Annotated in this window: 46 protein-coding genes and 2 pseudogenes; 29 read left to right on the top strand and 19 right to left on the bottom strand. The window is 60.4% G+C overall.

From position 1 onward, the window contains the following. The first annotated feature begins 52 nt into the window (after window positions 1-52). The gene (locus tag H9642_RS12040) at window positions 53-727 is read left to right on the top strand and encodes a nitroreductase (RefSeq protein ID WP_251836694.1); all 675 of its coding nucleotides are present in this window, start codon (window positions 53-55) and stop codon (window positions 725-727) included. Between the two features lie 119 nt (window positions 728-846). On the opposite strand, the gene H9642_RS12035 is transcribed toward H9642_RS12040, so the two are convergent. Genes H9642_RS12035 through H9642_RS12025 form a run of 3 tightly spaced genes read right to left on the bottom strand, consistent with a single transcriptional unit; the run spans window position 847 to window position 2,718 of the window. Further along, the gene (locus H9642_RS12035; RefSeq protein ID WP_251836693.1) at window positions 847-1,428 is read right to left on the bottom strand and encodes a cysteine hydrolase family protein; all 582 of its coding nucleotides are present in this window, start codon (window positions 1,426-1,428) and stop codon (window positions 847-849) included. A gap of 42 nt (window positions 1,429-1,470) precedes the next feature. Next, on the bottom strand, window positions 1,471-2,268 hold the full coding sequence (locus H9642_RS12030) for a VOC family protein (RefSeq protein ID WP_251836692.1): 798 nt from the start codon (window positions 2,266-2,268) through the stop codon (window positions 1,471-1,473). Between the two features lie 39 nt (window positions 2,269-2,307). Further along, complete coding sequence (locus tag H9642_RS12025; RefSeq protein WP_273535688.1) at window positions 2,308-2,718, bottom strand: GFA family protein; 411 nt, start codon at window positions 2,716-2,718, stop codon at window positions 2,308-2,310. Between the two features lie 483 nt (window positions 2,719-3,201). Between H9642_RS12025 and H9642_RS12020 the strand changes: the two genes are divergently transcribed. The 3 genes and pseudogenes from H9642_RS12020 to H9642_RS12010 form a co-directional block, all read left to right on the top strand. After that, a complete protein-coding gene (locus tag H9642_RS12020; protein WP_251836690.1) occupies window positions 3,202-3,555 on the top strand; it encodes a CidA/LrgA family protein in 354 nt (117 codons plus the stop codon). Continuing rightward, the gene (locus H9642_RS12015) at window positions 3,552-4,253 is read left to right on the top strand and encodes an LrgB family protein (RefSeq protein ID WP_251836689.1); all 702 of its coding nucleotides are present in this window, start codon (window positions 3,552-3,554) and stop codon (window positions 4,251-4,253) included. Before H9642_RS12020 ends, H9642_RS12015 begins: the two co-directional genes overlap by 4 nt. Before the next feature lie 61 nt (window positions 4,254-4,314). Continuing rightward, window positions 4,315-4,642: pseudogene (locus H9642_RS12010) on the top strand (transposase); the annotation flags it as partial. A 110-nt stretch (window positions 4,643-4,752) separates the two neighbouring features. Here the strand turns inward: H9642_RS12010 and H9642_RS12005 are convergent. Next, window positions 4,753-5,967 carry a glycosyltransferase gene (locus H9642_RS12005; RefSeq protein WP_251836688.1) on the bottom strand — a complete coding sequence of 405 codons (1,215 nt, stop codon included), beginning with the start codon at window positions 5,965-5,967 and terminating at the stop codon, window positions 4,753-4,755. A gap of 102 nt (window positions 5,968-6,069) precedes the next feature. On the opposite strand from H9642_RS12005, the gene crtY reads away from it, so the two are divergent. The 3 genes from crtY to H9642_RS11990 are packed head-to-tail and all read left to right on the top strand — an operon-like array spanning window position 6,070 to window position 9,831. After that, entirely contained in the window at window positions 6,070-7,320 is a 1,251-nt protein-coding gene (gene crtY / locus H9642_RS12000; protein ID WP_251836687.1) for a lycopene beta-cyclase CrtY, read from the top strand. A 1-nt stretch (window position 7,321) separates the two neighbouring features. Next, window positions 7,322-8,869 carry a phytoene desaturase gene (locus H9642_RS11995; RefSeq protein ID WP_286010310.1) on the top strand — a complete coding sequence of 516 codons (1,548 nt, stop codon included), beginning with the start codon at window positions 7,322-7,324 and terminating at the stop codon, window positions 8,867-8,869. Further along, a complete protein-coding gene (locus tag H9642_RS11990) occupies window positions 8,866-9,831 on the top strand; it encodes a phytoene/squalene synthase family protein (RefSeq protein WP_251836686.1) in 966 nt (321 codons plus the stop codon). Before H9642_RS11995 ends, H9642_RS11990 begins: the two co-directional genes overlap by 4 nt. 6 nt (window positions 9,832-9,837) lie before the next feature. Here the strand turns inward: H9642_RS11990 and H9642_RS11985 are convergent, their stop codons facing one another. The 4 genes from H9642_RS11985 to H9642_RS11970 are packed head-to-tail and all read right to left on the bottom strand — an operon-like array spanning window position 9,838 to window position 13,540. Continuing rightward, the gene (locus tag H9642_RS11985) at window positions 9,838-10,374 is read right to left on the bottom strand and encodes a sterol desaturase family protein (protein ID WP_350027865.1); all 537 of its coding nucleotides are present in this window, start codon (window positions 10,372-10,374) and stop codon (window positions 9,838-9,840) included. 7 nt (window positions 10,375-10,381) lie between these two features. After that, a complete protein-coding gene (locus H9642_RS11980) occupies window positions 10,382-11,653 on the bottom strand; it encodes an ABC transporter permease (RefSeq protein ID WP_251836685.1) in 1,272 nt (423 codons plus the stop codon). After that, window positions 11,650-12,582, bottom strand: a complete 933-nt coding sequence (locus H9642_RS11975) for an ABC transporter ATP-binding protein (RefSeq protein WP_251836684.1) — start codon at window positions 12,580-12,582, stop codon at window positions 11,650-11,652. The genes H9642_RS11980 and H9642_RS11975 overlap by 4 nt, the downstream gene beginning before the upstream one ends. A gap of 31 nt (window positions 12,583-12,613) precedes the next feature. After that, window positions 12,614-13,540 (bottom strand): polyprenyl synthetase family protein, encoded by a 927-nt coding sequence (locus H9642_RS11970; protein WP_251836683.1) that lies wholly within the window; start codon window positions 13,538-13,540, stop codon window positions 12,614-12,616. Window positions 13,541-13,826: 286 nt separating this feature from the next. Between H9642_RS11970 and ispH the strand changes: the two genes are divergently transcribed. Beyond that, complete coding sequence (gene ispH, locus H9642_RS11965; protein ID WP_251836840.1) at window positions 13,827-14,756, top strand: 4-hydroxy-3-methylbut-2-enyl diphosphate reductase; 930 nt, start codon at window positions 13,827-13,829, stop codon at window positions 14,754-14,756. Between the two features lie 168 nt (window positions 14,757-14,924). Here ispH and H9642_RS11960 read toward each other — a convergent pair whose 3' ends face one another. From H9642_RS11960 to H9642_RS11945, 4 genes are all read right to left on the bottom strand, one after another. Then, window positions 14,925-15,128, bottom strand: coding sequence for a hypothetical protein (locus H9642_RS11960; protein ID WP_251836682.1), 204 nt, complete (start codon window positions 15,126-15,128; stop codon window positions 14,925-14,927). Window positions 15,129-15,211: 83 nt separating this feature from the next. Next, window positions 15,212-15,823 (bottom strand): hypothetical protein, encoded by a 612-nt coding sequence (locus tag H9642_RS11955; protein WP_251836681.1) that lies wholly within the window; start codon window positions 15,821-15,823, stop codon window positions 15,212-15,214. A gap of 88 nt (window positions 15,824-15,911) precedes the next feature. Further along, a complete protein-coding gene (locus tag H9642_RS11950) occupies window positions 15,912-16,304 on the bottom strand; it encodes a DUF6228 family protein (protein ID WP_251836680.1) in 393 nt (130 codons plus the stop codon). Between the two features lie 341 nt (window positions 16,305-16,645). Continuing rightward, the gene (locus H9642_RS11945; protein WP_251836679.1) at window positions 16,646-16,987 is read right to left on the bottom strand and encodes an FKBP-type peptidyl-prolyl cis-trans isomerase; all 342 of its coding nucleotides are present in this window, start codon (window positions 16,985-16,987) and stop codon (window positions 16,646-16,648) included. Between the two features lie 427 nt (window positions 16,988-17,414). On the opposite strand from H9642_RS11945, the gene H9642_RS11940 reads away from it, so the two are divergent. The 3 genes from H9642_RS11940 (at window position 17,415) to H9642_RS11930 (ending at window position 20,103) form a co-directional block, all read left to right on the top strand. Next, complete coding sequence (locus H9642_RS11940) at window positions 17,415-18,461, top strand: class I SAM-dependent methyltransferase (protein ID WP_251836678.1); 1,047 nt, start codon at window positions 17,415-17,417, stop codon at window positions 18,459-18,461. 931 nt (window positions 18,462-19,392) lie between these two features. Continuing rightward, the gene (locus tag H9642_RS11935; RefSeq protein WP_251836677.1) at window positions 19,393-19,542 is read left to right on the top strand and encodes a hypothetical protein; all 150 of its coding nucleotides are present in this window, start codon (window positions 19,393-19,395) and stop codon (window positions 19,540-19,542) included. A gap of 138 nt (window positions 19,543-19,680) precedes the next feature. Beyond that, entirely contained in the window at window positions 19,681-20,103 is a 423-nt protein-coding gene (locus tag H9642_RS11930) for a VOC family protein (protein WP_251836676.1), read from the top strand. Between the two features lie 18 nt (window positions 20,104-20,121). Here the strand turns inward: H9642_RS11930 and H9642_RS11925 are convergent, their stop codons facing one another. Both H9642_RS11925 and H9642_RS11920 read right to left on the bottom strand, forming a co-directional pair. Beyond that, window positions 20,122-20,919: an alpha/beta fold hydrolase gene (locus tag H9642_RS11925; RefSeq protein ID WP_251836675.1), complete on the bottom strand. Its 798-nt coding sequence runs from the start codon at window positions 20,917-20,919 to the stop codon at window positions 20,122-20,124. A gap of 12 nt (window positions 20,920-20,931) precedes the next feature. Then, the gene (locus tag H9642_RS11920) at window positions 20,932-21,984 is read right to left on the bottom strand and encodes an NAD(P)-dependent alcohol dehydrogenase (protein WP_251836674.1); all 1,053 of its coding nucleotides are present in this window, start codon (window positions 21,982-21,984) and stop codon (window positions 20,932-20,934) included. A 578-nt stretch (window positions 21,985-22,562) separates the two neighbouring features. Here H9642_RS11920 and H9642_RS11915 point away from each other — a divergent pair. Beyond that, window positions 22,563-24,176: a tetratricopeptide repeat protein gene (locus H9642_RS11915; protein WP_251836673.1), complete on the top strand. Its 1,614-nt coding sequence runs from the start codon at window positions 22,563-22,565 to the stop codon at window positions 24,174-24,176. Between the two features lie 308 nt (window positions 24,177-24,484). Here H9642_RS11915 and H9642_RS11910 read toward each other — a convergent pair whose 3' ends face one another. Beyond that, window positions 24,485-25,264, bottom strand: a complete 780-nt coding sequence (locus H9642_RS11910; protein ID WP_251836672.1) for a pseudouridine synthase — start codon at window positions 25,262-25,264, stop codon at window positions 24,485-24,487. A gap of 414 nt (window positions 25,265-25,678) precedes the next feature. Between H9642_RS11910 and H9642_RS11905 the strand changes: the two genes are divergently transcribed. Beyond that, window positions 25,679-26,632 (top strand): DMT family transporter, encoded by a 954-nt coding sequence (locus H9642_RS11905; RefSeq protein ID WP_251836671.1) that lies wholly within the window; start codon window positions 25,679-25,681, stop codon window positions 26,630-26,632. Window positions 26,633-26,678: 46 nt separating this feature from the next. Here the strand turns inward: H9642_RS11905 and H9642_RS11900 are convergent, their stop codons facing one another. The 3 genes from H9642_RS11900 to H9642_RS11890 all read right to left on the bottom strand — a co-directional run bounded on the left by H9642_RS11900 (window position 26,679) and on the right by H9642_RS11890 (window position 37,347). After that, window positions 26,679-35,213, bottom strand: a complete 8,535-nt coding sequence (locus tag H9642_RS11900; RefSeq protein ID WP_251836670.1) for a GH36-type glycosyl hydrolase domain-containing protein — start codon at window positions 35,211-35,213, stop codon at window positions 26,679-26,681. Between the two features lie 126 nt (window positions 35,214-35,339). Continuing rightward, entirely contained in the window at window positions 35,340-35,960 is a 621-nt protein-coding gene (locus tag H9642_RS11895) for an NAD(P)H-dependent oxidoreductase (RefSeq protein ID WP_251836669.1), read from the bottom strand. After that, window positions 35,953-37,347 (bottom strand): class II fumarate hydratase, encoded by a 1,395-nt coding sequence (locus H9642_RS11890; RefSeq protein WP_251836668.1) that lies wholly within the window; start codon window positions 37,345-37,347, stop codon window positions 35,953-35,955. Before H9642_RS11890 ends, H9642_RS11895 begins: the two co-directional genes overlap by 8 nt. A 172-nt stretch (window positions 37,348-37,519) precedes the next feature. Between H9642_RS11890 and H9642_RS11885 the strand changes: the two genes are divergently transcribed. The 7 genes from H9642_RS11885 to pta all read left to right on the top strand — a co-directional run bounded on the left by H9642_RS11885 (window position 37,520) and on the right by pta (window position 46,172). Beyond that, a complete protein-coding gene (locus tag H9642_RS11885) occupies window positions 37,520-38,008 on the top strand; it encodes a DUF2059 domain-containing protein (protein ID WP_251836667.1) in 489 nt (162 codons plus the stop codon). Between the two features lie 7 nt (window positions 38,009-38,015). Further along, window positions 38,016-38,309 carry a BolA family protein gene (locus tag H9642_RS11880; RefSeq protein WP_251836666.1) on the top strand — a complete coding sequence of 98 codons (294 nt, stop codon included), beginning with the start codon at window positions 38,016-38,018 and terminating at the stop codon, window positions 38,307-38,309. A 277-nt stretch (window positions 38,310-38,586) separates the two neighbouring features. Next, window positions 38,587-39,516 carry an oxygen-dependent tRNA uridine(34) hydroxylase TrhO gene (gene trhO / locus H9642_RS11875; protein ID WP_251836665.1) on the top strand — a complete coding sequence of 310 codons (930 nt, stop codon included), beginning with the start codon at window positions 38,587-38,589 and terminating at the stop codon, window positions 39,514-39,516. 9 nt (window positions 39,517-39,525) lie between these two features. Continuing rightward, a complete protein-coding gene (locus H9642_RS11870) occupies window positions 39,526-40,158 on the top strand; it encodes a DsbA family protein (RefSeq protein ID WP_251836664.1) in 633 nt (210 codons plus the stop codon). Continuing rightward, on the top strand, window positions 40,151-41,929 hold the full coding sequence (locus H9642_RS11865) for an ABC transporter ATP-binding protein (RefSeq protein ID WP_251836663.1): 1,779 nt from the start codon (window positions 40,151-40,153) through the stop codon (window positions 41,927-41,929). The genes H9642_RS11870 and H9642_RS11865 overlap by 8 nt, the downstream gene beginning before the upstream one ends. A gap of 803 nt (window positions 41,930-42,732) precedes the next feature. Next, window positions 42,733-43,920, top strand: coding sequence for an acetate kinase (locus tag H9642_RS11860; protein ID WP_251836662.1), 1,188 nt, complete (start codon window positions 42,733-42,735; stop codon window positions 43,918-43,920). 119 nt (window positions 43,921-44,039) lie between these two features. After that, entirely contained in the window at window positions 44,040-46,172 is a 2,133-nt protein-coding gene (pta, locus tag H9642_RS11855; RefSeq protein ID WP_251836661.1) for a phosphate acetyltransferase, read from the top strand. 190 nt (window positions 46,173-46,362) lie between these two features. Here the strand turns inward: pta and H9642_RS11850 are convergent, their stop codons facing one another. Next, window positions 46,363-47,055, bottom strand: a complete 693-nt coding sequence (locus H9642_RS11850) for a TorF family putative porin (RefSeq protein WP_251836660.1) — start codon at window positions 47,053-47,055, stop codon at window positions 46,363-46,365. A 427-nt stretch (window positions 47,056-47,482) separates the two neighbouring features. Between H9642_RS11850 and hppD the strand changes: the two genes are divergently transcribed. The 9 genes and pseudogenes from hppD (at window position 47,483) to H9642_RS11810 (ending at window position 57,515) form a co-directional block, all read left to right on the top strand. Next, window positions 47,483-48,568 carry a 4-hydroxyphenylpyruvate dioxygenase gene (gene hppD, locus H9642_RS11845; RefSeq protein ID WP_251836659.1) on the top strand — a complete coding sequence of 362 codons (1,086 nt, stop codon included), beginning with the start codon at window positions 47,483-47,485 and terminating at the stop codon, window positions 48,566-48,568. 75 nt (window positions 48,569-48,643) lie between these two features. Then, the gene (locus tag H9642_RS11840; RefSeq protein WP_251836658.1) at window positions 48,644-49,777 is read left to right on the top strand and encodes a homogentisate 1,2-dioxygenase; all 1,134 of its coding nucleotides are present in this window, start codon (window positions 48,644-48,646) and stop codon (window positions 49,775-49,777) included. Between the two features lie 230 nt (window positions 49,778-50,007). Next, window positions 50,008-50,991, top strand: a complete 984-nt coding sequence (locus H9642_RS11835; RefSeq protein WP_251836657.1) for a fumarylacetoacetate hydrolase family protein — start codon at window positions 50,008-50,010, stop codon at window positions 50,989-50,991. Window positions 50,992-51,019: 28 nt separating this feature from the next. Continuing rightward, window positions 51,020-51,664 (top strand): maleylacetoacetate isomerase, encoded by a 645-nt coding sequence (maiA, locus tag H9642_RS11830; RefSeq protein WP_251836656.1) that lies wholly within the window; start codon window positions 51,020-51,022, stop codon window positions 51,662-51,664. 45 nt (window positions 51,665-51,709) lie between these two features. Continuing rightward, complete coding sequence (locus tag H9642_RS11825) at window positions 51,710-53,137, top strand: amino acid permease (RefSeq protein ID WP_251836655.1); 1,428 nt, start codon at window positions 51,710-51,712, stop codon at window positions 53,135-53,137. A gap of 257 nt (window positions 53,138-53,394) precedes the next feature. Then, window positions 53,395-54,504: pseudogene (locus tag H9642_RS18500) on the top strand (methyl-accepting chemotaxis protein); the annotation flags it as partial. Further along, window positions 54,487-55,359: a methyl-accepting chemotaxis protein gene (locus tag H9642_RS18495; protein ID WP_433962702.1), complete on the top strand. Its 873-nt coding sequence runs from the start codon at window positions 54,487-54,489 to the stop codon at window positions 55,357-55,359. The pseudogene H9642_RS18500 and the gene H9642_RS18495, both read left to right, overlap by 18 nt. Window positions 55,360-55,548: 189 nt before the next feature. Then, window positions 55,549-56,694 carry a serine hydrolase domain-containing protein gene (locus tag H9642_RS11815; protein ID WP_251836653.1) on the top strand — a complete coding sequence of 382 codons (1,146 nt, stop codon included), beginning with the start codon at window positions 55,549-55,551 and terminating at the stop codon, window positions 56,692-56,694. Window positions 56,695-56,930: 236 nt separating this feature from the next. Beyond that, complete coding sequence (locus H9642_RS11810; protein ID WP_251836652.1) at window positions 56,931-57,515, top strand: OmpA family protein; 585 nt, start codon at window positions 56,931-56,933, stop codon at window positions 57,513-57,515. The last annotated feature ends 156 nt before the right edge of the window (window positions 57,516-57,671 follow it).

Below are 57,671 nucleotides of genomic sequence, written 5' to 3'. Positions count from 1 at the left end.
AACCAATCAAAGTGCATTAGCATGGGCATCCATTTGTTGTACGAGAAGCTCCATGACCAAACTGACCTTTGCGGAAGTCGTAGCCGCTCGCTACTCAGCTCGCCAATTCCTGCCTACCGCTGTTGATCCTCAACACCTTCAAGGCGTGTTGGAGGATGCGCAACGCGCGCCCTCGAACTGCAATACGCAGCCGTGGCACGTTCACATCGTCTCGGGTCGCACTCGCGATAAAGTGAGCGCAGCGTTGTTGGGAGCTGCCAGCCAAGAGCAGTATTCGCCCGATTTCAGCTTTGACGAGAAAGCCTTTCCTAATCTCCTCAACGAGCGGCGCCGTGAGCAGGGCAGGGCGTATTACGAAGCATTGGGCATCGCTCGGGGCGATAACGAAGGGCGTTTAGAGGCGTTCCGGCGCAATCTGGAGTTCTTTGGCGCACCCCATGTCGCGTTCCTGTTCATGCCTATGATTGGCGACGGAGTCCGCGCGGCATCGGACCTGGGAATGTACGCGCAGAATTTTTTGCTTTCCCTGACTGCCCGTGGGCTGGCTGGGGTTCCACAGACGTTATTGGGCATGTTCGCCGATCCCGTTCGCGACGTGCTGGGCGTCGATGCTGACATGAAGCTGCTGTTTGGCATTTCGTTCGGCCATCCGGACCTGTCCAACGCCGCGGCCAATCTGCGCATAGGGCGCGCACCGTTGACCGAGAGTGTCCGCTTTCACGATTGATCGTGATGTAAGTATGCGGGGCAAGCGCGACATGGCGCTTGCCCACACCGCGACACACAAAAGGGCGCCGGCGCCCTTTCAGTCCTTGCCTAACGCTGGTGTGAAATGCAATTGGCCTGTCAGCGTTGCTGGCTGATGCTCTTTTGGATTTCTGCCAAAAGCTGCGCGCTGGAGACTACTGTGGCGTACTCCCCCTGAAGATTGGCCAGCGACAGGGCGTGTACCTCCTCGGCGGAGCGCAACTGCCCGTCAAAATCCACCTTATCAAAGGTGGCTGTGGCATCGGAGACCACATAGGTTTGGTAGCCGAGATTGCCGGCCATGCGCGCTGTGGTTTCCACCGAATTGTTGGTGATGACCCCACAGATGACCAACGTGCCTATGTTTCGTTGGCGCAGCACATCCTCCAGCTCAGTGCCGATAAACGCACTATTCGTGTGTTTGGTGATGACCATTTCGCCCGCCAGGGGCAGCACCACCTCCTTGAACTCACAGCCCTCCTGGCCGGGGCGATAGCTGGATTCAGGCTCGCGCGAGAGATGACGTACGTGTATGACAGGCCGCCTGGTACGTCGCCAGGCTGCAAGCAAATGCCCGATATTCTCTTCGGCCTGAGGGTTGTTTCTACGCCCCCAACTCGGATGATCAATCGCCTTTTGAACGTCGATGATTACGAGTGCTGCAGTTAGAGATAACGTCATTCTTCTTCCCTGGCATGGGCGAACGGGCTACTCATGGACTTTTTACCCCGGTATCAACGCAAAGCACGCCCCAGCCGGATCCCGAATTGCCGCATAGGCGTATTCACCACGTTCCCGTTGTTCTGCCTTGATGATGACGCCTCCTTCCTCTTCCACACAGAGAAGGCTTTCAGCGAGATCATTCACCGGCAGGTACATCATCCACACCGGCGGCAAGCCTGCATTCACGCCACGGGCGTGACGGATTCGCGCCACCGGTTTTCCATCGTCAGCCAGCAGGTTGCAGTCGGTGTAGCGTTCGCCGTGCTCATTCATCTCGACGCTTTGTACCGACCAACCAACCACATGCCGATAAAAATCGCTCGCTGCCATGGCATCCGCGACCGTCAGGTCGAGCCAGTAGATACGACCCATGTGCTGGGCTGCGTCTGGTAATGCGGCTCGGGCGCCCTGGGGAATCGCATCCGCGGGCACAAGCGGAATGATTCCGAACGCCGCTCCATTCGGATCGCACAGCACCGCCCACTGGCTGGCACCGTCTTCTGTCCGGGCGTGCATCAGTACGCTGCCACCCAGATCAAGCGCACGCTGCACACTGGTCGCCACATCGGCGACCTGAATATGTGGCATCCACTGGAGCGGAAGATGAGCATAATCCTCGGTGCGCTCGCCTAGCCCGATGATGGGCATGCCCAGGTTATTCATCAGGTCTTCGCGCCACAGCGGATGCGTACCCGTGGTCAGTACGCGCGAGTAGAAACGGAGCGCTCGGGCGTGTTCAGGAATCGCTATGTCAGCACTGAAGACGGCGCCAACGTGTGCAACGAAGGGATCGCTCATAGTCAGAATCCTCTGTCCTAACAGCTGCGCCGAGTTGGACTACGTAGCCGCTCCGTCTTCACCGGGTGCGAACTGCGCGAACACCTCAGCGCCGGTCAGCGTGGGTGTTTCGTTGGCAAATGCATAGTAGTCGGGCTTCTCATCGATGAAGATCTGCCCCGTTATGGCAAATTCGCCCGGTTGAAAGAGCCCTGCCGAGAGTATGTAGTCACCCGATTGCAGCAGATGGTAAAAAAGATGAGTACCGCACGTGGCACAGAAACCGCGCTCGGCCCACTCCGAGGAGCGATAGGACCTGACGTCGCCGGTGACTCGAACATTGGGCCCGCAGTGCACAGCCAGCATGGGCCCGCTACCCCAGCGACGACACATGCTGCAGTGGCAGGCATTGATCTCGTGGTGGTCTTCTGCGTTGACCTGAATTGCCCCGCACAGACATGAACCTTGCATATACATTCCTCGCTTGAGTAGCGCAGCTATGGGAACCGGCACCGGCCAAGCAGGCGCCATCGGTGTGTAGCAAAGCAGAAAATATCTCGTACGAGCCAGCTTGCTGCGATCAGCACGTGATGGCAAACGAACCGCCCTCACGCTCGCTCTTAACGTTCGAATGAGCAGTCGTAGGGTGGATCGCGCTTCATCGATCCGCCGGCCGGGACCGGTGGATGTATGAAAACGACATCCACTCACGCCGAGCTCGCCAGAACTGCTTCTCGGACCTCTCTTCCTGCGTCTGGGACTTTCGAGATATAACGCCTGCGGTTCCACCAAAGGCTCTGATCCGGTATTTTCAGCCTTCTCTGCCACTGTTTTCAGAGCTTGCTCAGCGGCATAGTCGTTTGCCTCAGAAGAATAAGGAAGCCCCTGTATGTACGTGTATGACCACTCACTGATATATGAGCCCGTTGCCCGGTGCTACAGGGAGTACTCATCGTGATTTTGCGTGGATTGGTCTGGCTGGTGCTGCTGCAACTGCTTGGCGTGGCGTTGAACCACTGGCTGCTGCCGATGCTGCCCAGCGCCATCATTGGCCTGTTGCTGCTTGCCGTCTGGCTGATGTGGCGTGGCTCGGTGCCCGAGCCGCTGCAGCAGGCGGCAAATGGACTCTTGCCTTATCTGCCGCTGCTGCTGGTGGTACCTGCCTCGGGCATCATGATTGCCAGCGATGCACTGTTCGGTGAGCTGCCGGCTATTCTCGGCGCGCTGGTGCTCTCACTGCTGGTGACTGTGCCGTTTTGCGGCTGGCTGTTGCAGACATTGATCCGGCGTATGGAGCGTGACCAATGAACGCCTCCCTCTGGCAGGTGGTGATCGGTCACCCCTTGTTTGCTCTGGCCCTGACCCTGGCTGCCTACCAAATAGCCATCCTGGTCTATCAGCGCAGTGGCTGGTTGGTCCTGCAGCCGGTGATGGTCTCCATGTTGCTAGTGGTGGGAGTCCTACTGCTGTGTGGCGTGGAGTACAGCACCTACCGTATAGGTGCCGAGCCCATCGCCTGGTTGCTGGGACCGGCCACCGTAGCTCTGGCCGTACCGTTGCAGCACAACATCAAGCGGATTCGCCAGCTGTTCTGGCCGATCATCGTCACCGTGCTGGCGGGCGGTGCGCTTTCGGTGGTTCTGACCTTGGTCATCGGCTGGCTGCTGGGCGCCGACTGGGCGGTGCTGATGAGCCTGGCGCCAAAGTCGGTCACCATGCCCATCGCCATGCCAGTGGCCGATCAGATCGGCGGCATCGCCTCGCTGGCGGCGGTCATGGTGATGCTGACCGGGGTGATCGGCACTGCGCTAGGGCCGTTGCTGCTGCGCTGGGCGAAGGTCGATCACCCAGCCGCACGCGGGCTCAGCTACGGCATGAACGCCCACGCCATCGGCACCGCCCATGCCTTGCAGGAAGGGGAGGAGTGTGGCGCTTTTGCTGCGTTGGCCATGAGTCTGCTGGGGATTGCTACGGCGTTGCTGATGCCGTTGTTGCTTGCGGCTTAAGACTTCACAGCCTGGGCTTCGGTCGGGTGTCTGGCATGGCCACCGATTGAAGCCGCTGTGAGCCGACGCGGGTTATACCGGTGTTGAGAAGCGGGCTGAGCATGAAGGTCGGGAGGTGGTCTGGCGGATCCCATGCTCGCTGCAGTACGTATAAGAACGTGGAAAAGCGCAGCGCTCGGTAAAGCCAAGCGCAAGATCGAGAAGGCCAAGGGGCAGGTACGCGCCAAGGTCGAACACCCGTTCCGCGTGATCAAGCGTCAGTTCGGTTATGTGAGAACGCGCTTCCATGGCCTGGCGAAGACACGGTGCAGTTGGTGACGCTGTTTGCTCTGTCGAACCTGATGGCGAGCCGACATTTACTGACGAATGCAGGAGAGGTGCGTCTGTAAAGTGGGAAATGGCCACTGCGAGGTCCCTAACGTCCCAATAGTGTCGAAACCCGCTACAAGAGGCATTGGGAAATCGACACGGGAATGGGATGGCGGGCGCATCGTAACAATCAACGAGCAAAAAACCGGTTTTCTTGAAGCACTTGACGCAGGAAGCTCCGAAAGCGTTCGCGATAATCATAGGTAGCCATTGCTTTGCCAATGGCTTGGGCTCGGCTGTCAAAACCGCGATCGTACGCCATCATTGACGCGGTCTTGGTAACCTCAACGCTAGTGAATGAGGCACCGCGAAGGTGGCGCGCCACGCCCAGCTTTTCCAGGCTCTGCATGCACAGATACTGGTCGAGATTGCTGGCAATGCCCAGTACAGGCGTACCTTGGGCGAGGGATTGGTAACTGGTGGTGCTTCCGCCATTGCTGATAACGAGTTGGGCGTGTTTGGCTAGCGTTTCCCCCGGAAGCCATTGTTCCAGGTAGACATTGTCTGGCACGTCCCGTTGAAAACGCCCGGCACTGCTGAGAATGACGGGTAGTGGTAATTGCGCCAACCCCTCTAACAAGGTGTCTATCTTATTGGCCCTGCCGGAGGAGCCCAACGTGGCGTAGATATAATCTCCGGCCAAGACAGGCTCCAAGGAAGCCGGAACAGCGGCTGCCGGAGACCATTGTATGGCCCCTAAAAAATACTGGTTGGGAGCCTGGCGTCGGAGCGGGACTAGCTGCGGTGTGTCTGGAAACAAAACGTAGTCGCCATAGGTGAGCAGTGCTTGCAGCGAGCCTATTGGTTTCAGTCCGTAACGTTGTCGAAGCCGGTTTACTGGCTGCGCGAATTGACGAAACACCCACGAGCGTATCCAACGGAAAATTGTGCGCATGGCGTCGTAGCCGACGCGTGGTTCGAGTGGATGATCGGGTACCGGGAACTCCTGACGGTCTACCTCGGTGCTCCAGTAGGCGTTGATGAGCGCGGCGAAGGGTATGCCTGCAACCTTGGCACTGATGGGTAGAGAGAGGCGGAGGTCGCCAATGATCAAATCCGGTTGAACCTCGTGTATCACTCTCAGGTCATCTTTTATATAGGCTTCCAGGGTAGAGGTCTCGTAAAGCCGCCGGCACTCGGCTACCGTCGAATCGGCATATGCTTTGTCAATCACTTTGATCGGCCAGTGCCGATAAGCTGCGCTACCCAATAGCCTTTCGTCAAAACTGCCACTAGCAAAATGCACCTCGTAGGGTTCATTTTCGAGCGAATCGGCTAAAGCCTTGAGCCGCACGATCTGGGCGAGCGTAATGTCTTCGGAAACGAATAGAATTTTTTTCACCATGGTCCATCCATTGGAATGGTGCGTTAGAGGTAATGCATAAACTGAGTCTTTGATATTTGACTGGCTGTGGCCACAGGGTTCCTGCAGCACACGAGGATTTGCGTGCAATACACATTCGAGCAGGCAGATTTGATCATCGTAGGGGCAGGTCTATCAGGCTTGCTAACCGCCTGGTTTCGCCTGATCGAGCACCCCGCCGAGCGGATTTTGATACTGGAAGCTGGGCCGAAAGCGGCGGGTAACCATACCTGGTCCTTCAACTCATCGGATATTGATGCGCACTGGCTACAAAGGCTGCAGCCTTTCATTGTTCATCATTGGCCGGGATACAGCGTGCGATTTCCCCGTTACAGTCGGCGCCTGCCGATCTCTTACGCGACGGGAAACTCTGAAAGCTTGTTGGCCGCCGTTCGACCATTAGTACAGGCAGGAAGTTTATCCGTGCGTACGGGGTCACCGGCAGTGCTCGTGGAGCCCACAGCGGTAGAATTGGCTGACGGCACGCGCCTTACCGCTAAAGCTGTGCTGGATGCGAGAGGAGGGCGACCCCCATCTTCCATGCTGATCGGGCATCAAAAATTCGTCGGGCACCGGGTTCGCACGCGCCAGCCCCACGGCCTGGTTGAGCCCTTATTGATGGATGCCACCGTCGAACAGCGGGATGGCTTCCGGTTTATCTACTGTCTGCCGTACACAGATACAGAGCTGCTCATTGAGGATACGTGTTACAGCGAGAACTCAGCACTGAATGAAAATGAATTTGCGGAGCGCATCGCTGAGTATGCCCATAACAATGCCTGGGAGATTTTGGCGGTTCTACACCGAGAGAAAGGCGTCTTGCCAATTAACGTGGCACAAGCGCGTCCGGCACTGGGATCACGTCCTTCAGAAGCGCCTCGAATTGGGCTTGCCGCAGGCTTTTTCCACCCAACGACCGGTTATAGCCTGCCAGATGCGGTGCGACTCGCTGCTCGCATAGCGAAGCTTCCCCACCTAACGCGCGACGCTCTTTTTAGAAGCGTGTCGGCCTATGCCCGGGAAAAATGGCAGCGCGAACGCTTTTACAGGTGGCTGAACCGCATGCTCTTCTCTGCCGCTGAGCCCGCTCACAGGTACCGGGTGCTTGAACATTTTTATGCTTTAGGGGTCGGGCCGATCCAGCGTTTCTATGCCGGCGATCTGTCCCTCGCTGACAAGCTCAGGTTGCTGTCCGGCCGCCCTCCCGTACCCGTATGGCGTGCACTGCAAGTAATTAATGAACGCAAGTTTTTGCGCCGCCAAAAGTGCCGCTCATCGGCGCCTGTCGACGTTCCAGGAAACGTCAACCCGCATCTAGGAAAGGAAACGGATTGATATGGCGGAACCCATTGGGCAGATCCAAGAACCTATCTCTCAGGCCCCCGTCGGCAAGCGGGCCATAGTGATCGGCGCCGGGTTCGGTGGTTTGGCGGCCGCTATCCGTCTGCAAGCCCAGGGCATCCAGACCACTCTCATTGATAATCGGGATAAAGCCGGCGGCCGCGCCTACGTCTATCACGAAAACGGTTATGTTTTCGATGGCGGTCCGACCGTCATCACGGACCCGACGGCGCTTGAAGCGTTGTTCGCATGTTGTGGCCGCCGGTTATCGGATTATGTGACCCTGTTACCCGTCGACCCCTTTTACCGATTGTGTTGGGAGGATGGCTACAGTTTCGATTACGTAAACGATACCGCGCAGCTCGAAGCGCAAATTGCGCTGAAAAGTCCCCGTGATGTAGATGGCTACCGAAAATTGTACCGGTACACGAAAGACGTGTTTCGGGAGGGCTATCTCAAGTTGGGTGCCGTGCCTTTTCTAAGCTTCCGCACTATGGTGGGTGTCTCGCCCCAGTTGCTTCGCCTGCAGGCCTTTCGCAGCGTTTACGCCAAGGTCAGCAGTTTCATTCGGGACGAACAACTGCGTCAGGCATTTTCTTTTCATTCTTTGCTGGTGGGTGGTAATCCGTTTACCACTTCGTCGATTTATACGCTGATTCACGCCCTGGAACGAGAGTGGGGTGTCTGGTTTGCCAAGGGCGGCACGGGGGCGCTAATCCAGGGGTTAGTGCAATTATTTGAGGATATGGGCGGTGAACTGCGGCTGTCCTCACCCGTCAGTGAAATCCTTACCCGGCACAACAAGGTGACTGGCGTACGCTGTGAAAATGGCTGGCAGGCGCAATGCGATTTGCTGGTGAGTAACGCCGATGTGGTACACACCTACGACGCCCTGTTGCGTCAACACCCAAGAGGGAAGCGTTACAGTCAACGCCTGAAGCGAAAGCGTTTTTCAATGTCTCTGTTTGTCATTTACTTTGGCTTGCGGGCGCAACATCCGCAACTACAGCACCACACAGTGCTGTTTGGTCAGCGCTATCGGGAGCTGTTATCGGAAATCTTTTCTGGTCCGGAGTTGCCGGAGGATTTCTCCCTCTATCTACATGCACCTTCGGTAACGGATGAAAGTCTCGCACCGCCAGGTTGCAGCGCCTATTACGTGCTGGCACCGGTACCCCATTTGGGGGCTGCGGATGTGGATTGGGAGGCGGAAGCTCCCAAGTATCGGGATCGCATTCTCCAGTACCTCGAGGAGCACTACATCCCCAACTTACGCCGAGACCTGGACGTTGTGCGCGTTTTGACGCCGGTGGATTTTAAGGAACAGATGAATGCGCACCTCGGTTCCGCATTCTCCATTGAGCCCCGTCTCACTCAGAGTGCCTGGTTTCGACCTCACAACCGTGATGCCGTCATATCCAACCTCTATCTTGTGGGGGCCGGTACTCATCCCGGCGCCGGCATACCCGGGGTCGTTGGGTCGGCCAAGGCGACATGCGAGCTGATCGCGCAGGATCTGCAAACAGCGGAGACTAGCGCGTGACAGAGACACAGACGACTGACGCTGTTATCCAGTACGGGCGCGAATCCATAAAAGCGGGCTCAAAAAGCTTTGCCTTGGCGTCCAGACTATTCCCGGAGGCCCTGCGCAATGATGTTGCGCAGCTATACGCCTGGTGCCGTTATAGCGACGATGTTATCGACGGACAACATCTGGGTTACACGGCGGAACCAGCAGAAGCCGCGCACGATCCGTCGCAGCGTTTGCAGCTATTGGAGCGCCGCACAGCCGCAGCTTTAAGCGGCAACCCGGATGATGACCCGGTGTTTCAAGGCCTGGCTCGGGTGACGGATAAGTACGGCATCGATCCCCAGCAGCCCCTTGAGCTTCTAATGGGTTTTGCTATGGACGTACAACGACAGCGCTATCAAACCCTCGCTGACTTGATGCGCTATTGCTACTGCGTGGCGGGCGCTGTAGGGGTGATGATGGCGCGGGTGATGGGAGTAAAGGATGAGGCAACGTTGGATCGTGCCTGTGATCTGGGCTTGGCTTTTCAGCTAACCAACATTGCCCGAGATGTTATGGATGATGCTCGCATTGGTCGGGTTTACGTGCCTACCAACCTGCTGGAGTACCACGGGGCGCCCACAGAAGCACACCAGTTGTTGGAGAACGAGAGCTGGCCACAGGTTTATCAAGCCGTGTGCGAATTACTGGATACGGCGGATCTCTATTATCGTTCAGCAGCGGTGGGTTTAAGAGCATTACCCTTTCGCTGCGCGTGGGCAGTAAAAGCTGCATCGAACGTCTATCAAGCTATAGGGACTGAATTGCGACAGCGCGGCCCTCGCGCTTGGGAGGAGCGTGTCAGCACAAGCCAATGGCGAAAGGTGTGGCTCGGCGCCACCGCTCTGCCGATTGTGCCTGTCCGGTCTGCTCAACGGCCCCTGGATTTATATCGGCGGCCCCGCTCAGGCGAGGCATTGACGCTAGAGCGTTGACTGGGCTTAAGAAGAGCCGGGCCGACTTGTCTTCTGTTCATGCCTGGGATGGTTTTCCAGTAACCGCAGTTTTAGCTTTTCCGGGTCTTCCGCCCATAGAAAACCAAAGGATACTGCACCCTCCCGGGTATGCACTGCGTGGTGGATGCGATGTGCCAAAATTAAGCGCCGGAGGTAGCCGCTTTTGGGTTGCCAACGCAGAGGCCAGCGTCGGTGAACCAAGCCGTCATGGAACAAGGAGTAGAGAACACCGTAGAGGGTAATGCCTGTGGCAATGGGCATTAAAACGGGCCACCGAGCAGCACCCAATGCGAAAAGGCCAACCACGACCAAGGAAAACACCACTACATAGAGGTCGTTTTTTTCCAGCCGTCTGTTATGGCGCTGGTGGTGTGATTGGTGCCAGCCCCAACCCCAGGCGTGCATAATGTACTTATGGGCGAACCAGGCGAACACCTCCATGCCGAGCAGGGCAGCCAAGGCTATAAGTGTGGTGTGAAAGCTAACGCCCAACACGCTCTCCTCGTAATGCGTTTTCCTCACGTGGTACTCAATCCCTACCCTTACATTGTCCACCCCGGGGAGCAGCTGCCAATAGCAAGCATCCCAGACCCAGGGCGCCAAGCAGAGCACAGGGCATTAAAACCTGTGGCCAGGAGCCGTCCCGGACCAACGCGCTATAGAAGCCTTCGATGGCCCAGGCGTTGGGTGTGAACAGGCTAACGGCCTGAAGCCACTCAGGCATCATGAAGCGTGGAACCATAGACCCGCCGACGGCGGAAACGATCAATACAAAAAACGATGAAAAGTTGTTTGCCTGCTGCACCGTGCGGCACAACGACAGGATGAACAGCGCAAGACCGCTGCTGGCTGCAGCGGCGGCCAGAGCGACGGCTAGCACCTGCGGTAAAGCGTGCTCCACGGGAAGCTGGAAGCCGACGCGGGCGACGGTAAAAATAATGACTACCTGCAGAAAGCCCAGGACAAGTAAAAACAACCAGCGCCCGAACATCAATCGCATACGAGCCGCCGGGCTCAACAACAGCCGGGCGCTGATGCCGTTGCGGTTTTCTTCAAGGCTCACCATGCCCACGTTTACGGCCGAAAGTAACAGAAACAAAATCGATATTGCGCCGGCGTAGTACGCAACGCCACTGTAATCCGATACCGCCTTGCGCTGGTGCCGGTAAGCAGACTCGGTTTGAATCAAAGCAATTTCCGCTTGCCGTTCTGTTTGGCGCTCAGCACCCGGTTCTGCGGTTTGCTCTTCTTCACGGGGCGCCTGTGCACCGGATTCGGTGTCCATCGCCTGCAATCGTCTCTCAAGTCGTGCTGCTTGGCCGGCGCTCAAGCCGCCGATAAGCGGTTCTACCGTCTTTATTTGGCGCCTGGCGACCAGGCCAGGTAAATGCGCTGCCAAACGTTGGTTGATGATGCCCTCCAGAACCAGAGCAGCGATGCGGCGGGATGGCTCACTGATGATGATAAACAGCGGTTCTGCCTCAGCCTTGACGCTTCCATGAATAATCAATCCAGCATCAAAGGCGCCATCACGAACATCCCGCCAGAGCTGATCATTCGAATTGGCGGTAAGCGTTAACTGAAGGTCGTCATCTGCGGCGAGTATCTCAGCAAACTTAACCAGGGACGGGTCTTCGGTATCCAGGGCTAAGCCAATGTGCGCGTGTAAGTTGCCTTCTGCGGCATCAGAAAAAATGGTGGCGAAAATCGCAAACACCAAACTGGGTAGCAGAAAGGCGAGCAGCATTGCGCCACGGTCCCGCAAAAGGCCGAGGCCCATGACCCGGAACATGGTGATCATGATGCCGATTCAGCCGCTAAAAGTTCACGCATCACGTCTGCCAGACCAGGGCGTGCAATATTCACTTCTTGCACATGCTCCCCTGCACATTGGTCTAGCCGCTTGAGAAAAGCAGACGGATTTTCATCTGTATACGCGGTCCATCGCCCGCTGTGCTCTACCGGCCGCCACCCCAGCACATGCAGCTGTTCGGTAATATCTACGGGTACAGAGGGAGATACCTGCACCGTAAAAAGTTTGCTGCCACCAACGTATTTTCTTACCAAGGTGTCCGGCGAATCCAACGCAACCAGCCGACCCTCAGCGAAGATGGCCACACGGTCGCACAAGGCTGCCACTTCGGAGAGCTCGTGGGAAACCATCATAACCGCCGACCCTTGCCGCGCTCGACCGCGCACCACCTCGTGGATTTTCGCTCGTGCTGCGAGGTCTACACCCGAGGTGGGCTCGTCGAGAACAATGAGCGTTGGCTGAGCCAACAGCGCCACGGCAACGTGCAGACGCTGACGCATGCCCCCCGAGAGTTGAGAAGCCAGCGTGTTATGGCGATCGCAGAGGTCTATCTCCTCCAAACCGGTGGCCACAGCTGCAGGCACCTGCGCTTTGGGTATTCTTGCCCACCGAGCAAACACCGTTAGATTTTCTGCACAGGTCAAATGGCTATAGAGGCCGGGCATTTGAGGAGCATAACCAATGGAATGACGGTAAGCCTGCCCCGGCTTCACCCTCTCCCCAAGGATAAAGATAGCCCCCTTGGCCGGAGAGAGCTTGCCGGTCACGGCTTTCACCAGGCTGGACTTGCCAGCGCCGTTGGGCCCCACAACCCCGAGTATGCTGCCGCTTTCCACGCTGAACCCCACGTCCGCCACTGCGGCTCGGCCACTGTAGGTCACCGTCAGGTTTTCAACAGCGAGCGCCGGTTTGGTCATAGGCTTCTGCCGCGGTTTTTGAGGCAGCGGATCAGGAGGTGGCGGCGAAGGCACTGGGGCGCTCGAGCTCAAAGGCGAAGCTCTGATCGACAAGTGTTTGCAGCTCGGACGTTTCCAGGCCGGCGTCTGCCAATTGCTGCCGAGCCATGGTGAGTGTTCTGCTGATTGTAGACTCGAGACGTTGTGGTGGCTCCAGTGAAAGCAGTGTCGCTTTGTCAGCGTCCTGCCCAACATCCTTGCCGGCCTGTTCGGTTGAGCTTTCCTGGTCCAGAAGGTCGTCTCGAATCTGAAACAGCAAACCAAAAGCGCGCGCGAAGCGGCTGAGGGCAGTGAGCTTTTTGCCGCTCAACCCACGCATCCGTCCGCCAGTCACTGTGGCAAACTCGAACAACACCCCGGTCTTGTGGTAGTAGAGCTGCTCGACACTCCTGACGGAAGCCGCCCTGTCATTGCCGAGGCTGTTCTGCAGGTCCGCTATCTGACCGCCCACCAATCCCATTGAACCGACGGTCTGCGTCAGGTGAGTCACAATGTCTATTTTGGTTTGAGGCGCAAGGGTGCGGCAGCCGCCGATTACCCCATAGGCCATGTTGAGGAGCGCCACGGCGGTCAGTATGGCGGTGCTTTCTGAAAAGGCTATATGCGTGCAGGGGCGGTTGCGACGCAACGTCGCATCATCCATGCAGGGCAGATCGTCAAGTATCAGTGATGCGGTATGCACCAATTCAGAAACGCAAGCAATGCGTAACAGATCCGGGGAAGGATTGTTGTCGCCCGCCGCAAAGAGCGTCAGAAGAGGACGCAGTCGCTTGCCCCGCGTCAGCAGCGCATAGTGCATGGCCCGGTGCAAATCGAAAGGCGGCATGGTTGTCTTCGGCAGGAGTCGCTCCAGCTCCAGTTCAATGGCGGCCTTGAGCGGCTGATGCAGGTCCTGCTGCTGAGTGGTACCCGGATTCACTCCCTCTCCCTCGCGCAAATCGTTGGTGCATTCACTGTCTTCCAAACTGGCAACAAAACAGCAGGCACTTCTACGAGGGCTGGAACGTCAGAAAAGTTCGGTTACAGCTCTCTAAATCTGCAACCGTGACCCGTGCGTCATCCGGGGCGAACTGCCGAACTAATTCGCCAGAGAATGGACTTTAGTACACGTGATCCCGCCGCTTGTATCGAGCGAAGGCTAAATAATCATGGACACAGGTTCAGTGCAGAGTGCGTCGCAGCGAGACCCATCAGCGCTATCCCCGCTGACGGTCATCCTGGCTAACCCACGAGGTTTCTGTGCTGGCGTTGAGCGAGCGATTGAAACTGTCGAGCGCACACTGAAGCAGATGGGCCCGCCGGTGTATGTTCGGCATGAAATTGTTCACAACCAGCGAGTGGTCACTGAGCTGGAACGCAAGGGAGCGGTATTCGTCGACGAGGTCGATGAGATTCCTCCGGGTTCGGTGGTAATTTTTTCCGCCCACGGCGTTTCCCACGCGGTGGTAGCCCAAGCACGAGAGCGAGCCTTGTACGTCATTGATGCAACCTGCCCCTTGGTCAGTAAAGTCCACAAGTCGGCCACGCGGTTTGCGGAGAAAGGATACGAGATTGTCTTGATCGGTCATGCCGGCCACGCGGAGGTAGAAGGCACCCTGGGGCGAGTACCGGGCCCGGTACACTTGGTTGAATGCGAAGAGGATGTCCAGCACCTGAATGTGAGGGACCCACAACGGGTCGCCTATGTCACCCAAACGACGCTGTCGATGTCCGATACCCGCGCCATTATCAAAGCCTTGCGGCGCCGGTTTCCCAGTATTACAGGGCCGGATACCGACGACATTTGTTATGCCACCCAAAACCGCCAAAACGCCATACAGACACTGGCTGGTGAAGTGGATCTCATCCTGGTGGTGGGGGCGAACAATAGTTCCAACTCCAACCGGCTGCGGGAGCTGGGCGAAAGGAGCGGTAAACCCACCTACCTCATTGCCGAGGCTGATCAGCTTCAACCCCAATGGTTAAGGGGTGTGAAACGCGTGGGCATCACAGCCGGGGCCAGTGCACCAGAGGTCCTGATCAGGGAAGTGCTAACGGAGCTCGGCCGCCACAGGCGCTTGAGCGTCACGGAATTGCCTGGGCCGGTGGAAACCGTGAAGTTTGCCCTGCCTGAAGGCATTGCAGGCAAGACCTAGCACGCGGGGTGAACCGGTAATCATGGCAACACAGGCTACTCCGCAGTCGCCATTTTCGTATTGCCTTTGCTCTACTCTTCGCATCCTGTCTTTACTGCCCTAACCGATTAAGCTAAGGGGCCGGCTTCGCCGGTCCCAGCGAACGAAGTGAGCGCTTTGAGCGCATTGTTAGGAGTGGTACTCGCAGTGGCTCTTGCTTGCAAGGGAGACCTTTTCTTCTGCAAAGAGCTTGGTAAAGACCTTTTGGAATTCTATATTCGGGTGAGCTTTTTTCCAAATTGCCGTTACTTTTTCAATTGAGAACATACTTCCTTGCTCTATATTCTCTTGGATTATTTCTTCCAATGCGTAACTCAGGGCTTCGATGTCCATGCTGTGTGAACTCCTAACGCCGAGCTTAAGCCGCGGCCGCGCCGGAGCGCAGCTGAGGCGTGGACGTCGGCTTGAAGCTCTGGTTATGAGATGGCCGACGCGAGGGCATGAAGTGCTGGAATTGCCGCAGGGGCCAATGCGCCGAAGAGCTCTATGTGTGATGAAGCCGACCCTACGAATTCTTGATAGCGCTTCAAGAATGAGGGCTTATCTTTGGCTTCATAGGCTTTCTTGAGTTCGTCGAGCTTACCAACGATCTTGTCCTGTTCGGACTTTTCAGGAACATGCTGTCTTACGCCGCTTTCGAGTTGTTGGAATAGATGGGAGACGGCCTGTTCATTGGAAACCGAAATGCTTACATTCGCGCTGCCTGTGGCCGTGGTGTTATTTATAACCCCGGAGTTGTTACCGTGAACCACAGTATTGTTGGTAATGGGTCTCATGATTTCGTTGTGCGGAATCTTGTTCTCTATCAACTTCATGCCTCTTGGCGCGATTTCTACAAAGCCGTCCCAAGAGTCGTCGATCATGTCCCACGTTTTCCCCATGGCTAAGCTCTCCGAAATGAGATACCTGGCAACGTGAGCCGATTGCGTTACGGATAGGCCGAGCACTTTTGCGGGTTTGTCGACGCCGTGCTGCCCCGGATTTTGATAAAGCCACAGCAAGTACTTCTGTCTTGTGTCGGGCGTCATACTGTTACCTCCTGAATCTCATAACGTTTGGTTAAGGGGCGGGCTTTAGCCCGTCCCAGCGAGCGAAGCGAGTGGTTTGAACCATTTGTTAGCCTGCAGACGCACCGAAAAATTGCCGTGCTGATTTTGCAATCGCTGGAAGCTGACCTAGTTCTGTACAAACGTTTCCTTCAAACTTCCACGGCTCACTAATTCCTAGGTTTGAAATGGAGATCTTGAAGTTTACGATGCCGCGATAGTTGCAGGTTGCCTCCAGCATAAATTCACCTTCTATCGACTCCCACGTTTCAGATGTTTGCCAAGGCAGCTCATGGCTTGCAAGGTATTCAAAAAGATTTGCAAGGCCATATGCATCGGTATATGCCCAAACCTCACGCTTGACACTTTGTGCAGAAGAGTTGAAGCAGACAGAAAAGTAGTCGCCTTGCACGTCATCAAAGATGAGTGTGTTGCCAGACTCTGTAGAGTGAATAGCGAACATCTCTTTCCTCTGTAGGCTAACAGTGATTAGATGGAAGTCGATGTTAATGCATAACGAGAGCGTTCCACATAACTCCGTCCTCATCCTCAAGACCCAAAATCGTAATCCTTAAGAAATCAACGATCTACGACGACGCCCTGTGCTTGATCTGTATTCGCTTGACCGCCGCCTTTCTATACAAAGGCCAAGGGTTCTAGAAGAAATGGCCGAACGCTACTACAGCGTATAGATGTTTGCCAGCCCAGACTTTGATCAGATTTAGGCCGTATGCAGCCAGGCATCACAATCGGGTGGCTAGGCTGTGCAACTACCATCTCACTGCTTGTTCGGCACTGACTCTTTCAATCATCCCGCGTCAGCACTTCCAGCAGCTCGATTTCAAAAATCAGGTTCGAATTCGGTGTGATATGCGCGCCGATTTGCCGTTCGCCGTAGGCGAGGTGGGCGGGTACGAAGAGTTTGCGCTTGCCGCCGACTTTCATGCCCATCAGGCCCATGTCCCAGCCCTTAATTACGCGGCCTGTGCCGATTACGCACTGGAAGGGTTTGCCGCGTTGGTAGGAGGAGTCGAACACGGTGCCGTCTGCCAGGCTGCCGGTGTACTGGGTGGTGATCAGTGCGCCTTTGATGCATTCCTTGCCGTCGCCCAGTTGAAGGTCCACCACCTTTAATTCGTTGCTCATCTCGTCCTCGATCGGTTCGGTTGTTTGGGTTGGCCGGCGTTTTCGCAGGAATTGTGGGAGGTGGCAAGCGTCGTGCTCAGTCCTGGGCATTGGTCGGCACGGCGGAACGGCTGGCTCGTTGTTTGCTGGCGTGCTTCCCACTTGCCGGACCGAAAAGAGCGCGAGTCGTGAAGAACTACACTGAATATGTTCCCGGCACGGTGAACAGGTGAGTGCGCATCTGCATTCGAGCATGTAGGCCGGGCACGCTTTCAGATGGGCACGCCATGCGCCACGGGAAGGCGCTCAATCGCCCGAATACACGGAATTCGGGTCCTGCGCAGCAGGCGCTTGGCGGGCACTCGCGTTCTGGCTGCGCTTACCGACCACCGCCGAGCAGGTTGTTGGTGCTCTCGTTCAACGGTGGCCTTTTACAGGAGCACACACCATGAACGAGGCCAAACTTAACGACTTCATGGGCAAGCTGGTGACCGACATGGGTGGCGCAGCGATGCTCGCCAACATGATTCTCGGCGATGAACTCGGCCTGTACCGGGCCATGGCCGACGGCCAACCGGTTACTCCCGAAGCGCTCGCCGACAAGACCGGTTGCAACGCGCGCCTGCTGCGCGAGTGGCTCAGCGCCCAGGCGGCGTCCGGTTATATGGAACACCGCGATGGGCAATTCCGTCTGCCGGAGGAGCAGGCCATGGCTCTGGCGATTGAGGACTCGCCGGTCTACGTGGCCGGTGGCGCTTCGGTGGTGGCCGCGCTGTTCCATGACAAGGACAAGATGGCCAGCGCCATGCGCGGCGACGGCGCCCTGGCCTGGGGCGATCATCATCCGTGTCTGTTCGGCGGCACCGAGCGCTTCTTCCGTCCCGGTTATCGGGCGCACCTGGTGGCCGAATGGTTACCGGCCCTGGACGGCGTGGTGGATAAACTCAACGCCGGCGCCAAAGTGGCGGATATCGGCTGCGGACACGGCGCTTCCACCGTGATCATGGCGCAGGCCTTCCCAGCCTCGCGATTCATCGGCTTCGACTACCACGCGCCGTCCATCGAGACCGCCACGCAACGTGCCGAGGAGGCTGGCGTGGCGGAGCGGGCGACGTTCAGGCAGGCCACGGCAAAGGATTTCCCCGACAACGACTACGACCTGATCTGCTACTTCGATTGCCTGCACGACATGGGCGACCCGGTTGGCGCCGCGCAGCATGCCTACCAGGCGCTCAAGCCGGACGGCACCGTGCTGTTGGTTGAGCCGTACGCCAATGACACGCTGGATGAAAATCTCACACCAGTAGGACGCTTGTACTACGCCGCCTCGACCTTTTTGTGCACGCCGAACTCGTTATCCCAGGACGTCGGGCTGGGGCTGGGGGCGCAAGCCGGCGAGGCGCGGCTGCGCAAGGTGTTCACCGAGGCGGGTTTCAGTCGGTTTCGCAGGGCGGCGGAAACGCCGTTCAACCTGATTCTGGAGGTGCGCAAGTAATCGGACAGGGCAGCGCTTGGGTCTGATGGAAAAGGTGTTGTTGCATCAGGCACCAAGTGAGTGCTGACGCAGCGGGCAAGCAAGTTGAAGCAGAAATATCTGCTATTACAGGCAGCAGAAACCCTGTTGTCATTGGCTGTCCAACGTCCCAAGGTGGTTTTATTTTGTGGAGAGATGGGCTCATGTTCATGTCACGTTTGGCCGTCGCAGTACTCGGCGGTGTGCTCTTGATGGGCGGGTCAGTGTCCGCGCTGGCTGACTCTGACCGGGGTAAGCACACCCGTTCGCAGCTGATGCAGCACGACGCCCGGGGCAGGCATGCCCACCCCGGTGGCGCGCCACATCGGCGGGATTGGCAAGACAATCGCAGAGGATGGGACAGTAGGGATCACCGGCAACACCGTGACTATGGACGGTACGACGGACGTGGCCAGTACGAGCACAGAGGGGCGTACGGGCATAGATATTCTCCCGGGGTGTACGGGCAGTTCCGGTATGACAACCGGCCCTATCGGGTTCAGGGAGAGTGGTCGCTGCCGCAGAATCGCCTGGGCAATGAGCGCGGCGAGTCGTTTAATTCGGAGCGTTACTATTCGGATTCACCCGGGGTAAAGATACTCGGCACCGGTCGCGGATACGCACCACCAAGGAACGTCTTGCCGGGTATGAACCGCATCCCACCGCGCAACAACCCGCATCCGCCGGGCATTTATCGGCCCTTGCATGATGGCGGGCTGCACCGCTAGCCGCCGAGCCAGGAGAGGAGCCGACTGGACATTCGCCATGGGTTTTTTATAAAGCTCCCGCTGCGACTGTCCCGGCGGCTCTGACCGAGCCTGAGCATATCCAACAGGGGTGGACCAACGAGGCGCGCATCGGAGGGGCGCTTGAGCGTCGGCTGGAGCGGCTTGGGCTGGAAAGTCGATTTGCCATGATCCATGGCCCCGGCACGCAGCCACTGGTGTGGCACTGCCTGCGCTCATACATGCAAAACACCAATGCCTGGAAAGGCACCACCATTACCTTCGTCCTCACGCCTCAGGCCGGCGGCACCCACCTGGATTTCGCCAATGGCTACTAGGAGGAGTCGTCGTGTTACGTTTGCGTACAGGGGGGGGCGTTCTTTGTCGGCACCAGCTTCAAGCAGTACGTCGAGACGGGCATAGGCATTCCCTATCCGGACATTCCAGGACACGCGTGATCCATGAAAGGTGCATAGATGAAGGCTCGTATTTCGGTGATTACCCTCGGCGTCGAGGATCTGAATAAGGCCGTAGCGTTCTACCGCGACGGCTTGGGTTTGCCAACGCAAGGCGTAATGGGCGAGGAATTCGAGTATGGGGCGGTTGCATTTTTTGAGCTGAACGCCGGGTTGAAGTTGGCGCTGTGGCCCAGGGACAGCATTGCCCATGATTCAGGCCTGCCTCGAGGAACGGCATCGGCCACGGAATTCACTCTCGGCCACAACGTTTCGTCCCGGGAAAAAGTTGACGCCGTGATGGCGCAGGCGCATGCGGCGGGTGCCCATATCGTCAAGCCGGCCCAGGACACCTTTTGGGGTGGTTATGCCGGCTATTTCCAGGACCTTGATCAGCACCTGTGGGAAGTCGCCTGGAATCCTGCGTGGTTGCCTGACGACTAACAACGCCTCTACGTATTGTTAAATACGGCCCAGAAACGTTTCAATCAGCGGATTGACCACCTGCGGATGGGTAGTCGGCCCCATATGTCCCAGCCCGGCCAGGGTGACCCATTCGACATTGGGCAGGGTGCTGGTAAGCAGCTGGGCCACACCCAGCGAGGAGGCCGGCGAATCCTGGCCGGTCAGGTACAGCACCGGCATGTTCAGCGAAGCGAAGGCAGTGAGTGGAGTGGGCTCGCTGAGCAGCGCGTGCGCCCAGCCGCGCACGTTGGTCATGACGGTGGCGATAGCGGGCTTGCGCTGTTCTGGCATGCGCTGCCAGACACCGGCGCCCATCCAGTAATCGATAAAATATTCGGCGGCCGCGTTCATATCGTGGGCATCCAGAGCGCGGGCGGCAGCAGCCACCGTAGCGCGGATGCCATCCGCTTCGTTGGGCGGCGGGCTTTCGGCATCGAGCAGCGCAAACAGTGTGGGTTCATAGAGCACCATGGCCCGTACCCGCTCGGGATGACGCATGGCGGCAATCAACGCGACGGCACCGCCATAGGAGTGACCGATCAGCACCCGCGGCGCGCCCGCTCGGGCCAGTACGGGTTCGGCCAGGTCGACCTCATCGTCTAGGGTGACGGTTCGGTCGGCAGGCCAAGGCGGGCTTTTGCCCGCGCCGTAGCCGTCGGTTGCCAGCACATGACAGCGCGGCGCGAGCAACTCCATCAGCTCGCGCCACTGCGTTGAACTGCTGGCGTTGGCGTGAAAACACACCACGCCAGGGCCGGTACCGGCCTCGCGGAAGAACGGCTCGACGGCTGCCATACCGACCTGCGCTCAGTCCTTGAGCGTGGCCATGTCGATCACGAAACGATATTTCACATCGCTCTTGAGCATCCGCTCGTAGGCCTGGTTGATGTCGCCCATGGCGATCATTTCGATATCCGAGACGATCTGATGCTCGGCGCAGAAATCCAGCATTTCCTGGGTTTCAGCGATGCCGCCAATCAGTGATCCGGCCAGGCGGCGGCGTTTGAAGATCAGGTTGAATATGTTGGGCGAAGGGTGCGGCGTGGCTGGCGCGCCGACCAGGGTCATTGTTGCGTCGCGCTTGAGCAGCGCCAGGTAGGCATCCAGATCGTGCGGCGCGGCCACGGTATTGAGGATGAAGTCGAAGCTGTTGTGGTGCGGGGCCATTTCCGCCGGGTTTTTCGACAGCACCACTTCACTCGCACCCAGGCGTCGGGCGTCGTCTTTCTTGCTTTCCGAGGTGGTGAACAGCACCACATGGGCGCCCATGGCGTTGGCGATTTTCACCGCCATGTGGCCGAGGCCGCCGAGGCCAACCACGCCGACCTTATGTCCGGCCTTGACGCCCCATTGGCGCAGCGGCGAGTAGGTGGTGATACCGGCGCAGAGCAGCGGGGCGACGGCGGCCAGGTTGTCGGTGTGGGAGATGCGCAGCACAAAGGCCTCGTCCACCACGATGCGTTCCGAATAGCCGCCGTAGGTGTTTTCGCTGCCGCCGAAGGCCGAGCCGTTGTAGGTGCCGGTAAAGCCTGTTTCGCAGTACTGCTCCAGCCCTTCGCGGCAGGAGGCGCAGCTGCGGCAACTGTCGACGAGACAGCCGACCCCGGCGACATCACCCACCTTGAAGCGCGTCACCCCGCTGCCGACGGCTGTTACGCGGCCGACGATCTCGTGGCCGGGCACGCTGGGGTAGAGCGTGTTGTTCCACTCGTTGCGGGCGGTATGCAAGTCGGAATGGCACACCCCGCAAAAGAGAATGTCGATCTGTACGTCGTGATCGCTCGGCTCGCGGCGCTGGAAGCGATAAGGGGCGAGCGGATTCTTCGCATCGAGGGCGGCATAGCCCTGGATTTCTGCCATGTTCAGGTCTCCTTTCGGCTGCGCCGAGAAATGGAATCAACCCTTCAATGAAAGACCCGGACGGGCAGGGCGCCCAAGAATCAGACGGTCGGGCCAGGTTTTTTTGATCGGTGAGACTTGCGTAACGGCTGCCTGCCTTTTGTAGGAGCCAGCTTGCTGACGATAGGCGGACGTTATTGCAAACGGATCGCCAGTTGTAGGGTGGGCAACGTTTTCTATTGTCCACCGAGCGGGGTGTGGTGGATGTAAAAAGCGACATCCACCCTACGAATCTGGCTCGGCAGCAAGCGCCTGTAACTTCTACCCCTCGGCATACTCAAGAAGACACGGCGCACTCGCAGCATACGCGTTGCGCACTTGAACGACGTTTAATGGCCAGTTGTAGGGTGGACAACGTTTTCTATTGTCCACCGAGCGGAGTGTGGTGGATGTAAAAAGCGACATCCGCCCTACCAATCTCGCTCGGCAGCGCCTGTAACTTCTACCCCTCGGCATACTCAATAAGACACGGCGCACTCAACGCCTTATCGCGTTGCGATCACTGATCGACATGTCGGCCAGTACCGATGGAGGCCATCATGAACAAGGCAACCGGACGTGCAGGGATGCTGGCATTCATGCTCGTGGTTACTCACGCGGGCGCACAAAGCGAGCACGCACCGCACAGCGGCGAACTCGAGCAACTCGGCACGGTGAATTTCCCCGTTTCCTGCACGCCTGCCGCCCAGCAGGAGTTCAACCGAGCCATGGCGCTGTTTCACTCCTTCTGGTTCGACCCGGCCAAGCAGTCCTTTGCCGCCGTGCTCAAGCACGATCCGGACTGCACCATGGCGCATTGGGGAATTTCCATCATGTCGATGGGCAATCCCTTCGCCTGGCCACCCAGCCCGGCGGCGCTTGAGGCCGGCGCCACGGCCCTGGCGGATGCGCAACGCCTGGAGGCCAAGAGCCCGCGCGAACGCGATTACCTGAGCGCCCTGGCCACCTTTTTCAAGGACGCCGACACCACCGAGCACCGCACGCGGGCCCAGGCCTTCGAACGATCCATGGGGCAAGTGGCGGCGCGCTATCCGCAGGACACTGAAGCTCAGGTGCTGCATGCGCTGCTGCTCAGCGTCACGGCGCAGCCCACAGACAAGACCTTCGCCAATCAACTCAAGGCAGCGAGCATCCTGGAGCCGTTGTACGAGCAATACCCGCAGCATCCCGGCATCGCCCATTACCTCATTCATACCTACGACTACGCCAGCCTGGCCGAAAAGGGACTGCCTTTCGCTCGGACTTATGCCCAGATCGCGCCCTCGGTGCCCCATGCCTTGCACATGCCTTCCCACGTGTTCAGCCGTGTCGGCCTGTGGCCTGAGATGGTGGAAAGTAATCACGCTTCCTACCTGGCTGCGCAGGCTGAACTGAGCCAGACCACACTGGACATCGGCACTTACGACGCACTGCATGCCATGGATTACATGGTGTTCGGGCACTTGCAGCGGGCCCAGGACAATGCAGCCAAGCAGTGGGTGGACGAGGCGGCCTCGATTCGCAAGGTGAACGTTGAAAACTTCGTGGCTGCCTATGCCTTCGCGGCGATCCCGGCGCGCTATGCGCTGGAACGTGGTGACTGGCAACAGGCGGCGGCGCTGCAGCTGACTCCACCCGATCTGGCCTGGAATAAATTTCCGCAGGCCGAAGCCATTCTGGTGTTCGCCCGTGGCCTGGGCGCGGCGCGCAGCGGTGACGTGGCAGCAGCAGCCCGCGATGTGCAGCGTTTGCAGGCGCTGCAGGCAGCGATGCAACAGGCCAATATCGACTACTGGGCCGGCCAGGCGGAATTCCAGATCAAGGCCATAAACGCCTGGATCGCCTATGCCGAGCAGAAATCGGATGAAGCGCTACGTCTGATGCGCGAGGCGGCCGAACTCGAAGAAGCCAGCGACAAGCACCCGGTCACGCCCGGCAATGTGGTGCCGTGCCGCGAGTTGCTGGGTGAAATGCTCGCTGCATTGGGCCAGCCTGCCGAGGCGCTGGGTGAATTCGAACGCTCCCTGCAACGCGACCCGAAGCGCTTGCGTGCTTTGCAGGGCGCCGCCCGTTCCGCGAAAGCCGCAGGTAATGCAGAGGCAGCCACGCGCTATGAGGACAAGGTTCGCGCCCAGACGGCGCAGGCGGACAGCGAGCGAGTCAGCGCTGGCTGAAGCGTCGCAGCTTGTAGATACAAGGGTGGACATCGTTTTCCCTTGTCCACCAAGGCGGGGGCCATGGTGGATGTGAAAAGCGACATTCACCCTACGACGCGGGAGGAGGCCTGCGAGCCGCAAGGTGAAGCGCTGCCCTGCGACGCCAGTGCCGCAGCATGTAGGGTGGACATCGTTTTCCCTTGTCCACCAAGGCGGGGCCATGGTGGATGTAAAAGAACCGACATGCACCCCTACGACGCAGTTGGAGGCCTGTAAGCCTCAGGGTGGAGCGCTCAACGCCTTGGAATCAGCAAGCGGGCCCATCGCTAGGCCATCACGCCAGGTAACGGCTCATCAAAGATGGACAGCACCCGCAAAAACTCCGCGTCGGGAGCCGCGCGCAGGTGCAAAGGCTCGCCCGTGACCGGGTGGGTAAAGCACAAGTCTGTGGCGGCCAACATCAGGCGGCTGTGGCCGAAGCGCTCGGCAAAATACTGGTTGTGACGGGTGCGGCCGTAATTGGTGTCGCCAATGATGGGGTGGCTGATGTGTTGCATATGCCGGCGCAACTGATGCTTGCGGCCGGTTTCCGGGTACAGCGCCACCAGGCTGTAGCGGCTGCTGGGGTAGCCTTCGATTTCCACCGGAATCTCTGTGATGGCCAATCGTTCATAGCGAGTCAGTGCTTCGCGCAGCGGCATGGGTTCGTGTTTCAGGCGGCGATCCACCGCGTGTTCTTTCAGCGCGTGGTTGATTACGCCTTCCTCTGGCATCCAGCCGCGCACCATCGCGACATAGGTTTTCTTCACCGCGTTGGCCATCATTGCCTGACCCAGCCGGCTCGCGGTCTCTGCGTCGCGGGCGAAGACCAACAGACCCGACGTGGGCCGGTCCAACCGGTGCACCGGATACACATGCGCCCCGCCATTAAGCGCCCGCGCGTACTGCAGGGCGAACTCGGTTTCATGCTTGTCGATGGGGCTGCGATGCACCAGCAAACCGGCCGGTTTGTGCACGGCCAGCAGCCACTTATCCCGGTACAACTCGGTAAGCGGGTTGGCCGGTGAGTCTGGAGTGGTTTCTGCGGGTACGGCGTTTGCGGTCATACCGGTGCGGTCCGGGCAGCTGCGGGGTGGCGATGATAATGCAGCTGTCAGGTGGGTGTGTGACAGAAGCGTTTACCGAAAGGCTAGCGTAGCGGCCTATCGCCGAAAGGTTACTACAAGAGGGATTTTCCCCCCTGAAAAGCCTGGGTGCATCCGCCCGGTGTAGACGAGGCGAAGCCGAGAACGTGTGAGCATGCGTAGCAGTCTGCCAGCCTGTTAGCTGAGCTGCCCTGCGCCCATTTTTACCTCGACTAATTGGGTTAGCCTGTCCACGCAGGAGGGCAGGGGCTCGATAAATGTCCCGCGTTCGGCGACGTGAGCAAGCGGGCGACGCGCCAACGTTATCAACGAGCCTGTTAGAATTCGTCGTCTATCACCGGGTCTTCGCCCGGTTTTTCCGTTTCCGAGGCATGCATGCATACATCTTCTGGACGCTGGCTCTACGGTCTGTCGCTCACCCTGGTTACCGCGGTGCTCTGGGGCATTTTGCCCATCAAACTCAAGGTTGTGCTGGAGGGGATGGACCCGATTACCGTTACTTGGTATCGCCTGTTGGTGTCGGGGCTGATTCTGTTTGCCTGGTTGGCATCCCGGCGTGGCCTGCCCGCGTTTCGCCCGCTGGGGCGTAGGGGCGGCGGGCTGGTGGTGCTGGCGGTGCTCGGCCTGGTCAGCAACTACGTGCTCTATCTCTTCGGCCTGCGCATGCTCAGCCCCGGTACCACGCAATTGGTGATTCAGATCGCGCCGATCCTGCTGATGATCAGCAGTGTGTTCGTGTTTCGCGAGCGCTTCAGTCTCGGCCAGACGTTGGGCCTGCTGGTTCTGATTGTCGGTTTCGGGTTGTTCTTCAATCAGCGTCTGGGCGAGCTGTTGACCTCGCTGACCACCTATACCGCTGGCGTGTTGACGGTGGTGCTGGCTGCGGTGGTGTGGGTCGCCTATGGGCTGGCACAAAAGCAACTGCTTACCCAGTGGAATTCCTTCCAGGTGATGATGGTGATTTACCTGGCCTGCGCGGTGTTGCTCACGCCTTGGGCGCACCCATTGCAGGCTCTGCAGCTGAGCCCCCTGCAGGGCTGGCTGTTGTTCGCGTGTTGCCTGAACACGCTGGTGGCCTATGGCGCGTTTGCCGAGGCGCTGGCGCATTGGGAGGCCTCGCGGGTCAGCGCGGCGTTGTCGATCACGCCGTTGATCACCTTTGCAGCGGTGGCGCTGGCCGCCTTCCTGTGGCCCTTGTACGTGGTGCCTGAGGAGTTGAACTGGATTGCCTACGCTGGCGCGCTGGTGGTGGTCGCCGGCTCGGCGTTGGTCGCGCTTGGCGCGTCGTTATGGGTCGGGCGCAGCACAGTCGCTGCGGCAAAAGAGTAAGCGCAGGCACGATTCTGCCGGTCGCCGAGGTTTACGCCGCTGCCCTTCAAGCGGCGTCTCCTATGACAATTCGCACTCTGTGCGTACCTCCATCCAGGGGCACGCGCACTTGGCCTTCGCAACACTCCAAGGGGGCGTCGTCGAGGCTGGCCTGGGTAATGCCCCGGCAGCGTTGCGTGGGAGCGTCGACGCGGATCCTGTAGTGGGTTTTTTGCACGGTGAGGGTGACGTCGAAGCCCGGCCAGGCCGCGGGAATGCAAGGGTCGATGATCAGCTGCGTTGCTTCGCGGCGGATGCCGAGGATGCCTTCGAGGCCGGCGCGGTACATCCAGCCGGCTGAGCCGGTGTACCAGGTCCAGCCGCCGCGTCCGGTGTGCGGGGCGACCGAGTAAACGTCGGCGGCGATCACATAAGGCTCCACCTTGTAGCGCTCCGTCGCGTCCGGCGTGAGGGCATGATTGATCGGGTTGAGCAGGGCGAAGAGTTCGCCGGCCTTGTCGCCGTTGCCGAGTTGGGTGAAGGCCAAGAGAGCCCAGAGGGCGGCATGGGTATATTGCCCGCCGTTTTCCCGCAGGCCGGGCGGGTAACCCTTGATATAGCCGGGGTCGTGCAGAGTCTTGTCGAACGGCGGGGTGAACAGCAGGGCCAGGCCGTCGTCTCGGCGAATCAGCTGTTCTTCCAGCGAAGCCATCGCCGTAGCGGCGCGCTGTGGATCGGCGGCGCCAGAAAGTACCGCCCAGGATTGCGCGATGGAGTCGATGCGGCATTCCTCGCTGTCCCGCGAGCCCAGCCAGGTACCGTCATCGTAGGTGGCCCGGCGGTACCACTGGCCATCCCAGGCCTCCCGCTCCATGGCCTCGCGCAGCGCGGCGGCATGCGAGCCCCAGCGTTGCGCGCGCGGGGCATCGCGGGACTGCGCCAGCGGCATGAACAGCGCCAGAGTGCGCAGCAACAGCCAGCCGAGCCACACGCTTTCGCCCTGGCCGGCTTCGCCGACCCGACTCATGCCGTCGTTCCAGTCGCCGGTGCCGATCAGCGGCAGGCCGAGACGGCCGCTGAGTTCCAGGCACTGGTCGAGGCCGCGGGCGCAGTGCTCGAACAGCGAGGCGCTCTGGTCGGCGACCATTGGTTGAAAGAATGCATCGTGCTGGCCGGGGGCAAGCGGCGGGCCTTCCAAGAACGTCAGGGGCTCGTCGAGGATCGCTTCGTCGCCCGTGGCAAGCACATAACTGGCGGTGGCGAAGGCCAGCCACACGCGGTCATCGGAAATCCGGGTGCGCACGCCCTGCCCGGAATGCGGCAGCCACCAGTGCTGCATGTCACCTTCGACGAACTGGCGGCTGGCGGCCCGCAACAGGTGATGGCGGGGGGTGTCCGGCTGGGTCAGCAGCAGCGCCAGGCTGTCCTGTAACTGATCGCGAAAACCGTAGGCGCCACTGGCTTGGTAGAACGCCGAACGCGCCCACAGTCGGCAGGCGAGGGTTTGATACAGAAGCCAGCCATTGAGCAGGATGTCCATGGCCCGGTCGGGCGTCTGCACCTGGACCGCACCGAGGGCGCCTTGCCAATGCTCGGTCACCGTGGTCAATACGCCATCGAGGTCCTGGGTGCGATAGCGCTCTATCAGCGTGCGCGTCTCGTCGACAGACGCGCCCTGGCCCAGCAGCCAGACCACTTCGACGCGCGCGTCGATGCCCAGTTCTAGGCTGCATTGCAACACGGCGCAAGGGTCGAAGCCGGCGCCGACGGTACCCGCCAGTGGCGTATTACCGAGCAGCGCGGCGGGTGCCGAGGTGCCGCCGTTGCGGCCGAGGAATTCGCTGCGGTCGGCTGTCCACGCGGTTTGCTTGCCGGCCAGGTCGGCGAAGGCGACGCGTCCGGCAAATGCCAGGCTCCAGGGATTGCGCGCCAGCAGTGCGCCGCTGGCATCGCGTTCGGTGATCAGGTAGGGCGCCGAGGCGCTGCGCGAGGTGCCGAGCACCCATTCGGCATAGGCGGTCACCGACAGTCGGCGTGGTTGGCCCGAGCGGTTATGCAGGGTCAGACGGGAAATTTTTACCGGGTCGTCCAGGGGCACGTATTGCAGCAGGTCCAGGGCAATGCCGTGGGCCTCATGTTCGAAACGGCTGTAGCCGAAGCCATGCCGAGCCACATAGCGGCCATCGTCGCGCAGGGGCTGGGCGGTGGGGCCGAACACTGCGCCGCTGGCTTCGTCGCGCACATAGAGCACCTCGACGGCCGGGTCGAGCACCGGGTCGTTGGTCCAGGGCGTGAGCTGGTTCTCGCGGCTGTTTTGCGCCCAGGTGTAGCCGCTGCCATGGGCCGAGACCTGGAAGCCGAACGCCGGGTTGGCGATCACGTTGATCCACGGCATCGGGGTGACCTGGCCTGCGTCGAGTACAGTGACGTATTCACGTCCATTTTGCGCAAAACCGCCCAAACCGTTGAAGAACTCCAGCGCGTCGCTCAGGCGCGATACGGGCGCGGCCGGCTGCGGCGCAGGCGGTGTGAGCGGAGGAGGAACCAAGGCATTTGCCTTCAGTTCCGGCAAGCGGGCGAGTTGATCGGCAATCGGGCCTCGGCGTGCAATCAGTGCAACGCGGGCCACTGATTGCAACAGCGCCCGGGTTTCCTGGCTCATCAGATCGGCGCGCAGGGTGAAGACCGAGCCGAGGTTGCATTCCTCGCCGATGGCCGGGCGCGACTGGCTGCTGCGCACTGTGGCCTCGATGGCACCCTGCAGGTCTTGCACGTAGGAGGAGCTGCGCTCGTTGATGATCACCAGATCCACGCACAACCCCTTCATCCGCCAATACTCATGGGCGCGCAGCAGTTGGCGTACGCGGGGCAGGTCTTCCAGCTCGTCGATACGCAGGAGAATGATCGCCAGATCACCGGAAATCGACTGCGACCACAACCCCGACTGCGGACCGGCGCCGCGTATGATCAAAGGCGAGGGGGCGCGAAAGCGCGGGTCCGAATACAGCAACGGCGCCGCCAGGCGCTGGAAGTCAGCTGCTTCGTCAGCCTTCATGTCCAGGTAGCGCAGCTGCACCTGGGCCAAGGTCCAGGACAGGGTTTTTGCCCGCTCGAAGGCGCTGTAGTCGTGGTGGGTGTCGATCAGGTCGAGCAGGGCATCGCGGGTCGGGGCAATCACTGTCCAGAAGGCGATGCGCGCGACCGCGTCGGGCTCGATGCGCACCCGCTGGCGCAGGGCGAAAATCGGGTCGAGCACGGTGCCGATGGTGTTCGACAGGGGGCGGTCCTCGACAATGGCCACGGCCGCACCGATGCGGCGTCCGCGGCCGAGGAAGCGGGCACGGTCGGATTCGTATTGCGGGTCGGCGGCAATCTCGCCTTCGACCACGGCAAAATGTGCGGCCCAAACCTCGGGCTCGTCGGGCGAACGGCGCCGCCGGGTGGCGGCCAGCGCGGCAAACTCGGCCAAGTATTCAGTCTGCACGAACATCTTGGCGAATGCCGGATGGGCATTGTCGGTGGCCGGTGTGGTCAGGACCAGTTCGGCGTAGGAGGTCAGTTCGATCTCGCGGGCGTGCCGGCCGCTATTGGTCAGGGTCACGCGGCGCACTTCGCCATCGTCTTCACCCGAGACCACCACGTCGAGGGTGGTGGTCAGGCGTCCATCGTGGCGGGTGTATTCGGCGTGGTCTTCGCTGAACAGCACTTCCTGCGAGTCGCCGGTGCTGCCGACCGGTTGTGCGGTGGCCGACCAGATGGCGCCGCTGTGGACATCGCGCAGGAAGATGAACATGCCGCACTCGTCGCGGGTCATGTCCTCGCGCCAGCGGGTGACGGCGATGTTGCGCCAGCGGCTGTACCCCGCGCCTGTGGCACTGAGCATGACCGTATAGCGTCCGTTGGAGAGCAGGTGCGTCGTCGGTGCGCCACCGGTGGCCGGGTTGATGCGCCGCACGGCGGCGACCTCCGCCTGTGTCTCGACCGGGGACACTTTTACTTCCTCGGCGCGAGGGTGAGCGATGGCTACGTCGCGAGGCATGCGCTCCTGCAGCAGCAGCTCGGTGGCCTGGATGATCGGTTCGCTATGGAAGCGTCGGCGCATTACCCCTTCGAGCAAGGCATTGGTAATGGCCACGATGGTCATGCCCTGGTGGTGGGCCATGTAGCTGCGCACGATAGCGACCTTCTGGTCGTCCGGTACGCGACTTCGGGTGTAGTCCAACGCCTCATAAAAACCGTAGCGGCCCAGCGCGCCCAGTTCGGCCAGCGCATCGAAATTGCGCCTAGCGCGGGACGGGTCGATCATCGCCGCCAGCCCGGTGGCATAGGGAGCAACTACTTGGTTTTCTGCCAGACCGCGCTTGAGGCCCAGGCCGGGCACACCGAAATTGGAGTACTGGTAGGTGAATTCCAGGTCGCGGGCGTTATAGGCCGATTCGGAGATGCCCCAGGGGATGCCCAGGGAGTTGCCATAGGCTTCCTGGCGCGCCACCACCAGGCGATTGGTCTGGTCCAGCAAGCTGCCGGCCGGGGCGCGCATCACCAGCGATGGCATCAAGTATTCGAACATCGAGCCGGACCAGGAAATCAGCGCCGAGCCGTTGCCCAGTGGCGTTGCGGTACGGCCGAGGCGGAACCAGTGGCGGGTCGGCAGATCGCCTTTGGCAATCGCAAACAGGCTGGCTAGCCGCGCCTCTGAGGCGAGCAAGTCATAGCAGTTGGCGTCGCGGTGGTTGTCGGCAGCGCTGTAGCCAATCGACAGCAGCTTGCGGTCGTGGTCGAACAGGAAGGCGAAATCCATTGCCATGGCCAACTCCCGTGCCTGCTTGGCAACGGCCTGCAGGCGAGCCGTGAGGTCTTGCGGGCGGGTGCTGCGGTCACGCTCATGATCGGTCAGCGACTGGTTCAGCGCCGCGATCCAAGACAGCAGGTTCACCGCACCACCATCGGCTTCAGGGAGCAGGTCGCGCGTCAGTGAGGCGGCCTTATCGGTCCGACGGCGTAGCATGGGTGTCAGGGTTTCCAGCCGTTGCGCGCTTTTGAGTTGGGCGTCGATTTCATCCAGGAGCGTGGTCAGGCGTCGGCCGGCTTCGCTGGAAGCGACGGGCAGGGCGACCAGTGCTTCGCGGGCCAGGTTGCACGTGTCCTGCAACCCCTGGCGGATGTGACTGGATACCAATGTGGTTTGCCATTCCTCGCAGGCATTGGCGAGCACCAGCAGATGCCCGGCGAGGTTGCCGCTGTCCACTGACGAGACGTAGGGCGGCGCGAGGGTGCGCAGATCATCGGTCGTGTACCAGTTGTAGAAATGCCCATGCAAGCGCGGCAACCGATGCAGCGTGGCGAACGTGGCTTCCAGGCGTTCAAGGGTGTGCAGAGTGCCAGCCCAGCCGAAGTCGCGGGCGGCCACCGCCGAAAGCAGATAGAGGCCGATGTTGGTCGGCGAGGTGCGGTGCGCGGCGGCGGGTAACGGGGTCTCCTGGTAATTATCCGGCGGCAGCCAGTTGTCGGTTTCCGTCACGAAGGTTTCGAAGTAGCGCCAGGTGCGCCGGGCGATCAGGCGCAAGGCATGTCGATCCTCTTCGCTGAACGCCAGCTGCCGAATCGACAGGGTTGACCAACTACTCCACAGCGCCAGTGCCGGCGCGGCCAGCCAAAGCAGGGCAAAGGGCAGCACCAGCGGCCATGAGGCCGGTGCGGCGAGCAGCGCCACAGCGGCAAGTGCCAGGCCGAGTGCGGTGCCACCGGCCATCTGCCGGTAAAAACCGCGCAGATCCAGGGTCGGGCTGCTGCTGGACTGCGCCGCAGTGGTCCATTCCAGCAGTTGGCGGTGGGTCACCCACAGGCGCGTCAGGGTGCGCACAATGGCATCCAGGTTGCGCCAGGCGTGATCGGGCAGGAACACCGCCGCGAAAAAAATTCGCATCGCGGCCAGCTGCAGTTCGCCGCCCAGCATGCGCAGATGACTGCCCACTTGAATGCCGCTGTGCTGCGGCACCACGGCAAACAGCAGAGGCAGCAGGGCGGGAATCGCCAGGCTGGCGAGCACCAGCAGCACGCCGGCCAGCGCTGCGGGCATGGGCAGCAGCCAGCACAGGAACAGCAGGGCCAGGGTAAACGGCTGTAGCAGCGAACGACGCAGGTTGTCGAGCATCTTGCCCAGGCCGATCGGGCTCAGTGCCTGTTTGCCGGTGCGCGGGCCAAAGATCCACGGCAGCAGTTGCCAGTCGCCGCGCGTCCAGCGGTGGAAGCGCTTGGCGTCGACGTCGTAGCGGGAGGGATATTCCTCGACCACCTCAAGGTCGGACGCCAGTCCCGAGCGGGCAAATTCACCTTCGAACAGGTCATGGCTGAGCAGGGTGTTGTCCGGCACCCGCCCGCGCAGTGCGGCCTCGAAGGCATCGACATCGTAAATGCCCTTGCCGGTGTAGGAGCCTTGGCCGAAAAGGTCCTGATAGACATCGGAAACGGCTGCCACATAAGGGTCCAGTCCACCTGGCGAGGAGTAGAGGCGTTGATACCAGGAGCCTTCGCGGCCGACCGGCAAGGAGGGCGTGACGCGCGGCTGCAGGATGGCATAGCCGTCTACCACGCGCTGGCGCTCAACGTCGAAATGCGGTCGATTCAACGGATGGGCCATCTTGCCTATCAGCCGCAGCACGGTATCGCGCGGCAGGCGCGTATCCATATCCAGGGTGATGACGAAGCGCACATTGGCGGGCACTCGGGGCGGCTGCCCGTTCAGGCTCATAAACGTGGTGTCGGTGGCGCCGCGCAGCAATCGGTTGAACTCGTGCAATTTGCCGCGCTTGCGTTCCCAGCCCATCCATGTGCCCTGGCTGGGATTGAACAGGCGGCGTCGATGCAACAGGTAAAAGCGTGGTTCGCCATCCGAGCCGGGACCATGGCGTTGGTTCAATTGCTCGAAGGCCTGCCCGGCCGTGGCCAGCAGTTGCGCTTCATGGGGGAGGGTTTCTTCATCGGCATCCAGACCGTCACTGAGCAGCGCGAAGCTCAGCGCCCCCTCGGCGCTGGATAGGAAGTGCACTTCCAGTCGCTCGATCTGCTCCAGCAGCTCGACTTCGGTGCTCAGCAGCGTCGGGACTACCACCATCGTGCGCAGCGATTCGGGAATACCGTCGCGAAGCTCCAAGGCCGGCAGGCAAACCGCGCCGATAAAGCGACTGATGGCGCGGTTGGTCAATGCGGTTGCCACCTCGGTGGCCGTCAACACGCCGACCAGTGCCAGGAGTCCGAGCCAGCCGAGTGTGAGGCCGGAAGCGGCCAGCACCCAGCAAGAAAGCGCCAGCAACATCAGGGCAATCAGTGCGATGGTGCCGACATAGCCGCCCATGCCCAGCGCGACATATTTGCGGCGTAGGCGCTCAGAGCGCGATGGGTGAAAAGCGACGCTGTTTTCCAATGCACGACGACCTTCGCCGAGCAGGTGATAACCGGGATCACCGATGCGTTCCGCTTGCGCCTCGACGGACGCGCTGGCCGCCGCCAGCCGCGCTTGTTGCACTACTCGATCAGTCAGTTCCAGTTCAGTGCAGGAGGAATTCCGGGCGATCGTTTCGATGGCCTGGCGGTACAGATTGCGGCTGGGGAAATCCATGTCGGCGAAGTCGCTGGCCGCGCGCAGGCGTGCATCCACCAGGCTGACACTCTCGAACAGCTCGGCCCAGTCGATGTCGGAAATCAGCCGCATGCTGGTGATTACGTTGCGCACGCTGACATTGGATGCGCCCTGGCGTTGATGGGCGTTGTGCACCACGTCTTCGATCGAACTTCCCTGGGCCGGCAATTGCTGTTCCAGCCAGACCAGCGCTGGCGTGGTGTGCGGGTCCTGGTCGCGCAGGCGCTTGGCCAGCTGCGAGGCGAAGAGTTCGGACAACGGTCCCCTGGCGAGCCGGGCCAAGTTGTTGTCCAGCTCGGCCGGAGTACAGCCTTTGGCCAGGCACTGATTGGCCAGTGTGTCGGCATCGGCGCGAGCCTGTTGGGCGGCGATAATCTGTTCGGCCAGGCGACGCAGGTTTTCGATCAGGACGATGCGTAGGGTGATCGCCACCGCCCATAGCTCACCGATGGTCAGCGGCTGAACCTGCTGATAGGCGACGATGAAGCGGCGCAAGATAACCAGGTCGATGTGGCTGTCGGTGTGCGCAATGTAGGCCCAGGCCAGGCCGAAGACGCGCGGATAACCGGCAAACGGACCCTCCGCCAGTTTGGGAAGCTGGCGGTAGTAGCCGACTGGCAGATCGTCGCGAATCTGGAGAATTTGTGCCTCGACCACATGGTAATTGTCGAGCAGCCATTCGGCGGCGGGTACTACGGCGTGCCCGCTTTCCAGCTCCGCGGCGCTCGACCGGTAGGCCTTGAGCAGCAGCGAGGCGTTGTCGTCCAGACGTCTGCGCAGGGAGCTGACCCTGGGCGGACGGTCGCTGATCGTCTGGGCGGCGGCCAGGCTCTGGGCATGTTGTTCGAGGCGTTCAACGCTGAACAGGTCCTGGCGCACCGGGGCTGTGTCGTTCCAGGGCGAGTCCGGCCTGCGTGCTGTGAACCAGCGTTCACGGAGCAGAGTGGCGAGTACTCCGTTCATGAGCGTGGTCTGAAGGTCGCGCCGGTTGAAGGCGGCACGCAGTGGAGAGGTGTCGTCGCCATGTCGACCTCTTTTGGGCTTAACCTGTGGCTCCGCTCGGCCCCACGCTCAGCAGCTACACCATGCTCAAGCCTTCGCGCCCAATTGCTCGGCGCGGCGCAGCCAGTCCTGGCGGCGCTCTTCACTGGAGCCGCGGATTGGGGTGAATTCATGCACGCGGCGGGTGCGGATGCCGCAGAACCGCAACGTGCTGCGGATCATCTGGCGATGCGCCGGGGCGCCTTGCAGCCAGCGAAAGTGCCAGCTCGGGGTGTCCAGGGTGACCAGCAGTTCAGCGCTGCGCCCACTGAGCAATTGCTCCGCGATGCGCGTCTGGCCCCGTAGACGAAACGCAAAGCCGGGCAGGAACACCCGGTCGATAAACCCCTTAAGCAGCGCCGGCAGGCCACCCCACCAGACCGGGTAGACGAATACCAGATGCTCGGCCCAATGGATCTGTCGCTGGGCATCGAGCAGGTCGACTTCCAGGCGCTGGTCGTGTTCGTAGCCGCCGCGCAGCACCGGATCGAAGCGCAGATCTGCAAGGCGCAACTGGCGCACCACGTGCCCTTGGCTGCGTGCGCCGATTACATAAGTTTCGCCCAGGGCACGGCAAAAGCCCTGGCCTTGCGGACTGCCATCAATCACCAGGATGCGTTTGCCCGTGCCGACGACCGGCGTGGCGCCGCTTTTGGCCGGCTCATTCATGTTGCCCGGCCTCAAGCATCTGTTCCGGCCGCACCCAGGCGTCAAATTCTTCGCTGCTCAGATAACCCAGCGCGAGAGCCGCCTCGCGCAGCGTGCTGCCTTCCGCATAGGCTTTTTTGGCAATTTCCGCAGCCTTGTCGTAGCCGATGTGCGGGTTCAGCGCAGTGACCAGCATCAGCCCGCGCTCCAGATGCTGGGCCATTTGCTGGGCGTCCGGCTCCAGGCCAGCAATGCAGTGCAGATTGAAGTTGCGGCAGCCATCGGCGAGCAGGCGGATGGATTGCAGCAGGTTGTGGATGATTACCGGTTTGAACACATTGAGCTGCAGGTGACCTTGGCTCGCGGCGAAGCCGATGGTGACATCGTTGCCCAGTACCTGGCAGGCAAGCATCGACAGTGCTTCGCACTGGGTCGGATTGACCTTGCCGGGCATGATTGAACTGCCCGGTTCGTTGGCCGGCAGGCGCACTTCGGCGAAACCGGCGCGCGGCCCGGAGCCGAGCAGGCGCAAGTCGTTGGCGATCTTCATCAGCGCCACGGCAAGGGTTTTCAGCGTGCCGGCCAGGGTGACCAGCGGTTCGTGGCCGGCCAAGGCGGCGAATTTGTTGGACGCGCTGACGAAGGGCAGGCCGGAGAGGGCTGCCAGCTCGGCGGCGATGGCCTCGGCAAACCCCTGCGGGGCATTCAGGCCGGTGCCCACGGCCGTGCCGCCCTGGGCCAGTTCGCACACTGCAGGCAGGGCGTGGCGAATGGCTTGTTCGGCATAGTCGAGCTGGGCGACAAACGCGGACAGCTCCTGGCCAAAGGTGACCGGCGTGGCATCCATCAGGTGGGTACGGCCGGTTTTCACCAGATCGAAATGGCGGGCGGCCTGTTCGGCCAAGCCGCCAGAAAGTTCGGCCAGCGCCGGTAACAACTCGCGGTGCACGGCGCTCACGGTGGCCAGGTGCATGGCGGTGGGGAAGCAGTCGTTGGAGCTTTGCGCGCGGTTGACGTGATCGTTGGGGTGCACCGGGCTTTTGCCCCCGCGTTGGCCTCCGGCCAATTCGTTGGCGCGTCCGGCGATCACCTCGTTGACGTTCATGTTGCTCTGCGTGCCGCTGCCGGTCTGCCAGACCATTAATGGGAACTGATCGTCGTGCTGGCCGGCCAGCACTTCATCGGCAGCCTGTTCGATCAGTCGGGCCACCTCGGCGGGCAGTTCGCCGATGCGGTCATTGACCCGCGCAGCGGCTTTCTTGATCAGTGCCAGGGCGTGCAGCACCGGTAGCGGCATGCGCTCCTGGCCGATGGCGAAATTGATCAGTGAGCGCTGGGTCTGCGCGCCCCAGTAAGCATCGTCCGGGACTTCCACCTCACCCAGGCTGTCGGTTTCGATACGGCTCATGGCGTTCCCTCTTGTAGGGTTGCGGGACGTTAGGCCGTGGACCAGGCGCACGGTTCCATAGGCTTGAGTCGGGCCGCGCCCAGCCGTTGGCTTGAGTTGGAGCGTGAGCTGGGAGCAAAATGGCCCGTTCTATGCTCTTAACTCTCCAGTTTCTTTTTCAAGGACAGAATGAATGGTGCGTTTAAACGTTTTAATGGCAACAGTTGTACTGACTCTAGCGGCTGCTCCGGTTGTAGCGGATACCGCCAGTCATGCGGCGCAGGTCGAACAGTTTCTCAAGCTGGCGCGGGCCGATCGCATGAGCGTTCCGGTGCATGCCCAGGTACAACAAATGTTTGCTCAGCGTTTCGCACAGGCCAAGGCGCCGGCCGATAAACAGGCCGTGCTGGAGCGTTACCAGGCCAAAGCCGATGCGCTGCTGGAGGGAGCGGTGGGCTGGGAGACACTCAAGCCGGATATGATCAAGCTCTACGGCCAGCACTTCAGCGAACGCGAACTGAAGGAGCTGAATGCCTTCTATCAGTCGGCGCTGGGTCGCAAAGTGCTGGACACAATGCCGGAGCTGACCGCGCAATCGGCCCAGTTGGCGCAGGCCAGGCTGGAAAGCGTGGTGCCGGAAGTCAATAAACTGCTCGAAGAAATGGGCAAGGAATTAAAGTAGGTGATTCATGAGCATGCGTGACCGTATCAACACCGCCTTGTTGGTGCTCGACCCGCAGCATCTGGAGGTTCTCGATGAGAGCCACATGCACAGCCGCGGACAGGAAACTCACTACAAAGTGGTGGTTGTCAGCGAGCAGTTCGCCGGACTGAACAGCGTCAAGCGTCACCAGAAAGTCTATGGCGTGCTGGGCGAGCTGATGAGCCAGTTCCATGCCCTGGCCATGCATGTGTATACCCCTGAAGAATGGGCGGCTCAGGGCGTGGCGCCCGCCTCGCCAACCTGCCGGGGCGGTCACTGACACGCTGCGGACAAGCGGATATTCGAGTGCCTTGGCGTGCTTTGTTATAATCCGCGCCCCACGCCGGCTTTAGCCGGCGTTTTCTTTATTACAGGCCGTTGAAAAGCTACCTGCGTTGGCAATACTTCGTTAAAAACAGTCTCAGAATGCTCATTTAGAACACCTAAACTGCGCTTCTTTGGCTGTTTTTGCCTCGTCTTGCCCGCCTCGCCTACGCTTTTCAGCGGCCTGATAAGCCCGGTCCGCCCTTTACGCGGGCGACCACTGAGGATCTGTGATGGCCGCGAACATCGTTGTGGCAGCCTTGTACAAGTTCGTCTCCCTGCCGGACTACGTCGAGCTGCGCGAACCCCTGCTCAACACCCTGTTGGATAACGGCGTGAAGGGCACCCTGCTGCTCGCCGAAGAAGGTATCAACGGCACGGTTGCCGGCTCCCGCGAAGGCATCGATGCCCTGCTGGCCTGGTTCGGCCAGGATGCGCGCCTGGCGGATATCGATCACAAGGAGTCCTTCTGCGACGAGCCGCCGTTCTACCGCACCAAGGTCAAGCTCAAGCAGGAAATCGTTACCCTCGGCGTGCCCGGCGTGGACCCCAATCAGCAGGTAGGCACTTACGTCGAGCCTCAGGACTGGAACGCGTTGATCAGCGATCCCGAAGTGCTGCTGATCGATACCCGCAATGATTACGAAGTGGCAATCGGTACCTTCGAAGGCGCCGTGGATCCGCAAACCCAGTCGTTTCGCGAATTCCCCGATTACATAAAAGCCAATTTCGATCCGGCACGGCACAAGAAAGTGGCCATGTTCTGCACTGGCGGCATCCGTTGCGAGAAGGCCTCCAGTTTTATGCTTGGCGCCGGCTTCGAAGACGTATTCCATCTCAAGGGCGGCATTCTCAAGTACCTTGAGGAGGTGCCTGAGGCGCAGAGCAAATGGCGCGGCGACTGTTTCGTGTTCGACAATCGCGTAACCGTGCGCCATGACTTGTCAGAAGGCGATTACGCTCTTTGTCATGCGTGTCGCATGCCGGTGTCGGTCGAGGAGCGGCAGTCGGAACAGTACGTGGCGGGCATCAGTTGCCCGCACTGCCATGACTCGCTGTCGGAGAAAACCCGCGCCAGTGCCCGCGAGCGTCAGAAGCAGATCGAGTTGGCCCAGGCGCGCAATCTGCCCCATCCGATTGGCCGCGATCCGCGGCAGAACTGAGGAAAGTCCATGGCGGACCGTCTGATTTATGTGATGGACCCGATGTGTTCCTGGTGCTGGGGCTTTGCCCCAGTGGTCGAGGCGTTGGCCGAGCAGGCGCGCCAGGCCCAGGTGCCGACCCATGTGGTGCTCGGTGGGCTGCGCAGTGAGCAGGTGGTCATGGATGACGCCGGACGCGCCCGCACCCTGTGTTATTGGCAGGCGGTACACGAGGCCACTGGCCAGGCATTCCATCTGGAGGGCGGCTTGCCCGAAGGGCTTATCTATGACACGGAGCCCGCGTGTCGCGCATTGGTAACCGCCCGCTTGCTGGCGCCGCAGAGTGTCGGTGCGCTGCTGGCACTGATTCAACGCGCGTTTTACGTAGAGCGTCGCGATGTGACCCAGGCCTGTGTGCTGGCTGAGCTGGCCGTGGAGGCCGGTCTCGACCGCAAGACGTTCGCCACCGGGTTCGACAGCCTCGAACACCGCCAGGCCACCCGTGAGGATTTCGCCTGGGCACAAGGCCTGGGCATTGCCGGCTTCCCAACTCTGCTGGCCGAGCACAACGGACAGCTGGCGCTGCTGACCAACGGCTATCAACCGCTGGAACGCCTGGCGCCCTTGCTTGATCGCTGGCTGAGGCGCATTGCCTGTGACTGACCGGCTGAGTTGGGCGGAAATCCGCCGCCTGGCCTTGCGTCATCGCAAGGCCTTGGTGGCGGCCAATCTGCTCGCCGTGCTGGCCACCCTGTGCAGCGTGCCGATTCCGCTCCTGCTGCCGTTGCTGGTGGATGAAGTATTGCTTGGCCAGGGCGATGCCGCCCTCAGGTTCATGGACAATTTCCTGCCCGCCGGTTGGCAGACCGCCGCCGGGTATATCGGCCTGATGCTGTTGCTGAGTCTGGCCCTGCGCGCCGCCTCGCTGATTTTCAACGTGCTGCAGGCTCGTCTGTTCGCGCGATTGTCCAAGGACATCATCTACCGTATCCGCACCCGCCTGATCGAACGCCTCAAGCGCATCTCCATGGCCGAATACGAAAGCCTCGGCGGTGGCGCGGTCACCACCAACCTGGTCACGGATCTGGATACGGTCGACAAGTTCGTGGGAGAAACCCTCAGCCGCTTTCTGGTAGCGCTGCTGACCCTGGTGGGCACCTCGGCAATTTTGCTGTGGATGCACTGGCAGTTGGCGCTGCTGATCCTGCTGTTCAATCCGCTGGTGATCTACGCCACCGTGCAGCTGGGTAAGCGGGTCAAACACCTGAAGAAGCTGGAAAACGACAGCACTGCGTATTTCACCCAGGCGTTGACCGAAACCCTGGAAGCGATCCAGGAAATTCGCGCCAGCAACCGTCAGGGTTATTTCTTCGGCCGCCTCGGCTTGCGCGCCCGGGATGTGCGTGACCGCGCCATGGCCACCCAATGGAAGACCGATGCGTCCAACCGCACTAGCGGCCTGCTGTTCCAGTTCGGCATCGATATCTTCCGCGCCGCCGCCATGCTGACGGTGCTGTTGTCCGATCTGTCCATCGGCCAGATGCTCGCGGTGTTCAGCTACCTGTGGTTCATGATCGGTCCGGTGGAGCAGTTGCTGAGCCTGCAATACGCCTTTTATGCGGCCGGCGGTGCGTTGAAACGCATCAATGAACTGCTGGGACGTGACGATGAGCCGCGCCATGCCAGCCTGATCGATCCGTTCAGCGAGCGTCGCACAGTCGGTATCGACGTGCGGGGCGTGCGGTTCGCGTATCAGGATGAGCCAATCCTGGAAAACCTCGACCTGACCATTGCACCGGGCGAAAAGGTGGCCATCGTCGGCGCCTCGGGCGGTGGCAAGAGCACCCTGGTGCAACTGTTGCTCGGGCTGTACACGCCGCAAGCCGGGCGCATCTGTTTTGGGGGCGCGCGGTTGGAAGAAATCGGCCTGGAAACCGTGCGTGAACATGTCGCCGTGGTGCTGCAGCATCCGGCGCTGTTCAACGATACGGTACGCGCCAACCTGTGCATGGGCCGTTCACGCACGGATGATGAATGCTGGCGCGCGCTGGAAATCGCCCAACTGGCCAGCACGGTCAGGCAACTGCCGGCGGGCTTGGACAGCGTGGTCGGTCGTTCCGGTGTGCGACTGTCCGGCGGCCAGCGCCAGCGCCTGGCAATCGCCCGCATGGTACTTGCCGACCCCAAGGTGGTGATTCTCGACGAAGCCACTTCGGCGCTGGATGCCGCTACCGAATATGCCCTGCACCAGGCATTGGGCAACTTTCTCAGCGGACGCACCACGCTGATCATCGCCCACCGGCTTTCCGCCGTGAAACAGGCCGACCGCGTGCTGGTGTTCGACGGCGGCAGCATTGCCGAACAAGGCGATCACCAGCAGCTGATCGCCGAAGGCGGGCTCTACGCCAAGCTCTACGGGCATTTGCAGCATTAGGGGCGAAATAATTTCGAGAGACCAGGATGTCAGGCCGAAGCGAGCGGGAACCGATGACGCAGCTGCCGTAGGGCGGCGTCGCTCGCTGCAGGCGGGTTGGCTGAATGCTTGAGGCTGAGCGAGCACCCCGCCAGCGGCGTATCCCCCTACGGCGGGCTGCCCGGGTAACAGCGCAAATCCATCCCAACACCGTGCAACGGGCGAGGCCGCCCTACGCATGCATGCGCACATGACCCACGGCGCTAGGCTGCTAACAACACCTGGGAGACCCGGACCCCGGGCCGAAGCGAGCGGTAACCGATGACGCAACTGCCGTAGGGCGGCGTCGCTTGCTGCAGGTGGGTTGGCTGGATACTCGAGGCTGAGCGAGCACCCCGCCGGCGGAGTATCCCCTTGCGGCGGGCTGCCCGGGTCACTGCGCAGTTCCATCCCAACCCCCTGCAACGGGCGAGGCTGCCCTACGCATGCCCACATGACCCACCGCGCCGGATGCTAGCAACACGTAACGCTTGCCGCAGCTGAGCAACGACCTAAATGCCATTCGCTTGATTTTAGTCATTAAGAATCAAGTCGTTATGCACTAAAAAGATAGGGCGACTCATGCTGCGCATAAGGTCTTGAGAAGGAGGGCATTCTTTTCGACTAAAGCAGGACTGTGAGGGCCCATCCTGCATGTCAGTATTGTTTCATCCCTGCTAGTTCATGCTTCACAAGAGCGCCGAACGCCTTAACCATAAAACCAATAATTGAAGTGGGCCGCGCGGACGCGTGGTCCGACTTCTCGACAAGATTCAGGAAGCCTCATGTCCGTCCGCAATATTCTCGTGATCAACTGCGGTAGCTCATCAATCAAGTTTGCTTTGGTTAACGAAAAACAATCGACATTTCCGCTGCAAGGATTGGCTGAATGCCTCGGCAGCCCGGAAGCCGTTATCCAATGGCAGATCGGTGAAGCGAAGGAAACGCTGAGCCTTCCGGGAGCCGATCATGCGGCAGCGCTGGCAAAAATTCTGCCGCTGGCCCAGGAAATGGCCGGTGGCAGGCTTGATGGCATCGGCCATCGCGTGGTGCACGGCGGCGAACATTTCACCGGCTCCAGCCTGATCGATGCGTCGGTGCTCGACGCTATCAATACCAATGCCCAACTGGCTCCACTGCACAACCCGGCCAACTTGATCGGCATCGAAGCCGCCATGTCACTGTTCCCAGGGCTGCCCCAAGTCAGCGTATTCGACACCGCGTTTCACCAGAGCATGCCGGAGTACGCCTACCGCTACGCCGTACCGGAGTTTCTCTACACAGAACACGGCGTCCGTCGCTACGGTTTCCATGGCACCAGTCATCGCTTCGTCAGTCAGCGCGCCGCCGAAATGGTCGGGGTGCCGGTGGATGACAGCAGCTGGCTGGTCGCCCACTTGGGCAATGGCTGCTCCACCTGCGCGGTGGTCAATGGCGAAAGCCGCGACACCAGCATGGGCCTGACGCCGCTGGAAGGTGTGGTGATGGGCACGCGCAGCGGCGATGTCGATCCCGCCCTGCACATGTATCTGGCGCGCACCCTGGGCTGGAGCATTGAGCAGATCGACTCCATGCTGACCCGCGACAGTGGCCTGAAGGGCTTGTCCGGCTTGTCCAACGACATGCGTACCCTGCATGAAGCGTATGAAGCCGGCCATTCGGGAGCAACGCTGGCCTTCGAGGTGTTCTGCTATCGCCTGGCCAAGTCGCTGGCCAGCATGGCCTGCGCGCTGCCGCGTGTGAACGGCCTGATCTTCACCGGCGGTATTGGTGAAAACTCCTCGGCGGTGCGCGCCCGGACGGTCGAGCATCTCAAAGTGTTCAACTTCCAGGTAGACGCACAGGCCAATGCCCGCTGCACCCGTGGCACGGCTGGCCAGATCCAGACCGAAGGCAGCCCGCGTATTCTGGTGGTACCGACCAACGAAGAGCGGCAGATCGCCCTGGAAACCCTGGCGTTGCTGGACGCCTGAGAAATCCGCCACACCCGGATGAAACCCGATGACCACGCCGGCGTCGGGTTTTGTCTTGTAGGCTTCTTTCATGCCATGCCTCTTGCAGGCTGATCCCTTTGCTCCCACAAGGAGAACCCATGCATACCCTGTTTCTTGCTCCTACCGGCTTTGGTGGCGGACTCAACTCCGTCAGCCTCGGTCTGATTCGTGCGCTCGAACAGTCCGGCCTGAAGGTCGGCTTCTTTAAACCGATCTCCCAGCCGTTTCCTGTCGATCAGGGCCGTGAGCGCTCCTGCCTGCTGGTCGAGCGCACGCTGAACAAAACCGCGCCCGAGCCGATTGCCTTGGAGCAGCTGGAACGCCAGATGGCCAGCGGCGACTTGGACCTGACCCTGGAAGACGTGGTCAGCCGTTTCGAGCAGGCTGCTGCCGGCATGGATGTGGTGATTGTCGAAGGCATGGTGCCGACCCGCGAAACGGACTACACCGCGCGCATCAATGCGCAGTTGGCCAAGAGCCTGGATGCCGAAGTCATCTTGATTGCCGCCCAGGGCAGCGACAGCCTCAAGCAGATGGCTGAGCGCATCGAGATCCAGGCCCAGCTGTTTGGCGGCGCCAAGGACGCAAAGATGTTGGGCGTCATTCTCAACAAGGTGCACAGCGAGGACGGTCTGCCGGCCTTCATCGAGCGTCTCAAGGCGCAGTTGCCACTCCTTGGCAGTAACGATTTCCAATTGCTGGGTGTCATCCCGCTGGCCGACGAGCTCAATGCCCTGCGCACCAGCGACATTGCCGAGCTGCTCGCAGCCAAGGTGCTTAATGTCGGCGACGCCGAGCAGCGCCGGGTGCACCAGATCATCCTCAGCGCACGTACCGTGCCCAATACCGTGGCGCTGTTGCAGTCCGGCGTGCTGGTGGTGACGCCGGGCGATCGCGACGACATCATCCTGGCCGCCAGCCTGGCCTCGCTGAACGGCGTGAAGCTGGCCGGTCTGCTGCTGACGGGTGACTATGCGCCGGATCCGCGCATTCTTGAGCTGTGCAAAGCGGCGCTGGATAGCGGCTTGCCGGTGCTGAGCGTGGCTACGGGCTCCTACGACACAGCCACCAATCTGTTTGCCCTGAACCGCGAAACCCCGTCGGACGATATCGAACGGGCCACCCGCGTCACCGATTTCATTGCTCGCCACCTGCAGGCCGATGTTCTGCAGGCGCGTTTGAGCCTGCCCCGTGGCGAAATTCGCCTGTCGCCACCGGCGTTCCGTTACCAGTTGGTCAAGCGTGCCCAGGACGCCGACAAGCGTATCGTTTTGCCCGAAGGCAGCGAGCCGCGCACCATTCGTGCCGCAGCGATCTGCCAAGAGCGCGGCATTGCCCGTTGCGTGCTGCTGGCCCGGCCGGAAGAAGTCCGCGCGGTCGCCAAGTCGCAGGGCATCAACCTGCCGGCGGGGCTGGAAATTCTCGACCCTGACAGCATTCGCGCCCGGTACGTGCCGGCCATGGTCGAGATGCGCAAGAGCAAGGGCCTGACGCCGGAAATGGCCGACGAGCAGCTGCGCGATACCGTAGTGCTGGGCACCATGATGCTCGCCCTGGATGAGGTGGACGGCCTGGTTTCCGGGGCCATCCACACCACCGCCAATACCATTCGCCCGGCCTTGCAACTGATCAAGACCGCGCCGGGCTATAACCTGGTGTCCTCGGTGTTCTTCATGCTGCTGCCCGAGCAGGTGCTGGTCTACGGCGACTGCGCCGTGAACCCCAACCCGAACGCCACGGAGCTGGCGGAAATTGCCCTTCAGAGTGCCGAGTCGGCCGTGGCCCTGGGTGTGCAGCCGCGTGTGGCGATGATCAGTTACTCCACCGGCGACTCCGGCAGCGGCGCGGAAGTGGACAAGGTGCGCGAAGCCACGCGCATCGCCCGTGAGCGTGCGCCAGAACTGCCGATCGACGGCCCGCTGCAGTACGACGCTGCCTCGGTACTCAGCGTCGGCAAGTCCAAGGCGCCCAACAGCCCGGTGGCTGGGCAGGCCACTGTGTTCATCTTCCCTGACCTGAACACGGGCAACACCACCTACAAGGCGGTGCAGCGCAGCGCCTCGGTGATCAGCGTCGGCCCGATGCTGCAAGGTTTGGCCAAGCCGGTAAACGACTTGTCCCGTGGTGCGCTGGTGGACGACATTGTCTTCACCATCGCTCTGACTGCTCTACAGGCGGCCAGCCTGGAAGCGCAGAAGGCTAAGGAGAAGGGTGAGCTGATCGAGGCCTGATCTTGCGCTGATGAAAAATCCCCGGTGAAGGCATCCTTCCCGGGGATTTTTTTGTCAGCAGCCTATGGCTAAGGCGTAATGCGTATAGCGCGCCGTCCGCCTGCCGCTGCGCACCAAAAAACGCCGTACCCCAAAGGGGAACGGCGTTTCTTGGTGTGGTCATGGGCTGGCCGTGACCGTAATTCAGACCTTAGAACGACTTGGAAACCGAGACGGCAAAATTGTCATCCGTGCCGTCCAGGTCGTTAGTGGCGTAGGTCAGCGCGAAATCAAGACTGGCGATGGATTTGCCCAGGCTCAAGCTCCAGTCGGTGTAGTCTTCCCCGTTATTTACTTCATCATCGATGTCAGTGAAACCCACCGATGCGGACAAGGTTACTGCACCCGGCAGGGCATAGGAGTAGCCGAGGTAGGTATAAAGCTGCTTGACGTCTTCGGTACGGTATTTGAGGCCGACGGTACCGCCATAGGCGCTGATGCTGCCCAGGTATTCGATATCGCTTTCCGCGTCTTCACCGCCCCAAGTGGTACCTGAATAGATATAGGTAGCCACAGCCAGGTCATAGGTGATGTCTTCAGTGATGGAGCCACCGTAGCCGACGTAATAGTCGAACTCAGAGCCGGCGGTTTTTTCATCGCCCGCCATGCTGCCGCCCCAGATGCCAGCGTAAAAGCCGCTTTCGTGTACAACGTCCAAACTGCCTTGCACGGTGGGATTACCACCGTTGAGCGAAGAACCACGGTTCAGCCAGTCGCTCGCCAGGGTAGCGGTCATGCTGACATCGAGTTTACCAATCGGACTTTCTACGGTTTCCGAGACTGCCATGCTGCTGAAGGCAACCGAAGAGGCTACTGCGATTGCCACAGGGAGTTTCTTAAGCATGCTCATGCTCCATTTCCTTGGTGTCGGTGAGGGGTTTCCCCTCATTTATTAGAACTGTTGGCTATTAACCTTACGCCAACAGCAACTAAGCATATCCCTTGCCAACTTGGCATGACCACCGGAACAGAGCGGTATTCGTGTTTTTACTGATAGATATCAAAGGGGGAGTGGCGCCGCGTTGCCTTGATTCGGAGCATTAACTTCAACGTTGCAATAAAACGAGGCGCAGGAATACGTGGCAATTCATTGCCACCCACTGGCAGGATTTATTTACAGGTTTACGCAGGAATTGGAGCAGCTTGGTGCTTCGTCAACTTATTGTGCCGAGACGCGACGCCGCAGGCTGCCCGGAGGGTGAGTTTCACATTGCGTAAAGGGCGTTCGGCAGCTGTGCTTAGGTCATTCGCATGTAACCGGAGGGCTTAACATGGACGCTGTCATAAGCCGAATCGCCCCGCATAACCCCATCGGAACCGATGGTTTCGAATTCGTCGAATTCACCGCACCGACCACCGAAGGCCTCGAACAACTACGCCAGTTGTTCATCGCCATGGGCTTTACCGAAACCGCCCGGCATCGCTCCAAACCGGTGTTCCTCTTCCAACAGCACGGCATCAATTTTGTACTCAACGGCAGTCCCAGCGGTGAAGTGCATGCCTTTGCCCAGGCTCATGGGCCGAGCGCCTGTGCCATGGCCTTCCGGGTCAAGAATGCCGCTCAGGCCGCTGCCTATGTGCAAGCGCAGGGCGCCACGCTACTGGGCAGTCACGCCAATTTCGGCGAGTTGAATATCCCCTGCGTGGCCGGTATCGGCGGTTCGGTGCTTTATCTGGTGGACCGCTACGGCGCACACAGCATCTATGACGTGGATTTTGAGTTCCATCCGGGCCGCAGCGCCAATGACCGTGCGGTGGGGTTGCTGGAGATCGATCACCTGACCCATAACGTCAAGCGCGGGCAGATGGATGTCTGGTCCAGATTTTATGAGCGCATCGCCGGGTTTCGTGAAATCCGCTACTTCGATATCGAGGGCAAGCTCAGCGGGCTGTTGTCCAGGGCGATGACCGCTCCCTGCGGCAAGATCCGCATCCCAATCAACGAATCCGCAGATGCTCATTCGCAGATCGAAGAATTCATCCGCGAATATCATGGCGAGGGCATTCAGCATATCGCCCTGTCCACCGACGATATTTACGCCACAGTGCGGCAGCTGCGCGCCAACGGGGTGCGCTTCATGTCAACCCCAGACACCTATTATGAAAAAATCGACAGTCGCGTGCCGGGGCACGGTGAGCCCCTTGCTGAGCTGCGCGAACTGCGCATCCTGGTTGACGGCGCGCCCCAGGATGACGGCATCCTGCTGCAGATTTTCACGGACACGCTGATCGGACCGATTTTCTTTGAAATCATCCAGCGCAAGGGCAACCAGGGCTTTGGCGAGGGCAACTTCAAGGCCCTGTTCGAGTCCATCGAAGAAGATCAGATCCGCCGTGGTGTGCTCAAGGCGGAATAGACCCGGAACGGGCTTGAGTTCGCCAGTCACGTGACCATTTCGGTGGGTCGACGCCCACCTGTGAGGAGCCTTGTCATGAGCCGCAAATGGATCAGCTTCCCCATCCGCGAAGGGGAATGTTCGTTGCAGGCGCACTGCAACATGCCGCCGGGTACGTTCGAGCGGGAGATGGGCCGCGAAGGGTTTTATGGGCCGGCCAGTCACTTGCATCATCGCCATCCGCCGACCGGCTGGGTGGACTGGGAAGGCCCGTTGCGGCCCCATGCGTTCAATTTGGCAAAGCTCGATGTGCAGGGGGGCTGCCCCTGGCAAGCGGCACTGGTGCTGCACAACAACGATGTGCAGGTGCGGGTCTGGAAAACCGCTACGGCCATGCGCCATTTGGTGCGCAACGGTGATGGCGATGAGCTGTTGTTTATCCATGAAGGGGCCGGCGATTTCTACTGCGATTTCGGCCATTTGCCCTACCGTGACGGCGATTACCTGCTGATCCCGCGCGGTACGGCCTGGCGCATCGAGCCCAGTTCGCCGACCTTCATGCTGATGATCGAGAGCACCGACGGCGCCTATCAGTTGCCGGACAAAGGCTTGCTCGGCCCCCATGCAATTTTCGATTCCGCCGTTTTCGCCCGTCCGCACCTGAACGACACCTTCAAGGCCCAGCAGGACGAAAATCGCTGGCAGATTCGCATCAAGCGACGCGGGCAGATCAGCACCGTCACCTATCCCTATAACCCGCTGGATGTGGTCGGCTGGCATGGTGACAACTGTGTGGTGCGCCTTAACTGGCGCGATATTCGTCCGGTGATGAGCCATCGCTACCACTTGCCGCCATCGGCTCACACCACTTTCGTGGCCAATGGCTTTGTGATCTGCACCTTTACGCCGCGCCCGGTGGAGTCTGACCCGGACGTGCTCAAGGTACCGTTCTTCCACAATAACGATGACTTCGACGAAGTGCTGTTCTATCACCGCGGCAATTTCTTCAGCCGCGACAATATCGAAGCCGGCATGCTTACTCTGCATCCCTGCGGCTTCCCCCACGGCCCACACCCCAAGGCATTGAAGAAGAGCCAGGAAAACCCGGCGAGCTTTGTCGAGGAAGTGGCAGTGATGATCGACGCTCGCCATGCGCTGGAAATCGATGCGGCAGCCACAAGCGTGGAGGTGGCGGAGTATGTGAACTCTTGGAAATCCCCGGGCGCCTAGGATCGCCGCGTGTTTGGCGGGCTCGCCTCGGATGTCACCCCGTAGGGTGGATCACGCTTTCGATCCACCGGGTGGCGATCCACCGGGTGGCGCCCCACCGAAGAGAGTCATTGTGGGTGTGAAAATCGACATCCGCCCTACGGGTTCGAGCCTTGAAGCCAGCTTGCTGGCGATTCTGGAAGGGATTGAAAGCTTGCGCCTAGGTAACGCGTCCAGAAAAAGGAGCCTCAATGAAACTTGCTTCACTCAATCAGGGCCGTGACGGTGTGCTGGTGGTGGTGTCCCGTGATTTGTCCCGAGCGGTTAAAGTGACGGACATCGCGGCGACCTTGCAGGCAGCGCTGGACGACTGGGCAAAGACCCGGCCACTGCTGGACGCTGTTTATCAGCGCCTCAATAAGGGAAACGAGCCCGACGCTTTCGCCTTCAATCAGGCCGCCTGCCACAGTCCCTTGCCGCGCGCGTACCACTGGGCCGATGGCAGTGCCTACGTCAATCACGTCGAGCTGGTGCGCAAGGCGCGCGGCGCCGAGCTGCCGGAATCCTTCTGGCATGACCCCCTTATTTATCAGGGCGGCAGCGATACGTTTCTGCCGCCTCATGCACCGATCCGTCTTGCCGATGAGGCATGGGGCATCGACCTGGAGGCAGAAGTCGCGGTGATCACCGACGATGTGCCAATGGGCATCGCCGGGCAGCAAGCCGCCGGGCACATCCAGTTGCTGATGCTGGTCAACGATGTATCGCTGCGCAATCTGATTCCCGGCGAGCTGGCCAAGGGGTTCGGCTTCTTTCATAGCAAGCCTTCGTCGAGTTTTTCCCCTGTGGCGGTCACCCCGGACGAACTGGGCGCCGCCTGGCGGGACGGCAAGGTGCATCTGCCGTTGGAATCACGCATCAACGGCGAACTGCTCGGCCGTCCGAATGCAGGTGTGGATATGACCTTCGATTTTCCCACGCTACTGGCCCATGCCGCCAGAACGCGCCCGCTGGGTGCTGGCAGCATTATCGGATCGGGGACCGTGTCCAACCACGACCGCAGCGTCGGCTCGTCCTGCCTTGCCGAGCGGCGCATGTTGGAAATGATCGAGAGCGGAGCACCCAAAACCCCGTTTCTGCATTTCGGTGACCGGGTGCGTATCGAGATGTTCGATACCGAAGGGCAGTCGATTTTCGGTGCGATCGACCAGGCAGTGGAGCCCTATTCCCCGTAATCGCACGCCGCCGACAAGAGAGGGAGCCATGCTGACGCTCTATTCCTATTGGCGCTCCAGCGCCACCTATCGAGTGCGCATCGCCTTGAATCTCAAAGGGCTGGCGTATCGGCAGGTGCCGGTGCACTTGCTCAAGGACGGTGGCGAGCAGCACGGCGAGGCGTTTCGGGCGCTGAATCCGCAACAGTTGGTTCCGCTGTTGCGCGACGGCGAACGCAGCATTGCCCAGTCGCTGGCGATTCTTGAATACCTGGAAGAAACCCACCCGCAGCCGGCGCTACTGCCAAGCGAGCCCGTTGCGCGGGCGCGCATTCGCGCCTTGGCGTTGCATATCGCCTGCGATCTGCATCCGCTGAACAATTTGCGCGTGCTGCAGTATCTGGAACATCAGTTGGGGCAGGATGAAGCCGTACGTCTGATGTGGCTGCGACACTGGGTCGCGACCGGCCTGGAGGCAGTGGAGCAGGGCCTCGCCGAACTGCCCGATGGTCTGTCGCTGGGCGCAAAGCCCGGCTATCTGGAAGCCTGCCTGGTGCCACAGGTGTACAATGCCCGCCGTTTTGCCTGTGAGCTGCATGCCTACCCACGCATTCTCGCCCTGGTGACTGCCTGCGAACCCCTCGATGCCTTCAGTCAGGCGGTTCCGGAAAAGCAGCCGGACGCGCCGGTCTAAGCCTGGATTTTCCCCAGCGCGCGGCCAGATATTCCAAGGAAATTTATGAGTGAAGTTCTGCACACCGGCCCGCTCAAGCGGGGCCTGAAGAATCGCCATATCCAGTTGATCGCGTTGGGGGGCGCCATCGGCACCGGGTTGTTCCTCGGTTCGGCCGGGGTGATGAAAAGCGCCGGCCCGTCAATGATCCTCGGTTATGCCATTGGTGGCTTCATTGCCTTTCTGATCATGCGTCAACTGGGCGAGATGATTGTCCAGGAACCGGTGGCTGGGTCGTTCAGCCATTTCGCCCACAAATACTGGGGCGGCTACCAGGGTTTCCTGGCCGGCTGGAACTACTGGGTGCTGTATGTCCTGGTGGGCATGGCTGAGCTGACGGCGGTGGGCAAGTACGTGCAGTTCTGGTGGCCGGAAATACCCACCTGGGTCACGGCGGCGGCCTTCTTCGTATTGATCAATCTGATCAACCTGAGCAACGTGAAGGCCTTCGGCGAGACCGAGTTCTGGTTTGCGATCATCAAGGTCGTGGCCATTCTGGGCATGATTGCCCTCGGGCTGTATCTGCTGGTAACCGGCCTGGGGGGGGAGCAGGCGAGCATCACCAATCTGTGGAGCCGTGGCGGCTTTTTCCCCAATGGCCTGGAAGGTCTGGTGATGGTGCTAGCGATTATCATGTTCTCGTTCGGTGGTCTGGAACTGGTGGGTATCACTGCCGCCGAAGCCAGCGAGCCGCAGAAGGTGATTCCCAAGGCCATCAACCAGGTGGTCTATCGCATCCTGATTTTTTATATCGGCGCGTTGACGGTGCTGCTGGCGCTGTACCCATGGGACAGCCTGGTGGAAAACCTCAATCATGCCGGCGATCCCTACAGTGCCAGTCCGTTCGTACAGATCTTCTCGCTGATCGGCAGCGACACGGCCGCTCATATTCTCAACTTCGTGGTGCTTACCGCTGCGCTGTCGGTCTATAACAGCGGGGTGTACTGCAACAGCCGCATGCTGTACGGCCTGGCCGAGCAGGGCGATGCGCCCAAGGCGCTGATGAAGGTCAACCGTCGCGGCGTGCCGGTGCTGGCCATTGGCGTGTCGGCGCTGATGACCATGCTCTGCGTGGTGGTCAATTACGTGGTGCCGCAAAATGCCCTGGAGATGCTTATGTCCCTGGTGGTTGCCGCCCTGGTGATCAACTGGGCGATGATCAGCCTGGCGCACCTTAAGTTTCGCAAGGCCATGAGCCAACAGGGCGTGGTCACTCGCTTCAAGGCGTTGTGGTCGCCGTTCAGCAACTACCTGTGCCTGGCCTTCGTGGTGTTCATCCTGGGCATTTTGCTGATGATTCCGGGGATTCGTGTGTCGGTGTTCATGATTCCCTTCTGGCTGGCGCTGATGTGGGGCATTTACCGTGTGCGCATGCACCTGCGTGGTGGCAATACCACGGCCGGCCCACAGCCCAACGAAGCACCGCTGGGCTGAATCGCGTTCGGGCAGTTGCTGTGCTGCCCGTTGCCGCCCTTGTCAGCGCTTCTAAAGACACTAGCTTCATGCCTCGATCAACTGTGCGGGAGACCGGCTGACGCGAATGTCCGAGTGCCCTGCTAGGAATCTATTTCGCCATTTCCCTAAAGTTGTCGAACATTTGGACGAAAGATCTTACGTAAAGTCGAAATCTGGGCGTCGGTATCCTAGCGTGCATATTGCGACTAAAGGAACGTTCAAACGAGAGAGATTTTATGTTCAAGGGCATGTTGGCGTTGGTTCAAAATCAACGAGTCGGCCGCAAGCTGTTGTTGGGCTTCGGACTGGTACTGCTGCTCACGGTGGTGATGGCAGGTACCGGTTTCTATGCCGTGCAGAGCCTTTATGCGCGCGCCCAACAGATGAACCTCATGTCCGGGATCCAGGAGCATGTTCTGCAGGCGCGCGGCTTACAGCGCGAATTTGCCCTGAACCGTGATCCGGAGGTCGCTCGTGGCGTGCATGAACAACTGAGACAGCTCATCGAGCGGGCTGATACGTTGACGCAAATGCTCGCCGATCCCGCCGCGCTCGAGCGCATTGGACAGGTTCGCTCAGGGGCGCAGGCGTATGGCGAGCAGTTCGAGTCGACCGTGGGACACCTGCGCAACGCGGACGCTCAGCGCGAACACATGGACGAAGCGGCGCTCCTGGCGCGTGAAGCGTTCGAAATGATCGAACTGCACATGTATGACGCCGTTCGCGAGCTGCGTTTGCGAGGGGATCGCCTGAAAGGTAGCGACCCGCTTACCTTGGCCGAGACCGCTTCAGGGCTCAGCAAACGAATGCTGGACTTGCGCCTGGTGGAGAATCGTTTCACTCAACTCAATGATGCCGAGGCTCGGCAGGAGTGGAATGACCTCTATGATGAGCAGCGTCGCATCGCCAACAATCTGATGCAGTGGCTTGAGGATGAGCAGAAGGCCTCGCTTCAGGAAAGTCTGGCTGCCCTGGATAACTATCGCGAGGCATTCCTGCAGTTCCAGCGCGCACGCACGATGCGTGAAGAAAGCGATGCTCTGATGGTTGATCTGGCCGGCCAGGCAGAACAGATAGTCGATCAGTCGGTCGAAAGAGCTCAGAACGCCATGACAGCGCAGACAAGCCGAAGCGAGCTGCTGCTGGGCGTCTTCGCTGTGATTGCCATCGCTCTCGGTGTCGCGGCTTCGCTGCTGATCGGGCAATCCATCGTGGGGCCGCTGCGCCAAACCGTGGCCATTGCCCAGCGGGTCGCCGCGGGCGATCTACGTGATAGCGGGCATGGACCGAGTAACCGTAGCGATGAGCTTGGCCAATTGCAGAACGCCATGCAAAGCATGATCGACAGCTTGCGCCAGCTGGTAGGCCGAATTGGCGGTGGGGTCAGTCAGATTGCCAGCGCGGCCGACCAATTGGCGGCGATTACCTCGCAAACCAGCAGTGGCATGGAAATCCAGAAAATCGAAACCGAGCAAGCGGCAACCGCCACCAACCAGATGGCGGCGACGGTGCAGGAAGTGGCACGCAACGCTGCCCAGGCTTCGCAGGCCGCTCGACAGGCCGATGACGAGGCCAGCCAGGGTAATAAGGTGGTACAGCTGGCCGTGGGGCAGATCGGAAGCCTGGCCAGTGAAGTGGAAGAAACCGCTCAGTCGATCCAGGCACTGAATGAGGAAAGCGCGCGCATCGGCAGCGTGCTCGAAGTGATCCGGCTCGTCGCCGAGCAGACCAACCTGCTCGCCCTCAACGCGGCCATCGAGGCGGCCCGAGCGGGTGAGCAAGGGCGTGGTTTTGCGGTCGTTGCCGATGAAGTACGGGCGCTGGCCTTGCGCACCCATGACTCCACCGAGGAGATCGAGGTGTTGATCGGCAGTCTGCAGGGCATGGCCCAGCGCTCCGTGGAACAGATGAACAGCAGCCGTGCGCTGACCCAGCGCACGGTGGAGCTGGCCAGCGAGGCTGGCAGCGCGTTGCAGCGCATCACTCAGTCGGTCTCCACCATCGAGCAGATGAACCAGCAGATCGCCGCAGCTGCCGAAGAGCAAAGCGCAGTGGCCGAAACCATTAGCCAGAACGTGACCCGGGTGCGTGATATCGGCGAGCAGACGGCCACGGCCAGTGCGCAGACCGTGGCGGCCAGTGCTGAGCTGGCGCGACTGGGGCTGGAACTGAAAGAGCTGGTCGGACAGTTCCGTACCTGATTCATGCGTAGCAGCCGCTGGCCGACATCTCGGTCAGCGGCTTTATTGCGGTCAGCCTGCTCTGACTATGTAAGCCGTAGTCCGATAAATGGGACATCCTTCCCACGCGCAATGGGGCTTGTGCGGTTTTCACTTGGTCGCTGGGCTGGAACAATACGCGCTGATCCAAAACTGTTACTAGGAGCCTCTGTGCACATCAACGGCTATTTCGACCTGCAATTCGAGGCAGTCCGGGAGGCTTTTGCCGACCTGTTCAACAACCCGCAGGAACGCGGGGCCGCGCTCTGTGTGCAGGTCGCCGGAGAAACCGTTGTGGACTTATGGGCGGGCCATGCCGACAAGGATGGCAACGAGCCTTGGCACAGCGACACGCTGGCGAATCTGTTTTCCTGTACCAAGACGTTCACGGCCGTCACTGCATTGCAGTTGGTGGGAGAGGGCAAGCTCAACCTGGACGTGCCAGTGGCACGCTATTGGCCCGAGTTTGCCGCAGCAGGGAAAGAGCGCATCACCCTGCGTCAGTTGCTCAGCCACCAGGCCGGGTTGCCGGCGATCCACGCCAGTCTACCTGGCGAGGCGCTGTACGACTGGCAGGCCATGACGGCCGCTTTGGCTGCTGAAGAGCCTTGGTGGACGCCAGGGCAGGGGCATGGCTATGCACCTATCACGTACGGCTGGCTGGTGGGCGAGCTGCTGCGCCGCGTCGATGGACGGGGGGCAGGAGAGTCCATCGTGGCGCGGACTGCACGGCCCCTCGGGCTGGATTTCCATGTCGGCCTGGCTGACGAGGAATTCCACCGGGTCGCGCACATTGCCCGAGGCAAGGGCAGCATGGGCGATGCGGCAGCGCAGCGTTTGCTGCGTTGCATGATGAGCGAACCGAATGCCCTGAGCACCCGCGCGTTCACCAATCCTCCCTCGGTGATGACCAGCACCAACAAGCCGGAATGGCGACGGATGCAACAGCCAGCGGCCAATGGCCACGGCACGGCCCGTTCGCTAGCCGGTTTTTATTCGGGCCTGCTCGATGGACGACTGCTGGAGCCAGACTTGCTGGCCGAACTGACCCGCGAACATTGTCGCGGCGAAGACCGCACCTTGTTGACCAGTACGCGCTTCGGATTGGGTTGCATGCTCGACCAACCGGGGGTGGCCAATGCCACCTATGGGCTGGGAGAAAAGGCATTCGGGCATCCGGGGGCGGGCGGTTCGATCGGCTTTGCCGACCCGGAGCGGGAACTCGGCTTCGGTTTTGTGACCAACACACTGGGACCTTATGTCTTGATGGACCCCCGTGCGCAGGGATTAGCGCAGGTCGTCGGATCCTGCCTTTGAGGTCTTTTGAAAACCGGCTGCTGGCCGATACAGGACAGGTAAAGCGTAATGCCCGTTCTAGAGCGGAATGATGTTTTTACCGGCACGTTAACGCGTGTCGTGCAGGGTCCGGCGGAATGCCGTCCGTCAGACGATGTCCATGATTCCTTGCGAAACGAATGGATAGTGTCAAAATGCCACCTGCAACCTGAACCGACTTTCAGTCAATTTCTTGACCCTTTTTTGGCGAGCTGAATATGAAACTTTTCCACTCTTCGATTCTGATGTTTTGCCTGGCCGTGGTCGGCTGCAGCAGCACGGGCACCCAGCAGGCTCCGCAAATTTCCAAAACCTGGCTGGATGGCTATGAGGCCAACCTGCGTGACGCGTTGGCAGGCAGCACCTTCGAAGTTGACCGCACCGACAATGCCGTCGTGGTGACCGCTCCGGTGGACAGCTCGTTCAATCCGAAGCGTCCTGAAATGCTCCTACCTTCCTCCCTAGCACCGATCACCAAAGTCGCCAAGCTGGTGGAGAAAGACACCTCGGCCGGCGTGCTGATCGTCGGTCACGGCGACAACAGTCTCAGCCAGGAAGCCGCCATCAAGCAGAGCCAGGGACGTGCCCGCGCAGTGGGTTCGATCTTCCGTCTCAGTGGCCTGAAGCATGACCGTCTGCAAACTCAAGGCATGGGCGCCGCCATGCCGCTGGCCAGTAATGGCAGCGAAGCCGGCCGGGCGCAGAATCGCCGCGTGCTGATTCTGGTCACCCAGCAGGCTGCCCTGAGTACCGTCAGCGCCGAGTATGCCAAGCAAGCGGCGACTAAGCTTGCTGCCAACTAAATAAGGCGCCAGACAAAAAGCGCACGCTCCTGGCGTGCGCTTTCTCGTTCTTTCTCCTAGGTCTGCAGGCATTTTAAACGTAACCGCTCCATAAAGCACACATTCAAAAGGACTGAAAAAGTCCCGATGCTGAGCTCCCGATTCCCTCTGGAGCCT

Origin of the sequence: Serpens gallinarum (assembly GCF_014836765.1) — a bacterium.
GTDB classification, from domain to species: Bacteria; Pseudomonadota; Gammaproteobacteria; order Pseudomonadales; family Pseudomonadaceae; genus Serpens; species Serpens gallinarum.
This window is presented reverse-complemented; position numbering and strand designations above follow the sequence as displayed.

Coding starts and splice junctions, on each gene's coding strand:
- H9642_RS12040 (WP_251836694.1), top strand. CDS start 53: ATGACCAAACTGACCTTTGCGGAAGTCGTAGCCGCTCGCTACTCAGCT.
- H9642_RS12035 (WP_251836693.1), bottom strand. CDS start 1,428: ATGACGTTATCTCTAACTGCAGCACTCGTAATCATCGACGTTCAAAAG.
- H9642_RS12030 (WP_251836692.1), bottom strand. CDS start 2,268: ATGAGCGATCCCTTCGTTGCACACGTTGGCGCCGTCTTCAGTGCTGAC.
- H9642_RS12025 (WP_273535688.1), bottom strand. CDS start 2,718: ATGCAAGGTTCATGTCTGTGCGGGGCAATTCAGGTCAACGCAGAAGAC.
- H9642_RS12015 (WP_251836689.1), top strand. CDS start 3,552: ATGAACGCCTCCCTCTGGCAGGTGGTGATCGGTCACCCCTTGTTTGCT.
- H9642_RS12005 (WP_251836688.1), bottom strand. CDS start 5,967: ATGGTGAAAAAAATTCTATTCGTTTCCGAAGACATTACGCTCGCCCAG.
- H9642_RS11995 (WP_286010310.1), top strand. CDS start 7,322: ATGGCGGAACCCATTGGGCAGATCCAAGAACCTATCTCTCAGGCCCCC.
- H9642_RS11980 (WP_251836685.1), bottom strand. CDS start 11,653: ATGATCACCATGTTCCGGGTCATGGGCCTCGGCCTTTTGCGGGACCGT.
- H9642_RS11975 (WP_251836684.1), bottom strand. CDS start 12,582: ATGACCAAACCGGCGCTCGCTGTTGAAAACCTGACGGTGACCTACAGT.
- H9642_RS11960 (WP_251836682.1), bottom strand. CDS start 15,128: ATGGACATCGAAGCCCTGAGTTACGCATTGGAAGAAATAATCCAAGAG.
- H9642_RS11955 (WP_251836681.1), bottom strand. CDS start 15,823: ATGACGCCCGACACAAGACAGAAGTACTTGCTGTGGCTTTATCAAAAT.
- H9642_RS11950 (WP_251836680.1), bottom strand. CDS start 16,304: ATGTTCGCTATTCACTCTACAGAGTCTGGCAACACACTCATCTTTGAT.
- H9642_RS11945 (WP_251836679.1), bottom strand. CDS start 16,987: ATGAGCAACGAATTAAAGGTGGTGGACCTTCAACTGGGCGACGGCAAG.
- H9642_RS11940 (WP_251836678.1), top strand. CDS start 17,415: ATGAACGAGGCCAAACTTAACGACTTCATGGGCAAGCTGGTGACCGAC.
- H9642_RS11935 (WP_251836677.1), top strand. CDS start 19,393: ATGATCCATGGCCCCGGCACGCAGCCACTGGTGTGGCACTGCCTGCGC.
- H9642_RS11930 (WP_251836676.1), top strand. CDS start 19,681: ATGAAGGCTCGTATTTCGGTGATTACCCTCGGCGTCGAGGATCTGAAT.
- H9642_RS11925 (WP_251836675.1), bottom strand. CDS start 20,919: ATGGCAGCCGTCGAGCCGTTCTTCCGCGAGGCCGGTACCGGCCCTGGC.
- H9642_RS11920 (WP_251836674.1), bottom strand. CDS start 21,984: ATGGCAGAAATCCAGGGCTATGCCGCCCTCGATGCGAAGAATCCGCTC.
- H9642_RS11915 (WP_251836673.1), top strand. CDS start 22,563: ATGAACAAGGCAACCGGACGTGCAGGGATGCTGGCATTCATGCTCGTG.
- H9642_RS11910 (WP_251836672.1), bottom strand. CDS start 25,264: ATGACCGCAAACGCCGTACCCGCAGAAACCACTCCAGACTCACCGGCC.
- H9642_RS11905 (WP_251836671.1), top strand. CDS start 25,679: ATGCATACATCTTCTGGACGCTGGCTCTACGGTCTGTCGCTCACCCTG.
- H9642_RS11900 (WP_251836670.1), bottom strand. CDS start 35,213: ATGAACGGAGTACTCGCCACTCTGCTCCGTGAACGCTGGTTCACAGCA.
- H9642_RS11895 (WP_251836669.1), bottom strand. CDS start 35,960: ATGAATGAGCCGGCCAAAAGCGGCGCCACGCCGGTCGTCGGCACGGGC.
- H9642_RS11890 (WP_251836668.1), bottom strand. CDS start 37,347: ATGAGCCGTATCGAAACCGACAGCCTGGGTGAGGTGGAAGTCCCGGAC.
- H9642_RS11885 (WP_251836667.1), top strand. CDS start 37,520: ATGGTGCGTTTAAACGTTTTAATGGCAACAGTTGTACTGACTCTAGCG.
- H9642_RS11880 (WP_251836666.1), top strand. CDS start 38,016: ATGAGCATGCGTGACCGTATCAACACCGCCTTGTTGGTGCTCGACCCG.
- trhO (WP_251836665.1), top strand. CDS start 38,587: ATGGCCGCGAACATCGTTGTGGCAGCCTTGTACAAGTTCGTCTCCCTG.
- H9642_RS11870 (WP_251836664.1), top strand. CDS start 39,526: ATGGCGGACCGTCTGATTTATGTGATGGACCCGATGTGTTCCTGGTGC.
- H9642_RS11860 (WP_251836662.1), top strand. CDS start 42,733: ATGTCCGTCCGCAATATTCTCGTGATCAACTGCGGTAGCTCATCAATC.
- pta (WP_251836661.1), top strand. CDS start 44,040: ATGCATACCCTGTTTCTTGCTCCTACCGGCTTTGGTGGCGGACTCAAC.
- H9642_RS11850 (WP_251836660.1), bottom strand. CDS start 47,055: ATGCTTAAGAAACTCCCTGTGGCAATCGCAGTAGCCTCTTCGGTTGCC.
- hppD (WP_251836659.1), top strand. CDS start 47,483: ATGGACGCTGTCATAAGCCGAATCGCCCCGCATAACCCCATCGGAACC.
- H9642_RS11840 (WP_251836658.1), top strand. CDS start 48,644: ATGAGCCGCAAATGGATCAGCTTCCCCATCCGCGAAGGGGAATGTTCG.
- H9642_RS11835 (WP_251836657.1), top strand. CDS start 50,008: ATGAAACTTGCTTCACTCAATCAGGGCCGTGACGGTGTGCTGGTGGTG.
- maiA (WP_251836656.1), top strand. CDS start 51,020: ATGCTGACGCTCTATTCCTATTGGCGCTCCAGCGCCACCTATCGAGTG.
- H9642_RS11825 (WP_251836655.1), top strand. CDS start 51,710: ATGAGTGAAGTTCTGCACACCGGCCCGCTCAAGCGGGGCCTGAAGAAT.
- H9642_RS18495 (WP_433962702.1), top strand. CDS start 54,487: ATGCAAAGCATGATCGACAGCTTGCGCCAGCTGGTAGGCCGAATTGGC.
- H9642_RS11810 (WP_251836652.1), top strand. CDS start 56,931: ATGAAACTTTTCCACTCTTCGATTCTGATGTTTTGCCTGGCCGTGGTC.